The sequence below is a fragment of the Jatrophihabitans sp. genome, assembly GCF_046262535.1.
Lineage (GTDB): Bacteria > Actinomycetota > Actinomycetes > Mycobacteriales > Jatrophihabitantaceae > Jatrophihabitans.
Genome location: NZ_JBHEMO010000021.1, coordinates 1 through 56,217 on the forward strand (window position 1 = coordinate 1; position 56,217 = coordinate 56,217).

59 protein-coding genes and 1 pseudogene (1 of these 60 only partly in view) are annotated in these 56,217 nt (G+C 70.1%); 45 read left to right on the plus strand and 15 right to left on the minus strand.

The genetic code is table 11. The features are described 5' to 3' along the window. Positions 1-178 (plus strand): annotated as a pseudogene (locus tag ABR571_RS02895) (guanylate kinase); the annotation flags it as partial. A 79-nt stretch (positions 179-257) separates the two neighbouring features. Here ABR571_RS02895 and pntB read toward each other — a convergent pair. Together pntB and ABR571_RS02905 are read right to left on the minus strand one after the other, a co-directional pair. Next, positions 258-1,661 (minus strand): Re/Si-specific NAD(P)(+) transhydrogenase subunit beta, encoded by a 1,404-nt coding sequence (gene pntB, locus ABR571_RS02900; protein WP_409451685.1) that lies wholly within the window; start codon positions 1,659-1,661, stop codon positions 258-260. 6 nt (positions 1,662-1,667) lie between these two features. Beyond that, complete coding sequence (locus ABR571_RS02905) at positions 1,668-3,200, minus strand: Re/Si-specific NAD(P)(+) transhydrogenase subunit alpha (protein WP_409451686.1); 1,533 nt, start codon at positions 3,198-3,200, stop codon at positions 1,668-1,670. Positions 3,201-3,530: 330 nt separating this feature from the next. On the opposite strand from ABR571_RS02905, the gene rpoZ reads away from it, so the two are divergent. The 4 genes from rpoZ (at position 3,531) to ABR571_RS02925 (ending at position 8,363) form a co-directional block, all read left to right on the plus strand. Further along, positions 3,531-3,803 carry a DNA-directed RNA polymerase subunit omega gene (gene rpoZ / locus ABR571_RS02910; protein ID WP_409451687.1) on the plus strand — a complete coding sequence of 91 codons (273 nt, stop codon included), beginning with the start codon at positions 3,531-3,533 and terminating at the stop codon, positions 3,801-3,803. Positions 3,804-3,817: 14 nt separating this feature from the next. Continuing rightward, on the plus strand, positions 3,818-5,047 hold the full coding sequence (gene coaBC / locus ABR571_RS02915; RefSeq protein WP_409451688.1) for a bifunctional phosphopantothenoylcysteine decarboxylase/phosphopantothenate--cysteine ligase CoaBC: 1,230 nt from the start codon (positions 3,818-3,820) through the stop codon (positions 5,045-5,047). Positions 5,048-5,092: 45 nt separating this feature from the next. Continuing rightward, positions 5,093-6,286: a methionine adenosyltransferase gene (gene metK, locus ABR571_RS02920; protein WP_409451689.1), complete on the plus strand. Its 1,194-nt coding sequence runs from the start codon at positions 5,093-5,095 to the stop codon at positions 6,284-6,286. A 178-nt stretch (positions 6,287-6,464) separates the two neighbouring features. Beyond that, positions 6,465-8,363, plus strand: coding sequence for a primosomal protein N' (locus ABR571_RS02925; RefSeq protein WP_409451776.1), 1,899 nt, complete (start codon positions 6,465-6,467; stop codon positions 8,361-8,363). 9 nt (positions 8,364-8,372) lie between these two features. Here ABR571_RS02925 and ABR571_RS02930 read toward each other — a convergent pair whose 3' ends face one another. Continuing rightward, entirely contained in the window at positions 8,373-10,163 is a 1,791-nt protein-coding gene (locus ABR571_RS02930) for an MFS transporter (RefSeq protein WP_409451690.1), read from the minus strand. Between the two features lie 78 nt (positions 10,164-10,241). On the opposite strand from ABR571_RS02930, the gene def reads away from it, so the two are divergent. The 19 genes from def to ABR571_RS03025 all read left to right on the plus strand — a co-directional run bounded on the left by def (position 10,242) and on the right by ABR571_RS03025 (position 27,026). Further along, complete coding sequence (def, locus tag ABR571_RS02935) at positions 10,242-10,787, plus strand: peptide deformylase (RefSeq protein WP_409451691.1); 546 nt, start codon at positions 10,242-10,244, stop codon at positions 10,785-10,787. After that, positions 10,784-11,710, plus strand: a complete 927-nt coding sequence (locus ABR571_RS02940; RefSeq protein WP_409451692.1) for a methionyl-tRNA formyltransferase — start codon at positions 10,784-10,786, stop codon at positions 11,708-11,710. Before def ends, ABR571_RS02940 begins: the two co-directional genes overlap by 4 nt. Beyond that, positions 11,703-13,055, plus strand: a complete 1,353-nt coding sequence (locus tag ABR571_RS02945; protein ID WP_409451693.1) for an RsmB/NOP family class I SAM-dependent RNA methyltransferase — start codon at positions 11,703-11,705, stop codon at positions 13,053-13,055. Before ABR571_RS02940 ends, ABR571_RS02945 begins: the two co-directional genes overlap by 8 nt. Positions 13,056-13,154: 99 nt before the next feature. Continuing rightward, a complete protein-coding gene (locus ABR571_RS02950) occupies positions 13,155-14,024 on the plus strand; it encodes a septum formation family protein (RefSeq protein ID WP_409451694.1) in 870 nt (289 codons plus the stop codon). After that, positions 14,024-15,649, plus strand: a complete 1,626-nt coding sequence (locus ABR571_RS02955) for a hypothetical protein (protein WP_409451695.1) — start codon at positions 14,024-14,026, stop codon at positions 15,647-15,649. The genes ABR571_RS02950 and ABR571_RS02955 overlap by 1 nt, the downstream gene beginning before the upstream one ends. Before the next feature lie 77 nt (positions 15,650-15,726). After that, positions 15,727-16,437 carry an HAD family hydrolase gene (locus ABR571_RS02960; protein ID WP_409451696.1) on the plus strand — a complete coding sequence of 237 codons (711 nt, stop codon included), beginning with the start codon at positions 15,727-15,729 and terminating at the stop codon, positions 16,435-16,437. A gap of 47 nt (positions 16,438-16,484) precedes the next feature. After that, positions 16,485-17,165 (plus strand): ribulose-phosphate 3-epimerase, encoded by a 681-nt coding sequence (rpe, locus tag ABR571_RS02965; RefSeq protein ID WP_409451777.1) that lies wholly within the window; start codon positions 16,485-16,487, stop codon positions 17,163-17,165. After that, on the plus strand, positions 17,165-18,208 hold the full coding sequence (gene ribD, locus ABR571_RS02970) for a bifunctional diaminohydroxyphosphoribosylaminopyrimidine deaminase/5-amino-6-(5-phosphoribosylamino)uracil reductase RibD (RefSeq protein ID WP_409451697.1): 1,044 nt from the start codon (positions 17,165-17,167) through the stop codon (positions 18,206-18,208). The genes rpe and ribD overlap by 1 nt, the downstream gene beginning before the upstream one ends. Before the next feature lie 6 nt (positions 18,209-18,214). Then, complete coding sequence (locus tag ABR571_RS02975; protein ID WP_409451698.1) at positions 18,215-18,817, plus strand: riboflavin synthase; 603 nt, start codon at positions 18,215-18,217, stop codon at positions 18,815-18,817. After that, on the plus strand, positions 18,814-20,049 hold the full coding sequence (locus ABR571_RS02980) for a bifunctional 3,4-dihydroxy-2-butanone-4-phosphate synthase/GTP cyclohydrolase II (protein WP_409451699.1): 1,236 nt from the start codon (positions 18,814-18,816) through the stop codon (positions 20,047-20,049). Before ABR571_RS02975 ends, ABR571_RS02980 begins: the two co-directional genes overlap by 4 nt. Before the next feature lie 61 nt (positions 20,050-20,110). Next, entirely contained in the window at positions 20,111-20,590 is a 480-nt protein-coding gene (gene ribH, locus ABR571_RS02985) for a 6,7-dimethyl-8-ribityllumazine synthase (protein ID WP_409451700.1), read from the plus strand. 104 nt (positions 20,591-20,694) lie between these two features. Next, entirely contained in the window at positions 20,695-21,138 is a 444-nt protein-coding gene (locus ABR571_RS02990) for a universal stress protein (protein ID WP_409451701.1), read from the plus strand. Positions 21,139-21,143: 5 nt separating this feature from the next. Beyond that, positions 21,144-22,172: an adenylate/guanylate cyclase domain-containing protein gene (locus ABR571_RS02995; protein WP_409451702.1), complete on the plus strand. Its 1,029-nt coding sequence runs from the start codon at positions 21,144-21,146 to the stop codon at positions 22,170-22,172. Between the two features lie 26 nt (positions 22,173-22,198). After that, positions 22,199-22,462, plus strand: coding sequence for a phosphoribosyl-ATP diphosphatase (locus ABR571_RS03000; RefSeq protein WP_409451703.1), 264 nt, complete (start codon positions 22,199-22,201; stop codon positions 22,460-22,462). Between the two features lie 60 nt (positions 22,463-22,522). Then, positions 22,523-23,368: an ATP phosphoribosyltransferase gene (gene hisG / locus ABR571_RS03005; protein ID WP_409451704.1), complete on the plus strand. Its 846-nt coding sequence runs from the start codon at positions 22,523-22,525 to the stop codon at positions 23,366-23,368. Between the two features lie 24 nt (positions 23,369-23,392). Further along, positions 23,393-23,851: a PH domain-containing protein gene (locus ABR571_RS03010; RefSeq protein WP_409451705.1), complete on the plus strand. Its 459-nt coding sequence runs from the start codon at positions 23,393-23,395 to the stop codon at positions 23,849-23,851. Between the two features lie 116 nt (positions 23,852-23,967). After that, entirely contained in the window at positions 23,968-24,633 is a 666-nt protein-coding gene (locus ABR571_RS03015) for an acetate uptake transporter (RefSeq protein WP_409451706.1), read from the plus strand. A 38-nt stretch (positions 24,634-24,671) separates the two neighbouring features. Further along, positions 24,672-26,642: an acetate--CoA ligase gene (acs, locus tag ABR571_RS03020; RefSeq protein ID WP_409451707.1), complete on the plus strand. Its 1,971-nt coding sequence runs from the start codon at positions 24,672-24,674 to the stop codon at positions 26,640-26,642. 6 nt (positions 26,643-26,648) lie between these two features. Then, positions 26,649-27,026, plus strand: coding sequence for a VOC family protein (locus ABR571_RS03025; protein ID WP_409451708.1), 378 nt, complete (start codon positions 26,649-26,651; stop codon positions 27,024-27,026). A gap of 5 nt (positions 27,027-27,031) precedes the next feature. Here ABR571_RS03025 and ABR571_RS03030 read toward each other — a convergent pair whose 3' ends face one another. Further along, the gene (locus ABR571_RS03030; RefSeq protein ID WP_409451709.1) at positions 27,032-27,844 is read right to left on the minus strand and encodes a DUF72 domain-containing protein; all 813 of its coding nucleotides are present in this window, start codon (positions 27,842-27,844) and stop codon (positions 27,032-27,034) included. A 21-nt stretch (positions 27,845-27,865) separates the two neighbouring features. Beyond that, complete coding sequence (locus ABR571_RS03035) at positions 27,866-28,528, minus strand: GNAT family N-acetyltransferase (RefSeq protein ID WP_409451710.1); 663 nt, start codon at positions 28,526-28,528, stop codon at positions 27,866-27,868. Between the two features lie 23 nt (positions 28,529-28,551). Between ABR571_RS03035 and ABR571_RS03040 the strand changes: the two genes are divergently transcribed. The 5 genes from ABR571_RS03040 to miaB all read left to right on the plus strand — a co-directional run bounded on the left by ABR571_RS03040 (position 28,552) and on the right by miaB (position 34,127). Continuing rightward, positions 28,552-28,743: a DUF3046 domain-containing protein gene (locus ABR571_RS03040; protein ID WP_409451711.1), complete on the plus strand. Its 192-nt coding sequence runs from the start codon at positions 28,552-28,554 to the stop codon at positions 28,741-28,743. Between the two features lie 210 nt (positions 28,744-28,953). Next, positions 28,954-30,006 (plus strand): recombinase RecA, encoded by a 1,053-nt coding sequence (recA, locus tag ABR571_RS03045; protein WP_409451712.1) that lies wholly within the window; start codon positions 28,954-28,956, stop codon positions 30,004-30,006. Beyond that, the gene (locus tag ABR571_RS03050) at positions 30,006-30,626 is read left to right on the plus strand and encodes a regulatory protein RecX (protein ID WP_409451713.1); all 621 of its coding nucleotides are present in this window, start codon (positions 30,006-30,008) and stop codon (positions 30,624-30,626) included. Before recA ends, ABR571_RS03050 begins: the two co-directional genes overlap by 1 nt. A 404-nt stretch (positions 30,627-31,030) precedes the next feature. Then, positions 31,031-32,665 carry a ribonuclease Y gene (gene rny, locus ABR571_RS03055; RefSeq protein ID WP_409451778.1) on the plus strand — a complete coding sequence of 545 codons (1,635 nt, stop codon included), beginning with the start codon at positions 31,031-31,033 and terminating at the stop codon, positions 32,663-32,665. 43 nt (positions 32,666-32,708) lie between these two features. Then, a complete protein-coding gene (miaB, locus tag ABR571_RS03060; RefSeq protein ID WP_409451714.1) occupies positions 32,709-34,127 on the plus strand; it encodes a tRNA (N6-isopentenyl adenosine(37)-C2)-methylthiotransferase MiaB in 1,419 nt (472 codons plus the stop codon). A gap of 24 nt (positions 34,128-34,151) precedes the next feature. On the opposite strand, the gene ABR571_RS03065 is transcribed toward miaB, so the two are convergent. Together ABR571_RS03065 and ABR571_RS03070 are read right to left on the minus strand one after the other, a co-directional pair. After that, a complete protein-coding gene (locus ABR571_RS03065; protein ID WP_409451715.1) occupies positions 34,152-34,667 on the minus strand; it encodes a limonene-1,2-epoxide hydrolase family protein in 516 nt (171 codons plus the stop codon). 52 nt (positions 34,668-34,719) lie between these two features. Continuing rightward, positions 34,720-35,904 carry a DUF349 domain-containing protein gene (locus ABR571_RS03070; protein ID WP_409451716.1) on the minus strand — a complete coding sequence of 395 codons (1,185 nt, stop codon included), beginning with the start codon at positions 35,902-35,904 and terminating at the stop codon, positions 34,720-34,722. A 56-nt stretch (positions 35,905-35,960) separates the two neighbouring features. Here ABR571_RS03070 and ABR571_RS03075 point away from each other — a divergent pair, with 56 nt between their 5' ends. The 5 genes from ABR571_RS03075 to tatA all read left to right on the plus strand — a co-directional run bounded on the left by ABR571_RS03075 (position 35,961) and on the right by tatA (position 40,234). Then, complete coding sequence (locus ABR571_RS03075) at positions 35,961-36,647, plus strand: hypothetical protein (RefSeq protein WP_409451717.1); 687 nt, start codon at positions 35,961-35,963, stop codon at positions 36,645-36,647. Further along, positions 36,644-37,561, plus strand: a complete 918-nt coding sequence (miaA, locus tag ABR571_RS03080) for a tRNA (adenosine(37)-N6)-dimethylallyltransferase MiaA (RefSeq protein ID WP_409451718.1) — start codon at positions 36,644-36,646, stop codon at positions 37,559-37,561. The genes ABR571_RS03075 and miaA overlap by 4 nt, the downstream gene beginning before the upstream one ends. After that, positions 37,558-38,397 carry a diaminopimelate epimerase gene (gene dapF, locus ABR571_RS03085; RefSeq protein WP_409451719.1) on the plus strand — a complete coding sequence of 280 codons (840 nt, stop codon included), beginning with the start codon at positions 37,558-37,560 and terminating at the stop codon, positions 38,395-38,397. Before miaA ends, dapF begins: the two co-directional genes overlap by 4 nt. A gap of 51 nt (positions 38,398-38,448) precedes the next feature. Continuing rightward, positions 38,449-39,861, plus strand: coding sequence for a GTPase HflX (gene hflX, locus ABR571_RS03090; protein WP_409451720.1), 1,413 nt, complete (start codon positions 38,449-38,451; stop codon positions 39,859-39,861). A 70-nt stretch (positions 39,862-39,931) separates the two neighbouring features. Continuing rightward, on the plus strand, positions 39,932-40,234 hold the full coding sequence (gene tatA, locus ABR571_RS03095; RefSeq protein ID WP_409451721.1) for a Sec-independent protein translocase subunit TatA: 303 nt from the start codon (positions 39,932-39,934) through the stop codon (positions 40,232-40,234). Between the two features lie 13 nt (positions 40,235-40,247). Here the strand turns inward: tatA and lexA are convergent, their stop codons facing one another. Then, a complete protein-coding gene (gene lexA / locus ABR571_RS03100) occupies positions 40,248-40,934 on the minus strand; it encodes a transcriptional repressor LexA (protein ID WP_409451779.1) in 687 nt (228 codons plus the stop codon). Between the two features lie 323 nt (positions 40,935-41,257). Here lexA and ABR571_RS03105 point away from each other — a divergent pair, with 323 nt between their 5' ends. The 4 genes from ABR571_RS03105 to ABR571_RS03120 all read left to right on the plus strand — a co-directional run bounded on the left by ABR571_RS03105 (position 41,258) and on the right by ABR571_RS03120 (position 48,576). After that, positions 41,258-41,671 carry a LysM peptidoglycan-binding domain-containing protein gene (locus ABR571_RS03105; RefSeq protein WP_409451722.1) on the plus strand — a complete coding sequence of 138 codons (414 nt, stop codon included), beginning with the start codon at positions 41,258-41,260 and terminating at the stop codon, positions 41,669-41,671. Between the two features lie 292 nt (positions 41,672-41,963). Then, positions 41,964-42,425, plus strand: a complete 462-nt coding sequence (gene nrdR, locus ABR571_RS03110; RefSeq protein WP_409451723.1) for a transcriptional regulator NrdR — start codon at positions 41,964-41,966, stop codon at positions 42,423-42,425. A 115-nt stretch (positions 42,426-42,540) separates the two neighbouring features. Continuing rightward, a complete protein-coding gene (locus ABR571_RS03115) occupies positions 42,541-45,450 on the plus strand; it encodes a vitamin B12-dependent ribonucleotide reductase (RefSeq protein WP_409451724.1) in 2,910 nt (969 codons plus the stop codon). A 186-nt stretch (positions 45,451-45,636) separates the two neighbouring features. Beyond that, a complete protein-coding gene (locus tag ABR571_RS03120) occupies positions 45,637-48,576 on the plus strand; it encodes a hypothetical protein (protein ID WP_409451725.1) in 2,940 nt (979 codons plus the stop codon). Between the two features lie 49 nt (positions 48,577-48,625). On the opposite strand, the gene ABR571_RS03125 is transcribed toward ABR571_RS03120, so the two are convergent. Then, complete coding sequence (locus tag ABR571_RS03125) at positions 48,626-49,162, minus strand: OsmC family protein (RefSeq protein ID WP_409451726.1); 537 nt, start codon at positions 49,160-49,162, stop codon at positions 48,626-48,628. Between the two features lie 51 nt (positions 49,163-49,213). Beyond that, a complete protein-coding gene (locus tag ABR571_RS03130) occupies positions 49,214-49,546 on the minus strand; it encodes a TfoX/Sxy family protein (protein WP_409451727.1) in 333 nt (110 codons plus the stop codon). 9 nt (positions 49,547-49,555) lie between these two features. Here ABR571_RS03130 and ABR571_RS03135 point away from each other — a divergent pair, with 9 nt between their 5' ends. The 4 genes from ABR571_RS03135 (at position 49,556) to ABR571_RS03150 (ending at position 50,675) form a co-directional block, all read left to right on the plus strand. After that, on the plus strand, positions 49,556-50,029 hold the full coding sequence (locus ABR571_RS03135; protein WP_409451780.1) for a GvpL/GvpF family gas vesicle protein: 474 nt from the start codon (positions 49,556-49,558) through the stop codon (positions 50,027-50,029). Continuing rightward, entirely contained in the window at positions 49,990-50,268 is a 279-nt protein-coding gene (locus ABR571_RS03140) for a GvpL/GvpF family gas vesicle protein (protein WP_409451728.1), read from the plus strand. The genes ABR571_RS03135 and ABR571_RS03140 overlap by 40 nt, the downstream gene beginning before the upstream one ends. Beyond that, positions 50,223-50,396, plus strand: a complete 174-nt coding sequence (locus tag ABR571_RS03145; RefSeq protein WP_409451729.1) for a gas vesicle protein — start codon at positions 50,223-50,225, stop codon at positions 50,394-50,396. The genes ABR571_RS03140 and ABR571_RS03145 overlap by 46 nt, the downstream gene beginning before the upstream one ends. Positions 50,397-50,474: 78 nt before the next feature. Then, entirely contained in the window at positions 50,475-50,675 is a 201-nt protein-coding gene (locus ABR571_RS03150) for a gas vesicle protein K (RefSeq protein ID WP_409451781.1), read from the plus strand. Here the strand turns inward: ABR571_RS03150 and ABR571_RS03155 are convergent. Continuing rightward, a complete protein-coding gene (locus ABR571_RS03155; RefSeq protein ID WP_409451730.1) occupies positions 50,632-51,417 on the minus strand; it encodes an endonuclease/exonuclease/phosphatase family protein in 786 nt (261 codons plus the stop codon). The two genes, ABR571_RS03150 and ABR571_RS03155, sit on opposite strands and share 44 nt — an antisense overlap. Before the next feature lie 22 nt (positions 51,418-51,439). Beyond that, the gene (locus ABR571_RS03160; protein ID WP_409451731.1) at positions 51,440-52,330 is read right to left on the minus strand and encodes an FAD/NAD(P)-binding oxidoreductase; all 891 of its coding nucleotides are present in this window, start codon (positions 52,328-52,330) and stop codon (positions 51,440-51,442) included. Positions 52,331-52,489: 159 nt separating this feature from the next. Between ABR571_RS03160 and ABR571_RS03165 the strand changes: the two genes are divergently transcribed. Beyond that, on the plus strand, positions 52,490-52,846 hold the full coding sequence (locus tag ABR571_RS03165; RefSeq protein ID WP_409451732.1) for a YciI family protein: 357 nt from the start codon (positions 52,490-52,492) through the stop codon (positions 52,844-52,846). Here ABR571_RS03165 and ABR571_RS03170 read toward each other — a convergent pair. Continuing rightward, the gene (locus tag ABR571_RS03170; RefSeq protein WP_409451733.1) at positions 52,834-53,412 is read right to left on the minus strand and encodes a GNAT family N-acetyltransferase; all 579 of its coding nucleotides are present in this window, start codon (positions 53,410-53,412) and stop codon (positions 52,834-52,836) included. The two genes, ABR571_RS03165 and ABR571_RS03170, sit on opposite strands and share 13 nt — an antisense overlap. A gap of 71 nt (positions 53,413-53,483) precedes the next feature. On the opposite strand from ABR571_RS03170, the gene ABR571_RS03175 reads away from it, so the two are divergent. Together ABR571_RS03175 and ABR571_RS03180 are read left to right on the plus strand one after the other, a co-directional pair. After that, positions 53,484-54,764 (plus strand): MFS transporter, encoded by a 1,281-nt coding sequence (locus ABR571_RS03175; RefSeq protein ID WP_409451734.1) that lies wholly within the window; start codon positions 53,484-53,486, stop codon positions 54,762-54,764. A gap of 97 nt (positions 54,765-54,861) precedes the next feature. Beyond that, positions 54,862-55,335, plus strand: a complete 474-nt coding sequence (locus ABR571_RS03180; RefSeq protein WP_409451735.1) for a PepSY domain-containing protein — start codon at positions 54,862-54,864, stop codon at positions 55,333-55,335. Between the two features lie 21 nt (positions 55,336-55,356). Here ABR571_RS03180 and ABR571_RS03185 read toward each other — a convergent pair whose 3' ends face one another. Together ABR571_RS03185 and ABR571_RS03190 are read right to left on the minus strand one after the other, a co-directional pair. Beyond that, a complete protein-coding gene (locus ABR571_RS03185) occupies positions 55,357-56,178 on the minus strand; it encodes an Fpg/Nei family DNA glycosylase (RefSeq protein WP_409451736.1) in 822 nt (273 codons plus the stop codon). Further along, positions 56,171-56,217, minus strand: partial view of a DNA polymerase domain-containing protein gene (locus ABR571_RS03190; RefSeq protein WP_409451737.1) — the final stretch only. 922 nt of this gene lie beyond the right edge of the window; the window shows 47 of its 969 coding nt (coding positions 923-969); the start codon falls outside the window, past its right edge — the gene reads right to left on this strand; the stop codon is at positions 56,171-56,173. Before ABR571_RS03190 ends, ABR571_RS03185 begins: the two co-directional genes overlap by 8 nt.

Sequence of the window (56,217 nt, forward strand, 5' to 3'; positions counted from 1 at the left end):
GGACGTCCTTGTGCAGCGGCTGTCCGGCCGCGGCACCGAGTCGGCCGGTGCCGTGGTCGCCCGCCTCGAGCGAGCCCAGGTCGAGCTGGCCGCCGAGCAGGAGTTCGACGAGGTCATCGTGAACAACGACGTGGAGCAGGCCGCCCGCGAGCTGGCCGCGCTGATCGCCGAGGAATGACCTGTCTCCCTCTCGACTTGTCCGCGCTAAGCCACATCATGACGTGGCGACGCGCGGACAAGTCGGAAGAATGTGAGCCTTACAGCGCGCGCAGGATGCCCTCGACGCGGTCCTTCGCGTCGCCGAAGAGCATCTGGCTGTTCTCGCGGAAGAACAGCGGGTTCTGCACGCCCGCGTAGCCGGCCGCCATCGAGCGCTTGAAGACGATGACGTTGTGCGCCTCCCACACCTGCAGCACAGGCATGCCGGCGATGGGGCTGGTCGGGTCCTCCGCGGCCGCGGGGTTGACGGTGTCGTTCGCGCCGATGACCAGCACGACCGACGTGTCGGGGAAGTCGTCGTTGATCTCGTCCATCTCGAGGACGATGTCGTAGGGTACCTTGGCTTCGGCCAGCAGGACGTTCATGTGCCCGGGCAGCCGACCGGCCACCGGGTGGATGCCGAAGCGGACGTTCACGCCGCGCTCGCGCAGCTTGCGGGTCAGGTCGGCCACGGGGTATTGCGCCTGCGCCACCGCCATGCCGTAGCCCGGCGTGATGATCACCGACGATGCGTCCTTGAGCAGGTCGGCGGCATCCTCGGCGTTGATCTCGCGGTAGTCGCCGTAGTCGGTGTCGTCGTCGCCCTTCGCCTCGATGCCGAAGCCGCCGGCGATGACGGAGATGAACGACCGATTCATCGCCTGGCACATGATGTAGGACAGGTATGCACCGGACGAGCCGACCAGCGCGCCGGTGACGATCAACAGGTTGTTGTCGAGCAGGAAGCCCGACGCTGCGGCGGCCCAGCCCGAGTAGCTGTTCAGCATCGACACGACGACCGGCATGTCGCCGCCGCCGATCGACGCCACCAGGTGCCATCCGAGCGCGAGCGCGACGACTGTGACGGCTATCAGCAGCGGCAGGTTGGGGGAGTGGGTGAAGAACGCGGTCAGGACACCGAAGGCCGCGAGGGCTCCGAGGTTGATGTAGTTCTTGCCCGGCAGCATCAGCGGCGCCGACTTGATCCGCGCCGACAACTTCAGGTTGGCCACGATCGACCCGGTGAACGTCACGGCGCCGATGAAGATCCCGATGAAGACCTCGGCGTGGTGGATGCGCAGCAGGGAGCCGGCGAACTCTGTCTGCCCCGACTTGTGTTCGACGCTGTAATACCCGCTCCAGCCGACGAGGACGGCGGCGAGACCGACGAAGCTGTGCAGCAGGGCGATGAGCTCGGGCATCCCGGTCATCGCGACGATCCGCGCACGCCACAGACCGATGAGCGCACCGATCACAATCGCGACGAACAGCAGCGCGATGGCCGTGCCCTGGGCGTTGTCGACGACCTCGCCGACCGTGGCGGCCAGGGCGATCGCCATCCCGGCGATGCCGTAGACGATTCCTTGCTTGGCCGTCTCGTGCTTCGACAGCCCGGCCAGGCTGAGGATGAACAGGAGGGCCGCGACGATGTACGCGGCCCCGGCGACAGAGTGTGCAGTCATCGGCGATCAGCCCTTGGAGAACATGCTGAGCATGCGTCGGGTCACGGCGAAACCACCGAAGACGTTGATGGACGCGAGCAAGATCGCGACGAAGGACAGCACCCGGATCACCGTGTCGTCGAACTCGCCGATCTGCACTAGAGCGCCGACGACGATGATTCCGGAGATGGCGTTGGTGATCGACATGAGTGGGGTGTGCAGCGCGTGGTGGACCTTGCCGATCACGTAGTACCCGATGACCACCGCGAGCATCAGCACGGTGAAATGCTCGGGGAGTGGCGCGGGCGCGAACGCGGTGATCAGCCACAACACGACGATGCCGGTGCCGACGACGGCGAACTTGCCGGCCGCCGACAGCGGCTGCTTCTCCTTCTGGGTCGGCCGGTCGGCGACCGGTTTGGCGGCCGGCGCCGCGGACACCTGCACCGGCGGCGGCGGCCACAGCTTCTCGCCGTTGTGGACGACGGTGACGCCGCGCTGGACGACGTCGTCTAGGTCGAGCACGAGCTGGCCGTCCTTACCGGGCGTCAGCAGCTTCATCAGGTTGACCAGGTTCGTGCCGTAGAGCTGAGAGGCCTGGGCCGGCAGCCGGCCCGGCAGATCCGTGTAGCCGATGATCGTCACCCCGTTGTCGGTGACGACGACCTCGCCCTCGCGCGAGCCGGCGACGTTGCCGCCCTGCCCGGTCGCCATGTCGACGATGACGCTGCCCTGCTTCATCTTCGCGACGTCGTCAGCGGTGATCAGCTTCGGCGCCGGTCGACCGGGGATGAGCGCGGTCGTGATGATGATGTCGACGTCGGCGGCCTGCTCGGAGTAGATCTCCGCGGCCCGGCGGTCGTAGTCCTCTGAAGTCGCCTTGGCATAGCCGTCGCTGCTCACCTCGGTCTCCACTTCGACGGCCAAGAACTCGCCGCCGAGCGAACGGACCTGGTCCGCGACCTCCGGCCGCGGGTCGGTCGCCCGCACGATCGCACCCAGGCTGCTCGCGGCGCCGATGGCGGCCAGCCCGGCAACCCCGGCGCCGGCGACCAGCACCTTGGCCGGTGGCACCTTGCCCGCCGCGGTCACCTGGCCGGTGAAGAACCGGCCGAACACGTGCGCCGCCTCGATGACGGCGCGGTACCCGGCGATGTTGGCCATCGAACTGAGCACGTCGAGCGACTGGGCGCGGGAGATGCGCGGGACGGCGTCCATGGCCATGGCAGTGATCGGCCGGCCGGCGAGCTTGTCGACCAGTTCCGGGTTCAGGCCGGGGGACAGGAGGCTGATGAGGGTCGAGCCGTCGGCGATGCGGGCGATCTCGTCGTCCGACGGCGCGTTGACCTCGAAGATGATGTCGGCGCTCCACACGTCCGCGGCCGAGCCGACGGTGGCGCCGGCGGCGGCGTAGGCGTCGTCGACGAAGCTCGACGCGTTGCCGGCGCCGGTCTCGACCGTCACCTCGTAGCCAAGGGACCGAAGCTGCTCGACCGTCTTGGGGGTGGCGGCGACCCGGGTCTCCCCGGGCTTGGACTCGCGGATCACTCCGATGCGCACCGTGCACTCCCTTCTCGACCGGGCGGCCCCCCGCGGGCACCGGACGGGCTCGCCGGACAGCGCAGGGCGCGCGGCGACCGCCGCGCTGCCTGCGAGGGTTTCCGGGCAATCTAGCCAATGCGCCACATCCGGATCACAGCGGTGTGCGACTGGTCACGGCCGGTAGGCGCGTACCTGCCCGGTTCCGAGGGCGGAATTGCTAGACTGACCGGGTAGGAGTCTGCCGGATCGTTGGGCCAGCACTGTGCCAGCACCGTCCGAAACCAGTTTCGGGGCCGCCCGGCGGACATCCAAGACCGAAGTCGTCTAGAGAACCGAGTGTGCGCCGCCGTGTCCGAGTCCGTCTCCACTGCCGAAGGCATCACCAACCCGCCGATCGACGAGCTGCTGGAGCGGGCTCAGTCCAAGTACGCGCTCGTCATCATCGCCGCCAAGCGTGCGCGGCAGATCAACGCCTACTACAGCCAGCTCGGTGAGGGTCTGCTCGAGTACGTCGGCCCGCTGGTCGAGACGGCGCCGCAGGAGAAGGCGCTGTCGATCGCGCTCCGCGAGATCAACACCGATCTCATCGAGTTCAAGCCGAGCGAAGGCGCCCCGGCGTAACCCACAATGGCGCCGTGAGCAAAGTCGTCCTCGGCGTTGCCGGGGGGATCGCCGCCTACAAGGCGGCGGATCTGCTGCGCAAACTGACCGAGGTCGGCCACGACGTCCAGGTCGTGCCGACCGCGTCCGCACTGAACTTCGTGGGTGCCGCGACCTGGGCCGCGCTCTCCCACCGCCCCGTCGCCGCGGACGTCTGGACGGCGGCCGAGGACGTGCCGCACGTCCAGCTGGGGCGGCAGGCCGAACTCGTCGTGGTGGCGCCGGCCACCGCTGACCTGCTGGCCAAGGCTGCCCACGGGCTGGCCGACGACCTGCTCACCAACACCCTGCTGACCGCCCGGTGCCCGGTGCTGTTCGTCCCGGCAATGCACACCGAAATGTGGGACCACCCGGCCACCGTCGACAACATCGCCACCCTGCGCCGCCGCGGTTCGGTCGTCCTGGAGCCGGCGAGCGGGCGACTGACCGGCACCGATACCGGGAAGGGCCGGCTCCCCGAACCGGCCGAGATCGCCCAACTCGCCGAACTGTTGCTGCGCCGCCCCGCCGCCCTGCCCTTCGACCTCGCCGGTCGGCACGTCGTCGTCAGCGCCGGGGGCACCCGGGAACCGCTCGACCCCGTGCGGTTCCTGGGCAACGCGTCGTCGGGCCGCCAGGGGTACGCCATCGCTGCGGTCGCCGCTGCTCGTGGCGCGCGGGTCACGCTCGTAGCCGCCAACGTCGACCTCCCCGACCCGGCGGGCGCCGACGTCGTGCGCGCCGGCAGCGCCGTCGAGCTGCGCGACGCGGTCGAAAAGGCGGCCGAGGACGCCGACGTCGTGGTGATGAATGCCGCCGTCGCCGATTTCCGGCCTTCCGACACGGTCGACCACAAGATCAAGAAATCCGGTGGCGTGCCCGCACCGATCGCGCTGCAGGAGAACCCCGACGTGCTCGCCGATCTCGTCCGGGCCGCACGGCCGGGGCGCCTGCTTGTCGGCTTCGCCGCCGAGACGGGGGACAGCACCGCCACCGTTCTCGACCACGGCCGGGCCAAGCTGGCGGCCAAGGGCTGCGATCTTCTCGTCGTCAACGCCGTCGGCCCGGGCAAGGCGTTCGGCCAGTCCGACAATGCCGGCGTGATCCTCGGCTCGGACGGCTCGGAGACCTCTGTGGAGCTCGGCCCGAAGGCGGTGCTCGCCGCGGCACTATGGGACGCGGTGTCGGCGAGGCTCGCTGCCAACGGCCGGAACTCGGCCAGCTAGACTTCCCCGAACCCAACTCATGGACTTAATTACCGGGAGTGCTTTGTGAGCCGCCGCCTGTTCACGTCCGAATCCGTCACTGAGGGACACCCGGACAAGATCGCCGACCAGATCAGCGATTCGATTCTGGACGCCCTCCTCGCGGAAGACCCGCAGAGCCGTGTCGCCGTCGAGACCCTGATCATGACAGGACAGGTGCACGTCGCCGGCGAGGTCACCACCTCGGCGTATGCAGACATCCCCGCCCTGGTCCGCGAGCGGATCCTCGCCATCGGCTACGACTCCTCGCGCAAGGGCTTCGACGGCGAGTCGTGCGGCGTCAGCATCTCGATCGGCAGCCAGTCGCCCGACATCGCCCAGGGCGTCGATCACGCCTACGAGGAACGCGTCGAGGGCAGCGAGGACGACATCGCCTCCCAGGGCGCCGGCGACCAGGGCCTGATGTTCGGCTACGCCAGCGACGAGACCGCCGAGCTGATGCCGCTGCCGATCTGGCTGGCCCACCGCCTCGCCGAGAAGCTGACCGAGGTGCGCAAGAACGGCACCGTCCCCTACCTGCGCCCCGACGGCAAGACCCAGGTCACCATCGAGTACGTCGACGGCAAGGCGACCCGCCTCGACACCGTCGTCGTCTCCAGCCAGCACGCGGAGGACATCGACCTCGACACGCTGCTCAAGCCCGACATCGAGGAGCACGTCGTCCGCCCGGTGATCGAGGCGCTCGACATCGACACCGCGGGGTACCGCCTGCTGGTCAACCCCACCGGCCGCTTCGTCATCGGCGGCCCCATGGGCGACGCCGGCCTGACCGGCCGCAAGATCATCGTCGACACCTACGGCGGCATGGCCCGCCACGGCGGCGGCGCCTTCTCCGGCAAGGACCCGTCGAAGGTCGACCGCTCGGCCGCCTACGCCATGCGGTGGGTCGCCAAGAACGTGGTCGCGGCGAAGCTGGCCTCACGCTGCGAGGTGCAGGTCGCGTACGCCATCGGCAAGGCCGAGCCGGTGGGCCTGTTCGTCGAGACGTTCGGCACCGAGACCGTGGGTATCGACAAGATCACCGACGCGATAACCCAGGTCTTCGACCTCCGCCCGGCCGCGATCATCCGCGACCTCGACCTCAAGCGGCCGATCTACGCCCAGACGGCGGCTTACGGTCACTTCGGCCGCGAGCTGCCCGACTTCACCTGGGAGCGCACCGACCGCGCCGAGCAGTTGGCGAAACTCGCCAACGGCTGATCCGCCTCTCCGGGATTCACTGCTGTAAGGCGTCCCAGCCTTTCTCGCCTGCTGTTTTTTCCCCGCTTCCAGCGAAACGGTCTGCGCTGACTGGTAGGAATCGGCCGTGACCAGTCGGCGTCCCGTCCAGCCCAAGGCCGGGCGGGAGCCGGCGGCGGTCGATCCTGTCGCGCGGCTGATGGTCGACGTCCCGCTTCCGCACCTCGACCGGCCGTTCGACTACCAGGTCTCCACCACCCTCGACGGCGACGTGCAGGCCGGGTCGCGGGTGCGCGTGCGCTTCGCCGGCCGGCTGGTCGACGCCTACGTCCTCGAGCGCGGGACCGACACCGATCACGAAGGTCCCCTGGCCTACGTCGAGCGGGCGGTCGGCAGCGAAGCGGTGCTGAGCGCCGAGACCACGGCGCTGTTCCGGGCGGTGGCCGACCGCTGGGCCGGCAACTTCGTCGATGTCGTCCGCCTCGGCGTCCCCGCCCGCCACGCCGCGGCCGAGTCCTCGCCACGCCGGCCGGTCAGCGAGTTGCCGGCTGGGCCGACCGAGATCGGGTTGCACCGCTACCGCGCCGGCGCCGCCTTCCTGGCCGCGGTCGGCGACCGCCGACCGGCCCGCGCGGTGTGGTCCGCGCTGCCGGGGGAGGACTGGCCGGCCCGCCTGGCCGAGGCCGTCCGACTCGCCGTGGACGCCGCCCGGGGTGCGGTCGTCGTCGTGCCCGACGCGCGCGATCTCGACCGTCTCGATGCCGCCTTGAGGGTTGTCCTCGGGGACGGCCGGCACGCCACCTTGACCGCGGACCTCGGCCCGGCCGAGCGGTACCGGCGCTGGCTGTCCGTCCGCCGAGGGGACGTGCGGGTGGTCATCGGGACGCGCGCCGCTGCCTACGCCCCGGTCGCGGACATAGGACTCGTGGTCGTCTGGGACGACGGCGACGACCTCCACGCCGAGCCCCGCGCCCCGTATCCGAACACCCGCGACGTGCTGGCGCTGCGCTCGGCGCAGACCGGAGCGGCGCTGTTGGTCGGCGGCTACGCCCGCACGGCCGAGGCCCAGCTGCTCGTCGAGTCGGGCTGGGCGCACGAGATAGCGGCCGAGCGGACGGTCCTGCGCGCGGCCGCGCCGGTGGTACGGCCGGTCGCCGACGACGTCGAGATCGCTCGCGACCCCGCCGCAGCCGCCGCCCGGTTGCCGAGCCTCGCTTGGCGCACGACTCGCGATGCGCTGCAGCTCGGCCGACCCGTCCTCGTGCAGGTTCCCCGTGGCGGCTACGTCCCGTCGCTGGCCTGCGCGCGTGACCGCACGCCAGCCCGGTGCCGGGTCTGCAACGGCCCGCTCGCGGCCGGCGCGCAACGGGGTGCCCCCGCCTGCCGGTGGTGCGGGCGCCCGGCGAGTGAGTGGACGTGTCCCGTCTGTGGCGAGCGGCGGTTGCGCGCCGTCGTCGTTGGTTCGGGCCGCACGGCCGAGGAGCTGGGCCGCGCCTTCCCGGGCGTGCCGGTGCGGACCTCGGGTGGCGACCGCGTGCTCGCCGAAGTGCCGGCTGAGGCAGCGGTCGTCGTGGCCACGCCCGGCGCCGAGCCGTTGTGCCGCGACGGTTACGGCGCCGCCCTGCTGCTCGACGGCTGGGCCCTGCTGTCGCGGCCCGATCTGCGAGCAGCGGAAGAGACGCTGCGCCGGTGGGCGAACGCCGCCGCGCTCGTCCGGCCGGGCGGGACGGTCGTGGTCGGTGCCGATGCGGCGATCCCCACCGTGCAGGCCCTCGTCCGGTGGGACCCGGCCGGGGCGGCGGCGCGCGAGCTGGCGGAACGGGCCGAGCTCGGCTTCCCGCCGGCGACCCGCATGGCATCGCTCACCGGGTCCCCCGCGGCGGTCGCCGAGTTGCTCGCCGCGGCCCGGCTGCCCGGCGGGGCGCAGGTGGTGGGCCCGGTCCCGGTCGACGCCGACACCGAACGGGTGCTCGTCCGCGTGTCCCGCGGGCACGGCGCCGAGCTCGCGCACCAGCTCAAGACGGCGGCCGCCGGCCGGTCGGCCCGCCGGTCGGCCGAGCCCGTGCGCATCGAGCTCGACCCGCAAGAGCTCGGCTGACCCGTCGCCTCAGCGCGAGGGGGGCCGCCCGGAGATCGCGTCGTCGTAGGCAACGTCCTCGCCGAGCACCGCTGGGACGGCGAGGGCGTCACCCTCGCGGGCGGTCGCCTCGGCCACCGAGACGTGATGGGCGGGCGCGCCCGCGTCGGCGTGGACGAAGCGCTCGCCCCGCATCAGCGACGCGCCGGCGGCCAGCAGCAACATCACGATCGAGGCCGTGAACGCGATCAGCAGGCCGTGCCGGAAGGGATCCGCGATGAGGTGCGGGAAGAACGTCTGCCCGTAGATCTTGGCCGTGTCGGCGCCGGCCCCAGGGTTCGGGACGAGTTCCTTGACCGGGTTGTCGCCGAGAAAGGCGGCGAACAGCGTGCCGACGGGGGAGACGTGCGAAGCCGCGTCGGCGGCGTGCGGGGAGACTCCGGCGTGGGTGAGGCCGGACGTGAGCGCCTGCGGCAGGCGGCTGGAGAGCCCGATCGCCATCAGGGTGAAGAAGCCGCCCATCGACAGCACCATGCCGGCGTTCATGCCGGTCGCCCGGATACCTGAGGCCGCGCCGCGCTGCGCGGCCGGCACGGCGTTCATGATTGCCGCGGAGTTAGGGGCGGCCATCAGCCCCATGCCGATGCCGTTCAGCGCGAGCAGGCCGGCGAACAGCACGTAGTCGAAGTCGGCCGGCAGGGCGATGAGGCCGAGGAAGGTCAGCGCGGTCAACAGCAGCCCGCCCGTCGCGAAGGCTCGGGCGCCGAACCGGTCGGACACCGCACCGGAAGCCGGACCGGCGACGAGGAAGCCGATCGTCAGCGGCAGCATGTAGATGCCGGCCCACAGCGGCGTGTCGGCGAAGTTGTAGCCGTGCAGCGGCAGCCAGATGCCCTGCAGCCAGATGATGAGCATGAACTGCAGACCGCCGCGGGACATGGCCGCGAGCAGGTTCACCGCCTGCCCGGCAGCGAAGGCCCGCACCTTGAACAGCCGCATGTCGATCATCGGGTCCACGACCTTGGTCTCGATGATCCCGAAGACGACCAGCAGAATGACACCGCCGACGAGGCCGGTCAGCACCGTGGGCGACGTCCAGCCCATCGTGTGGCCGCCGTAGGGCTGCAGGCCGTAGGTGATCGCAATCAGCACCGCGATCAGCCCCACGCCGAAGGTGAGGTTGCCCCACCAGTCGATCGTCACCCGGCGGCCCGGCGCGCGCGGCTTGTCGTGGAGCGTCCGGTAGCCCATCCACGTGCCCCAGACACCGACCGGCACGCTCACCCAGAACACGGCTCGCCAGTGCCATTCCGAGAGCACACCGCCGATGATCAGGCCCAGGAACGAGCCGGCGAGGGCCGACACCTGGTTGACACCGAGCGCGAAGCCGCGCCGCTCGGGCGGGAACGCGTCGGTGATGATCGCGGTGGAGTTGGCCATCACCATCGCGCCGCCGACGCCCTGCACGACGCGCAGCACGATGATCTCCACCGCCCCCGCGCCCCCGTTGTTGGGCACAAGAGCACAGCCGATCGACGCAATCGCGAAGATGAGGAACCCGAGGTTGAACAGCTTGGCCCGGCCGTATTGGTCGCCCAACCGGCCGAAGGTGACCACCAGCACCGCGGTGACGAGCAGGAAGCCCATCAACATCCAGAGCAAGTAGGAGATGTTCTCCGGGGCGAGCGGGTTCAATCCGAGACCGCGGAAGATCGCGGGCAGCGAGATCAGCAGAATGGACGAGTTCAGGGTGGCGGCCAGGACGCCGACGGTGGTGACGGACAACGCGACCCGTCGGTCGTGGGCTTCGGAATTGCGCACAGCTCCCTACCTTTCGTTAGCCATCCTAACTATCTGCCGGGACGCGTGCCAATCGGGGAATCGTTAGACTCAATCCCCGTGACCGTTCAGCCGATCCGCCTCTTCGGCGATCCTGTGCTGCGCACTCCCGCCGAGCCCGTGGTCGACTTCGACAAGGAGTTGCGCACGCTCGTGGCGGACCTGGCCCAGACGATGCTCGACGCGCCCGGGCAGGGATTGGCGGCGCCGCAGATCGGCGTGGGGCTGCGGGTGTTCACCTTCCACGTCCACGAGTCCATGTCCGGGCACCTGGTCAACCCGGTACTGCATTTCCCGGACGACGAGGAACAGGACGGTCCGGAAGGCTGCCTCTCGATCCCCGGACTCACCTTCGACTGCCGGCGGCGGGCCAACGTCGTCGCGCACGGGCAGAACCAGTACGGCGACCCCATCACCATCGAGGGCACCGAGATGCTGGCGCGCTGCATCCAGCACGAGACCGACCATCTCGACGGTGTCCTGTTCGTCGACCGGCTCGATCCCGAGATCCGCAAGGCGGCGATGAAAGCCATCCGCGACGAGCCCTGGGCCGACCTGGCCAACCCGACCATCAAGGTCAGCCCGCACCCGTCGCTTCGTCCATGAGGCTCGCCTTCGCGGGGACGCCGGCCGCCGCCGTCCCGACGTTGCGAGCACTGCTCGAATCGCCGCGACACGAAGTGGTCGCCGTCATCACCCGGCCGCCGGCACCGGCCGGCCGTGGGCGACACACCGTCGCGTCACCGGTGGCCGAACTGGCGACCGACGCCGGGATCGCGGTGCTCACTCCGCGGCGGCCGTCCGAACCCGAGTTCCTCGCCGACCTGTCCGCCCTGGCCGTCGACTGCTGCCCCGTCGTCGCCTACGGCGCACTTCTGCCGCCGGCTGCGCTCGCCGTTGCGCGACACGGCTGGGTGAACCTGCACTTCTCGTTGCTTCCCGCGTGGCGTGGCGCGGCGCCCGTCCAGCACGCGCTGCTGCGCGGTGACGAGGTGACCGGCGCATCGACGTTCCTCATCGAGGCGGGCCTCGACACCGGTCCTGTCTACGGCGTCGTGACCGAGACGATCCGGTCCGACGACACCGCGGGGACCCTGCTCGAGCGGCTGTCCCTCAGTGGTGCCGGGCTGATGGCGGCCACCATGGACGGGATCGCCGACGGCAGCCTCGTCGCCGTCCCACAGAGCACCGACGGCGTCTCCATCGCACCCAAGATCGGCGTCGACGACGCCCGCGTCGGCTGGGAGGCGCCCGGCCGGCACATCGACCGGCTGATCCGGGCGTGCACGCCGGCTCCCGGCGCGTGGACGACCTTTCGCGACGAGCGGATCAAGCTCGGGCCCGTCCGGCTGCGTGGGACCAACGAGCTGGCGCCGGGTCAACTGGGGGTCCGCCGCTCAGGCGTGGCGGTCGGCACGGCCAGCATCGACGTCGAGCTGGGCAGCGTCCAGCCGCCGGGCAAGCGACCGATGCCGGGCGCGGACTGGGCCCGCGGTGCCCGCATCCCCGACGGCGAACGCCTTGTCTGACCGGTCGCCCCGCCGCCCACCTGCGCCCCGCCGCGCACCCGCCGACCCGGCTCGCGTCGCCGCCTATGAACTGCTGCGGACGGTCACCGCGCACGACGCCTACGCCAACCTGACGCTGCCTCGGCTCATCGACCGGCACCGTCTCGTCGGGCGCGACGCGGCGCTGACCACAGAGCTGGCCTACGGCACGCTGCGGGCACGGGGCACCCTCGACGAGATCATCGGTCACTGCGTCGACCGCGTCCTGGCCGACGTCGAACCGGCCGTGCTCGATCTGCTTCGACTCGGCACCTACCAGGCGCTGCGTACTCGGGTGCCGATGCACGCCGCCGTCGCGACGACGGTCGACCTCGCACACTCGGCCGGCTCCGCGCGGGCGGCCGGTTTCGTGAACGCCGTCCTGCGCCGGGTCGCCCAGCGGGATTGGGACGAGTGGGTGACCGAACTGACGCGCGGCGCCTCGCCGACCCGGACGCTGTCGGTGCGTACCGCGCATCCGGAGTGGATCGTCGCCGCCTTCGCCGCCGCCCTGGGCGAGGACCTGGGCGAGGCCCAGCAGGCGCTCGAGGCCGACAACGAACGGCCCCGCACGCACCTGGTGGCCTGGCCGGGCCGGATCGAACGGGACGCGCTGGCCGCCGACAGCGGCGGATCGCCCGGGCCCTACTCGCCCTACGCCGTTCGCATGTCGGGCGGCGACCCGGCCGATCTCGGCGCCATCCGCGACCGCCGAGCCGGAGTGCAGGACGAGGGCAGCCAGCTCTGCGCCCTGGCCCTGGCGGCCGCGCCGCTCGACGGACCGGACGAGCGCTGGCTCGATCTGTGCGCCGGACCGGGCGGGAAAGCGGCGCTGCTCGCCGCGCTGGCCGCCGAGCGTGGTGCACGGCTCACCGCGAACGAGATCCGCGAGCACCGCGCCGAGCTGGTCCGCCAGGTCACCGCTCCCTGGTCGGTCGACGTCCGGGTCGGCGACGCCCGGGAGATCCGCGACGGCGGGTACGACCGCCTGCTGCTCGACGCTCCTTGCACCGGGCTCGGTGCGCTGCGTCGACGGCCGGAGGCCCGCTGGCGGCGGCAGGCCGCCGACGTCGCCGAGCTGGCGTCCCTGCAGCGCGACCTGCTGGCCGCGGCTCTGCGCCTCACCCGGCCCGGGGGGATCGTGGCCTACGTGACCTGCTCACCGCATCCCGTGGAGACGCGCGACATCGTGGCGGGGGGCGACCTCGTCGACGCGCGGCCGCTGTTCGCCGCTGTCGAGCACCTGGGCCGCGGGCCCACCGTGCAGCTCTGGCCCCACCGGCACGGCACCGACGCGATGTTCTGCGCGCTCATCCGGGCGCATTGATTGCGCCCGTGTTCGATCAGCAGACCGGCGACCGGCAGCTTACGATGCGTTGCATGCGCACAGTGGCAGGCGTGCCAGCTGACCGGCGGGGGTAAATGCATGTCGTTCAAGCCGCCACCCGGCGTGTTTCGGACGGTTGCCCGCGACGTCGGCGGAATCTGCCTCGTCCTGCTCGCGCTGGCCCTGTCGGTCGGCGCCACCTTCGTCCGCGACTCCAAGCACCTGCGCCCGGGGATCTCGACGGCGAAGGACGTGCCGGGCACCTGCCACAACGACCAGGACATCTTCGAGCAGGAGCTGGCGAGCGCCGAACTGACTCCGCCGGTGCCGTGCACGAGTCCGCACACGGGCGAGATCGTCTGGACGGTGCAGCTCACCGGGATCGTGGCCCAGCAGCACAACCGCCCGACCCCGGAAATGCTCTCGGGGTACTCGCACCTGTGCGACTACGAACGGGTGAAGAAGTACATCGGAAAGACCCTGAACGGCTTCGAGTACAACCTGCGGGTCGACATTCGGTTTCCGTCCGCGCCGGAATGGCGCCAAGGTTTGCGTACCGCCCGCTGTATCGCCGAGCCGTACTACCACCAAGGCCCCGGGCGAGCGACCTTCACGTTCCCCCTTGCCGGTAGCTGGGCGACGAAAGCGAGTGCGGCCATCCGGCTGTGTTCGAGAGACCTGACCGAGTACCTGCCCTGCGACCGTCCGCACACCGAGGAGGTCCTCGAGCCGCTCAGCCCGTTCCCCGCCAGTCAGGTGGCGTTCCCATCGGATGAGACATCGATGCGGCTCGGTCGTAAGCCGTGTACCCGGGAGGCGCTGGCGCTGCTCCACAGGAGGACGTTGCCGGCCGGCTTGCGTGTGATCGTCGACCCGCCGCTGATGCAGGACTGGCCGACGCACCACAACGTCGGTTGCCGGATCGGCTCACCTCTCCGTACCGGTTCGCTCGACCCGGAGCTGACGTGATGAGCACGCTCGTCGATCGACGCAATCGTGCGTGGGCCAAGGCCAAGCGGATCGGCGGATCGCGCCCGTCGTCACGGACGCGAGCCGTCATCGCGGTCGCCCTCGGCCTCTTCTGGACCGCGTTCATGCTCGTCCGGCTGTTCGTGCCCAGCACGGTCGGCCTGGCCGACGAAACGGACGGCCACCGCTACATGTGCCAGCGCGGGCTCGAACTCGTCGGACCGCCCGACTTCGCCAGCACGGGTTTCTGGGTCACCCCGAAGTACCACATGCACACCTGGTACGGCGAGCTCTGCGGCACCTACCGCGGCGACGAGACGAAGTACGCCTCGTCCCACGAGGCCGTGATCTGGCTCGGCCAGCAGCTGACGCACCTCTTCGGCATGTCCGGGGCGCTCGACCTGCGCGCGCTCGGGATCTTCTACGCGTTGTTGATCGGGCTCGCCGTCGGCCTGACGTTCGCATTGATCCCTGGCAACCTCGCGATCGGCCTGCTGACGGCGATCGGCATCGGGCTCGTCTACGCCGAGAGCGTCATCGCCGTCTACTTCATCAGCCCCTATGCCGAACCGACGGCGTGGACCGCCTTCGCGCTGCTCCTGCCGGCGCTCCTCTGGTACTGGCGGGCGCCACGAGTGACGTGGCCGCGGCTCGCCCTCGTGGTCGGCCTCAGCTTCGTCATCGTCACCGCGAAGCCGCAGGGGTTGGGCTACCTGCCGGCCATGGCGTTGGCCCTGCTGTGGACGCGGCGAAGCCCCATCGCCAAGGTGCTGCACCCGCGCAGCCGTTGGAAGGCGGCCGTGGCCAACTGGCGCAGCATCACCGCCTGCGTCCTGCTGGTGAGCGCCTCGGCCGGCTACATCTCAGCCAGCGGCAACCGGAAGGTGTACTCCGAACTCAACGCCTACGAGATGGTCTTCATGACCCTTCTCCCGGCCGGTCACGACCCGGCGGGCGACCTCCGGTCCATGGGTGCCGATCCGGCTCTGGCCTACGCGACCGGCACGACGATGGTCGACCCCCACGGGGCCGCTGTCGACCCGCGACTGCTCAAGTTCAACCGCGACGTCACCGAGGTGACCGTCCTCAAATTCATCGCGACCCATCCCGGGCGGCTCATCGCGCTCACCGAAGACGGCACCCGAGCGCTCGGGCAGTGGCGACCCGGATACATCGGCAACTACCTCAAGAGCAGCGGCGAACCGGCGCTCAAGCGGGAATGCCGCAGCTGCTTCTACTACTACCTGCTCGCGCCGGCCCGCGCGAAGCCCTTCCTCTTCGGAGTGCTGTTGTTGTTGGCCCTGTTGTCCGGTCTGTGGCTGCGCAACGTCGGTTACATCCGGTCAGCGAACCGGGCCATGGGCAAGCTGGTGGTGTTCGCGGTCTTGGCGGCAGTGGGTGAGTTCTGGTTCATCCTGCTCACCCAAGGAATCGGCGACGAGGTGAAGCACCATGTGTTCACCACCCTGCCCATGCTGCTCAGCCTTCCGCTCGGAGTTTCGTGCGTCTTCCTCGGTCGCCGCACCGAGACGCGTGAGTTCGACGACGAGGACCTCGAGCTGACCGAAGCGGCGCCGGCACCGCCGCCGGCGCCGGCCTCGACACCCGCGCCCGCCGTGACCTAACGCGTCGCCCGCCGGCCCAGCCACGATGCCGGGAATGGTCCTGGGCCCGGCAACCGGTGCGACGGCACGATCCAACGGTGCGCGCGCCCGAGCCGTCGTTGGTCCTGTGGGACATGGACCAGACGCTCATCGAGATCGGCTCGTCCACTCGCCACGCCTACTCGGCGGCGTTCTTGCGAGCGACCGGCCGGCCACTCACGCAGCCGTGGCGGTTCGACGGGCGGACCGAACTGGCGGCGGCGACCGAGGTGCTGCGGGCGCATGCCGTCGAGCCGTCGCCGAGCATGCTCCATGCGTTCGTATCCCTGATCGTCGAGGAACTGCATGCCCGCGCCGACGACATGCGCCGGGATGGACGGGTGCTGCCCGGCGCTCGTGAGGCGCTGGTCGCCTGCGCCGCCGTCCCCGGCGTGCACCAGTCGGTGCTCACCGGCAACCTCCGTCCGCTCGCCGTCCTCAAGGCGGATGTCTTCGGCCTGAGCCGCCACCTCGACCTGCGGGTGGGCGCCTTCGGCGGGGACGCACTGGACCGGATCGACCTCCCGCGTCACGCGTGGCGGCGGGCCGCGAAACATCTCTCCCATCGGTTCTCCGGCGTCGACACCGTGCTGATCGGCGACACGGTGCTCGACGTCGCCACCGCGAAGGCGGCAGGTGCACGGGTCGTTGCGGTGGCCACGGGATGGACCGGGGAGCCTGCGCTGCGGGCCGCCGGTGCCGACGTGGTGCTCGCCGACCTCACTGACACCGGCGCCGCCGTGGACGCGATCACGGCAGGGCGCAGGTAGCGGCCTGTCCCGGCGCTCGGTGGCGGCGCCCTTAGGCTGGAGCCGTGATGTCCCCGGGGTCGGCCGAGCCGATGATCGCGCCGAGCATCCTGTCGGCCGATTTCGCCCGGCTGGCCGAGGCGGCCGACGCCGTGTCCGGTGCCGACTGGTTGCACGTCGACGTCATGGATGCCCACTTCGTGCCGAACCTGACCATCGGGCTGCCCGTGGTCAAGAGCCTGCACCGTGCCACCGATCTGCCCCTGGACTGTCACCTCATGATCGACGACCCCGATCGATGGGCGCCCGGCTACGCCGAGGCTGGCGCCGCGAACGTGACGTTCCACGTCGAGGCTGCCGCCGACGCCGTCGCCACCGCGCGGGCGATCCGGGCAGCCGGCGCCCTCGCCGGACTGTCGGTGAAGCCGGGCACGCCCCTGGAGCCCTACCTCGAGGTGTTGCGGGAGTTCGACACGCTGCTCGTGATGACGGTGGAGCCCGGCTTCGGTGGCCAGGAGTTCATGGCCGAGGTCCTGCCCAAGGTCCGGCTCGCCCGCAAGGAGGTCCGCGCCGGCCATCTGCGGCTGTTCATCGAGGTGGACGGAGGCATCGGCGGCGACACGATCGAGGCCGCGGCGGAGGCGGGAGCCGACGTGTTCGTCGCCGGGTCGGCGGTGTTCGGGGCCGACGACCCGGGCCGGGCGGTCGAGGGGCTGCGGCGCCAGGCGCGCGGGTCGATGTCGGTCTGATGGAGGTCACCGAGGCAGAGCAGGCGGCCATGCATCGCGCGTTGGCGCTGGCCGAAACGGTCCGCGGCCGCACCAGCCCGAATCCGGCCGTGGGCGCGGTGATCCTCGACACGTCCGGCCACCTCGCCGGCGAGGGCGCGACGCGACCGGCCGGCGGCCCGCATGCCGAGGTGGTGGCCCTCGAGGAGGCGGGCGCATCGGCACGCGGCGGCACGGCGGTCGTCACCCTCGAACCCTGTGCGCACACCGGCCGCACCGGGCCGTGCGCCGACGCCCTCATCGAGGCGGGTGTCGCGAAGGTGATCTATGCCGTCGAAGACCCCAACCCCGAAGCCGCCGGCGGCGCGGCCCGGCTGCGCGACGCCGGCGTCGAGGTGATCGCCGACGTGGAGGGCCATGCCGCGGCGAGCGGAGCGCTGCGGCCCTGGCTGCACTCGGTCCGTACCGGACGTCCGTACGTCACCTGGAAGTTCGCGGCGACGCTGGACGGCCGGGTGGCCGCAGCTGACCTCACCTCGCAGTGGATCTCGTCGGCCGCGTCCAGAGCCGACGTGCACAACCTGCGGGCGCTGGTCGACGCGATTCTCGTCGGGAGCGGCACGGTCCTCGCCGACGATCCGCAGCTCACCGTGCGGGACGGGGACCGGGCCACGCAGCACCAACCGCTGCGTGTCGTGCTCGACCGGCGGCACCGCGTCCCCGACGAGGCGCGAATCCTCGACGCCGCCGCCGAGACAGTGGTCCTCGACACAGCGGCGCCCCAATTCGCGTTGAAGGCCCTGTATGACCGCGGCGTGCGGCACGTGCTTTTGGAGGGCGGCCCTACGCTGGCAGGGGCGTTCATAGAGGCACGCTGCGTCGACGAGGTGATCGCCTACCTCGCGCCGATGCTGCTCGGCTCCGGCCCGGCGGCGCTCGGCGACGCCGGGATCGGAACACTCACCGACGCCGCGACGTTGGAGATCGAGTCGGTCATCCGTCTCGGCGACGACATCAAGGTGGTCGGCCGGCCGCGTTGGGCCGAGGCAAGGGCAGGGGAGTAGGCGCAGGTGTTCACCGGGATCATCGAAGAGGTCGGCGAGGTCGCCGCCATCGAGCACCGTGGCGACTCCGCCGTGCTGACCGTCAAAGCCCAGCGCATCGTCGACGATCTCGTCCACGGCGCCTCGATCGCGGTCAGCGGCGTTTGCCTGACCATCGTCGGGTGGCAGCCGGGGGAGCTGACGGCGATCGAGTTCGACGTCATGGGCGAGACGCTCAAGCGGTCGGTCATCGGCGCCCTCTCGGTCGGCGACCGGGTCAACCTCGAACGGGCGGTCCGCGCCGACGCGCGCCTCGACGGCCACGTCGTCCAAGGCCACGTCGACGGCACCGGGGTCGTTGTGTCCCGCACGCCCGGGGATGCCTGGGAGTCCGTGCGCTTCGGCCTGCCGGTCGAGCTGGCCCGGTTCGTCGCCGAGAAGGGCTCCATCGCGGTCGACGGCGTATCCCTCACCGTGGCCGCCGTCGGGCCGGACTGGTTCGAGGTCGGACTGATTCCGGAAACACTCCGGGCGACAACGCTCGGCGCCCGGGCGGCCGGCGACCCGGTCAACCTCGAGGTGGACGTCCTCGCGAAATACGTCGGCCGCCTCCTGGAGGCGACGCGATGAGCACGATCCGTCTCGACACGGTCGAGCGGGCCATCACCGACATCAAGTCGGGCAAGGCCGTCGTCGTCATCGACGACGAGGACCGCGAGAACGAAGGCGACCTGATCTTCGCCGCCGAGCTCGCCACTCCTGAGCTGATCGCCTTCATGGTGCGCTACACCTCCGGCTACATCTGCGTGCCGGTGACCGAGGCCGACGCCGACCGTCTCGACCTGCCGCCCATGTTCCACATCAACCAGGACCGGCGCGGCACCGCGTACACCGTCACCGTCGACGCCCGTGAGGGCGTCACGACCGGCATCTCCGCGAGCGACCGTGCGCACACCATCCAGCTGCTCGCCGATCCCTCGTCGACGGCGGCCGACTTCTCCCGTCCCGGTCACGTCGTTCCGCTTCGCGCGAAGGACGGCGGCGTGTTGCGCCGTCCCGGCCACACCGAGGCGGCGGTCGATCTCGCGGTGCTGGCCGGGCTCCATCCGGCGGGCGTGCTCTGCGAGGTGGTCAGCGAGAAGGACCCGGCCGGCATGGCCCGTGTCGACGAGCTGCGGGTGTTCGCCGACGAGCACGACCTCGCGCTGATCTCGATCGCCGATCTGATCGCGTACCGTCGCCGCTTCGAGAAGCTCGTCTCCCGTGTCGCCTCTGCCCGGGTGCCGCTGCGCTACGGCGAGTACACCGCGGTCGGTTACTCGTCCAGCTACGACCAGCGCGAGCACGTGGCGTTCGTGTTCGGCGACATCGGCGACGGCGAGGACGTCCTGGTGCGGGTCCACTCCGAGTGCCTCACCGGCGACGTCTTCGGATCCCTGCGCTGCGACTGCGGGCCCCAGCTGGATGCGGCCCTCGCGGCCGTGGCCCGCGAGGGGCGTGGCGTGGTGCTCTACGTGCGCGGGCACGAAGGCCGGGGCATCGGCCTGTTGCACAAGCTGCAGGCCTATCAGCTGCAGGACGCCGGTTCGGACACGCTCGACGCCAACCTCGAACTGGGGCTGCCGGCCGACGCCCGCGACTACGGCACCGGGGCGCAGATCCTCGTCGACCTCGGCGTCCACTCGATGCGGCTGCTGACCAACAATCCGGCCAAGCGGGCCGGACTCGAGGGATACGGACTGCGGGTCACCGGCCGCCAGGCGCTGCCGGTGCATGCCAACCCCGAGAACATCCGCTACCTCGAGACCAAGCGCGACCGCATGGGGCACGACCTCGACTTCGGCGCGGGCGAGAAGGCATGAGCGCGGCTCGCGGAGCGAACAACGGGCATGGCGTCTCCGCACGCTCGAACAGAGTGAGAGCGTGAGCGGGGAGGGCGCGCCGGCGCTGACAGTGCAGGGCGCCGGCGGTCTGCGCGTTGTGGTGATCGCCAGCCAGTGGCACACGACGGTCATGGACGGGCTGCTCGACGGCGCGCGGCGGGCCTTGGCCGATGCCGGCGTCGACGACGTCACCGAGCTGCGAGTGCCCGGTGTCTTCGAGCTGCCGGTGGCGGCCGCGAGGGTGACGGCGCGCGATGTCGACGCGGTGGTGGCGCTCGGCGTGGTCATCCGCGGCGGCACGCCGCACTTCGATTACGTGTGCAGCGCGGCCACCACCGGACTCACGCTCGTCGCCCAGCGCACCGGCGTGCCCATCGGATTCGGCGTGCTCACCTGCGACGACGAGAAGCAGGCGTTGGACCGGGCCGGGCTGCCCGGTTCAGCCGAGGACAAGGGCCATGAGGCGGCCACGGCGGCGCTCGCCACGGCGATGACGCTGGCGGACTACCCGCGCCGCTGACGGACGGCGGCTCGGCCGGTCGCCAGGGCCACAGGCCGCTATGGTCACTGACGGGTCGGTGCATCGCACCGGTTGCCTCGAGTACGTCGAAGAGATGAGGGCCGATGGGCGGATACCGGACGATCGTCGTGGGCACGGACGGCTCGGAGACCTCGTTCCGCGCGGTTGATCGCGCGGCCGCCCTGGCCGCCGACTCCGGCGCCACCCTGGTGATCGCGTGCGCCTACTTCCCGGAGCGCCCTGACCCGCGGGCTCAGGACGCCCTGGGCGACGACGCGTATCAGGTCACCGGATCGGCCCCGGCCGACGACACGGTCAGCCGAGCGCGTGACCGGGCCGCGGTGGCCGGCGCCACCAAGATCGAGACCGAAGCCGTGCAGGGCAAGCCGGCCGAGACGCTGCAACGCGTGGTCAAGGACCGCGGCGCCGACCTGCTGGTCGTCGGCAACCGTGGCCTCAACACCCTCGCCGGGCGCATCATCGGCTCCGTCCCGCTCGACGTCGTCCGGCACACGCCGATCGACGTGCTCGTCGTGCACACCACCTGAGCGTTGTGAGCCCACCCGACCGGCCGGACGTCGCCGAAGCGGCCCAGGCCGGCGACATCGATCTGCCGTCCCTGCTCGAAAGCGTCGAGAGCGCGATCCTCGGCGGCCCACGCCGGTACACACCGGCGGAGGTCTCCGAACGCGCCGGTCTCGACCGCGACGAGGCCCGCGGGCTGTGGCGCGCGCTCGGGTTCCCCACCGTCGGCGACGACGAGGTGATGTTCAACGACGCCGACGTGGAAGCCCTGCGCGGGATGGCGACACTCGCGCAATACGGGTTCGCCGACGAGTTGCTGCGGCTCGCGGTGGCCCGACTGTTCGGCCAGACGTTCTCGCGCCTGGCGTCCTACCAGGGCCAGCTGCTGCTCGAGGAGATCGGCCGCCACCCGGAGCTGCTCTCCTCGGGCGACCGGTTGATCGAGCTGGTCGAAGAGGTGACGCCCCGGCTCGAGCGGCTACAGGGCTACGCGTGGCGCCGCCAGCTCGCCGCTTACCTCGCCCGCATGGCCGCTCAGGGCCCCGAGGAGTTCGGCGCGGCGACTGCTCCGGTCAGCATCGGCTTCGCGGACATGTCCGGCTTCACGTCCCTGACCCGCAAGGCCACCGAAATGGAACTGCGTGAGCTGCTGGACTGCTTCGAGTCGATGTCCACGGAGGTCGTGGGCGACCACGGCGGCCGGATCGTGAAGACGATCGGGGACGAAGTGCTGTTCCAGCTCGACGACGCGGGCGAGGCCGCGCTGGTCGCCCTCGAACTGCTCGAGCGGGCCGAGGCCGACGACCGGCTTCCCGACTTGCGGGCCGGCCTGGCCTACGGTCCGGTGGTCAGCCGGCTGGGCGACGTGTACGGGTCGACGGTGAACATCGCGAGCCGGTTGACGTCGCTCAGCCGTCCTGGATGGATCCTCGTCGACCGTGAGATGCACGATCAGCTGGTGGGCGATTCCCGGTTCCACCTGAAGTCGCGGCGCCCGGAGTCGGTGCGCGGGTTCAGCCACCTGCATCCGTGGCGCCTGCGCCGTGCCGAGCGCTGAGGCGGCGCCGGTACCCTCGAGACCTGATGAAGACCTTCGATCAGCTCTTCGCCGAGCTCACCGACCGGCAACGGGTGCGCCCCGCCGGATCGGGCACCGTTGTTGCGCTCGACGCCGGGATCCACGAGCAGGGCAAGAAGGTCCTCGAAGAGGCCGCCGAGGTGTGGATGGCGGCCGAGCACGAATCCGGTGAGCGCACCGCCGAGGAGATCAGCCAGCTCCTCTACCGGATCCAGGTGATCATGCTGGGCAAGGGCATCGGCCTCGACGACGTCTACCGACATCTGTGATGCCGCCGGACCGTCCCCTTCCGTTCCCTTCACATTCCAGGTAGAGATCCAGGTAGAGCCATGCTGCGCATTGCCGTTCCCAACAAGGGTTCGCTGTCCGAACCGGCCAGCCAGATGCTCGTCGAGGCGGGCTACCGCCAGCGCTCGGACAGCCGTGAACTCGTACTGCTCGACGACGAGAACGAGACCGAGTTCTTCTTCCTCCGCCCGCGCGACATCGCGATCTATGTGGGCTCCGGGCAACTGGATGTCGGCATCACCGGCGAAGACCTGCTTCTGGATTCGGGCGCGAATGCGGAGGCGATCCTGCCGCTCGGCTTCGCCCGCTCGACGTTCCGCTTCGCCGCCGCCCCGGGCACCGCGGCCACGGCCGCCGACCTCGCCGGCAAGCGGGTCGCCACTGCCTATCCGGGCGTGCTGGCCGACTACTTCGCGCGAGCCGGGATCGCCGCCGAGGTGATCGCCCTGGACGGCGCGGTGGAGACATCGGTCCGGCTCGGGGTCGCCGACGCCATCGCCGACGTCGTCTCGACCGGCACCACGCTGCGCAACGCCGGCCTGGAGATCTTCGGCGAGCCGCTGCTGACCAGTCAGGCCGTGCTGGTCCAGCGGCGCGGCACCGCCCAGCCGGCCCGCGTCGAGCAGCTCGTCCGGCGGCTGCAGGGCGTCATCATCGCCCGGCAGTACGTGCTGATGGACTACGACATCCCTGATGAGTTCGTCGACAAGGCCTTGGCCCTGACGCCCGGCATCGAGTCACCGACGGTGTCCCCGCTCGCCAAGCCGGGATGGTCGGCGGTGCGCTCGATGGTCAAGCGCCGCGAGACCAACGCGGTGATGGACGAACTCTGGGAGGTCGGCGCCCGCGCCATCCTCGTCACCGACATCCACGCCTGCCGACTGTGAGAGAACTCGCTGTGAGAGAACGAGATGAGTGAAACCCCGCCGGAGGTCGTCACGGCCCGGCCGATCAGAACCGCGCGCTACGCCAACGCGGCGGCGCTCGTCGCCTTCGCCGCCTTCGTGGTGGTCGCGCTGCTGATGCGGACGGACAACGCCGGGGCCACCTTCGGGTGGAAGGACCAGGCGTTCACCGTCGTCATCGGCGCCATCGTGGCGGGTGGCCTGCGGCTGCCCGCGCGGCCCCGGCTGCGCGCCGACGCCCGGGCCGTCCACACCCGAAGCTATGTCGGCAACTGGCGCACGATCCCGTGGGACGCCGTCGTGGCGGTCGAGTTCCCGAGCAACGTGCGGTTCGCCCGGCTGGTGCTTCCGGCCGACGAGACGCTTGCCTTGTACGCCGTCCAGCGGATGGACCGCGAGCAGGCGGTGCAGACCATGCGCGGCTTGCGCCGCCTTTTCGCGGCGACCCACCCGGTCGTCGGCTGACGGTCGGCCCGGCCGTCCGGATGCCGGTAATGGTGGCCGTTTAGCGTGACCTGCATCACGGGAAGAACCTCGGCAAGGAGGGCGCGCCCCCGCGCGCCCGGACGAGAGGAGCCGTAATGACGCGGAACGACCCGACGGCCAGCCCCCGACCCGCCGCCGACAACACCGGTTGGGGGGCGGGCATCGCCGATCCCGGGCCCCTCGGCCTCGCCGCGTTCGCTCTGACGACCTTCGTGCTGTCGGTCTTCAACTCTGGGATGATCAAGACCGGCGACGGCGTCGTCCTCGGTCTGGCACTGGCCTACGGCGGCCTCGCTCAGCTGCTCGCCGGCATGTGGGAATTCACCAAGGGCAATACGTTCGGCGCGACCGCCTTTGCCTCCTTCGGCGCCTTCTGGATCTCCTTCTGGTGGCTCATCGAACATGTCGCCACGTATGCCAAGGGTTCCGCGGGCAACGACTTCAATCATGCCCTCGGCGTGTACCTGCTCGCGTGGGCGATCTTCACGGCGTACATGACCGTGGCGTCACTTCGCGTTTCGGGGGCAGTGGCGGCGGTGTTCGTCTTCCTGACGCTGACCTTCCTGTTCCTCGCCATCGGCAAGCTCACCCAGTCGGCCACTGCGACCGACAGCACCGGCCTGTACAAATTCGGTGGATGGCTCGGCCTGATCACCGCGCTGCTCGCCTGGTACGCCTCGTTCGCCGGGGTCGTGAACTCAACGTTCAAACGGGTCGTGCTGCCCGTGATGCCCTTGACGGAAGGCCGCACCAAGCGCTGAACCTTCCGACCTTCCGTCCGGCGAAATAGGGTCTGTCCATGAGCGAAACACTGTCCAACCTGTCCCATGAAGAACGGCGCTTCTCCCCGCCGGAGGACTTCGCGGCCAACGCGAACGTCAAAGCCGACGCGTACGCCGAGGCCGACGACGATCGGCTGGCGTTCTGGGCCAAACAGGCCGAACGGCTGTCGTGGGCCGAGAAGTGGACCGAGGTCCTCGACTGGAGCGACGCGCCGTTCGCGAAATGGTTCGTGGGCGGGAAGCTCAACGTCGCCTACAACTGCGTCGACCGGCACGTCGAGAGTGGCCACGGCGATCAGGTCGCCTACCACTGGGAGGGCGAACCGGGTGAGACCCGCGCGCTCACGTATGCCGAGCTGAAGGATGAGGTGTGCAAGGCGGCCAACGCGCTGATCGAGCTCGGCGTGCAGACCGGCGACCGCATCGCGATCTACATGCCGATGATCCCCGAGACCGTGATCGCGATGCTGGCCTGTGCGCGGCTCGGTGCCCTTCACACGGTGGTGTTCGGCGGCTTCTCGTCCACCGCGCTGTCCGATCGGATCATCGACTGCGACGCCCGCGTGGTGATCACGTCCGACGGCGGCTACCGGCGCGGCGCCCCGTCGGCGCTGAAGCCGGCGGTGGACGAGGCGCTGCAGAAGTGCCCCGACGTCCGCACCGTCCTGGTCGTCAAGCGCACGGGGCAGGACGTCGAGTGGACCGAGGGGCGTGACGTCTGGTGGGAGGACGTCGTCAGCAAGCAGTCCACCGAGCACACCCCCGAGGCCTTCGACTCCGAGCACCCGCTGTTCGTCATGTACACATCGGGCTCCACGGGCAAGCCGAAGGGCATTCTGCACACGGCGGGCGGCTACCTGACCCAGGTCGCGTACACGCACCACGCGGTGTTCGACCTGAAACCGGACGAGGACCTGTACTGGTGCGGCGCCGACATCGGCTGGATCACCGGGCACAGCTACATCGTCTACGGGCCGCTGGCCAACCGGGCGACGTCGTTCATGTACGAGGGCGTGCCCAACAGCCCGGACGAGCACCGCTGGTGGAACATGATCGAGAAGAACAAGATCTCGATCCTCTACACCGCGCCCACCACCATCCGCACGTTCATGAAGTGGGGAGAGGACATCCCCAAGGCCCACGACCTGTCCTCGCTGCGGCTGCTCGGCTCGGTCGGAGAGCCCATCAACCCCGAAGCGTGGATCTGGTACCGAAAGAACATCGGCGGTGACCGCACACCGGTCGTCGACACGTGGTGGCAGACCGAGACCGGGGCGATCATGATCAGCCCGCTGCCCGGCGTCACCGAGACCAAGCCCGGTTCGGCCACCAAGGCCCTGCCGGGGATCGGCGCCGAGGTCGTGGACAACGAGGGCAAGGCCGTGCCCAACGGCGGTGGCGGCTTCCTCGTACTCACCGAGCCCTGGCCGGCGATGACACGTGGCATCTGGGGCGATCCCGAGCGCTTCAAGGAGACCTACTGGCAGCGCTTCGCCGAGCAGGGCTACTACTTCGCCGGCGACGGAGCCAAGAAGGACGACGACGGCGACCTCTGGCTGCTCGGCCGCGTGGACGACGTCATGAACATCTCCGGTCACCGCATTTCGACCACCGAGGTCGAGTCCGCGCTGGTGTCGCACCCGTCTGTGGCCGAGGCGGCCGTGGTCGGAGCGACGGACCCGACCACCGGCCAGGGCATCGTCGCGTTCGTCATCCTGCGCGGGGGCGGCCCGACCGAGGAGGCCGAGGGCGAGGAGCTGGTCAAGACGCTGCGCAACCACGTAGCGACCGAGATCGGCGCGATCGCTAAGCCGCGGCAGATCATGATCGTGGCCGAGCTGCCGAAGACCCGCTCGGGCAAGATCATGCGCCGCCTGCTGCGAGACGTCGCCGACCACCGCGAGCTCGGAGACGTCACGACGCTCACCGACTCCGCCGTCATGGACCTGATCAAGGACAAGGCCGCCACCGCGCCGCCGGAGGACTGAACGCCCGTGCATCGGGTGCTGTTGCGGGAGGTCATCGTCGACGTCCCGTCCGAGAAGTCGGACGCCACCCGGCGGTTCTGGGCCGGAGCCCTGGGCGGCACGGTCCGTCCCCTGACCGAGTTCCCGGAGTTCGCGGCGCTGGAGAACCCGGCCGCGCTGCCGCACCTCGGCTTCCAGGACATCGGCAACGACGCCGCGCGCTTCCATCTCGACATCGAGACCGACGACATCGAGGCGGAGGTCGCGCGGCTGGCGGCGCTCGGTGCGGTCGTCGAGCAGCGGCGCGATCACTGGGTCGTGATGCGCGATCCGGCCGGCCTGCTGTTCTGCCTACTGCCGCCGGAATCAGACGAGTTCGCCGAGCGCTCCCGCGTCGTCGACTGACCGGCTTAGCGCAGCCGTTCGGCCAGGTGGATCGCGTCGTACGGAGCGTGCACCTTCACGTCGTTGTCGAAATGCACCTGGACATCCAGGCCGGCCGCCGTCCACGAGCGGATCTCGGTCGCCCACTTGTCGAGCGCCTCGTCGGTGTAGCCGCTGGTGTAGAGCTCGACGTCGCCGTGCAGCCGGACGTAGACGAGGTCGGCGGTGACGTCGCGCAGCAGCGGCCAACGGCCGGCGGTGTCGGCGACGACGAGCGAGATCGCATGCTTGCGCAGCAGGTCGGGGAACGCGGCGACCTCGAAGGTCTTGTGCCGCACTTCGAGCGCATGCCGGATCGGGCGGTCGGCGTCGGTGACGGTGAGGGATCGGTCCTTCAGCCGCTCGTCGTGCCTGCGGGCCAGCCACGCGGCCTCGTCGGTGGAGCGGGGGAGTTGGGCGAAGAAGGCCGTCAGACGATCAGCGTCGAAGCCGAGGCTCGGCGGCAGCTGCCACAGGACGGGACCCAGTTTCTCGCGCAGCGCCAGTACCCCTGACGCGAAGAAGTTCGCCAACGGCGTCTCGACGCCGGCCAGCTTCTTCATGTGCGTGATGAACCGGGCGCCCTTCACCGCGAAGGTGAAGTCGGCCGGCGTCTTCTCGTACCACCGCTGGAAACTGGTGGGCCGCTGCAGCGAGTAGAACGTTCCGTTGATCTCGACGCTGTTCATCCGCGAGGACAGGTACTCGAGCTCGCGGCGGTGCGGCAGCTTCGGCGGATAGAACACGCCCCGCCACGGCGGATACAGCCAGCCGGAGGTGCCGATCCGAACTTCGGTCATACGGCTGTCCTACCCGACTTGTTACCGCCTCAGTGGGTCAGAGCCCGCCGGACCGGCAACGAGTCGGCCGGACAGGAACCCGCGGGCCGCCGGCCAGTCGTCGTCGGTCATCGAGTACTGGACGGTCGTGCGCCATGTGCCGTCCCGCCGCATCTTGTGCTTGCGCAGCTCGCCCTCGCGGGTGGCGCCGAGCCGGGCGATCGCGGCCTGTGAGCGCTCGTTGTAGATGTCGGTGTGCCACACGACGCGGGCGGCGCCCAGGGTGTCGAACGCGTGCGTGAGCATGAGCAGCTTCGACTCCGTGTTGTGCCCGGTCCGCCACCATCGCCGGCCCAGCCAGGTGTGTCCGATGGAGACGGTCCGCAGGGCCGGGTCGACGTCGTAGTAGGACGAGGTGCCGGCGAACTGGTTGCTGGCGACGTCGAACTGCGAGTAGGCGAATCGCTCGCCCCGCGCTCGCGCGGCGAGCGTCCACGCCACGTCCAGCTGGGCGTCGGCCGGCGTGCGGGGTGCCCCGGTGGCTTTCGAACCCGGGGTACTCACCCAACGGAAGACCTCTTCGGCGTCCGCGCCCTCGCCGGCGGCGGCGAGGTAGCCGGGCGCGTCTTCGATCGCCATCGGCTGCAGACGGATGAGGCGCCCGGCGAGCACGGGCATGGCGTACCACTGGTCGGCGGAGGTCACCGCCCGATCGTATGGTGGTCGTCATGCGGCTTACCGAGTTCTGGCGCCGGATGGAGGAGCGTTTCGGCGTTGCCTATGCCGCGAGCGTGGCCGCCGATTACCGGCTGCCCGGGCTCGGTAGCACGATCAACGAGGCCCTCGCGGCCGGTGTGGACACGAAGGATGTGTGGCGCGCGGTGTGTGCCGAGTTCGAGATGCCCGCGTCCCTGCGTTGACCTCGGCGTGTCGCTCGTAGTCGAACAGGTGTTCGGCTACGCTCTCGGTATTCGGCAGACCATCGGTATCCACAGGACGAGTTGCAAGACGCCCGTCGTCCACAACCGGGCGCGTTGCACCGATTCTGTCGGTACCCGGCCCTAACGTCGTTTCCGTACCTCCGACCGAGACCTCCAGCAGCATTCATTGACAGCAAAGGGGACGCCGCCATGGCAACCAGCTTCGACCGGGACAAGGCGCTCGACGTCGCCCTCGCACAGATCGACAAGCAGCACGGCAAGGGTGCCGTCATGCGCCTGGGCGACCGGGTAGCCGCGCCGATCGAGGTGATCCCCACCGGGTCGATCGCCCTCGACGTCGCGTTGGGCATCGGCGGTCTGCCGCGCGGACGTGTCGTCGAGATCTACGGTCCGGAAAGCTCGGGCAAGACGACAGTGGCACTGCACGCCGTGGCCAACGCCCAGGCCGCCGGCGGGGTCGCCGCCTTCATCGACGCCGAGCACGCGCTCGATCCCGAATATGCCCGGGCGCTGGGTGTCGACACCGATTCGCTGCTGGTCAGCCAGCCCGACACCGGTGAGCAGGCGCTCGAGATCGCCGACATGCTCATCCGTTCCGGCGCCCTCGACGTCATCGTCATCGACTCGGTGGCGGCGCTGGTGCCCCGTGCCGAGATCGAGGGCGAGATGGGTGACAGCCACGTCGGCCTGCAGGCCCGGCTGATGAGCCAGGCGCTGCGCAAGATCACCGGTGCCCTCAGCAACTCGGGCACGACGGCGATCTTCATCAACCAGCTGCGCGAAAAGATCGGCGTGATGTTCGGGTCGCCTGAGACCACCACCGGCGGCAAGGCGCTGAAGTTCTACGCGTCGATCCGGTTGGACGTGCGGCGCATCGAGACGCTCAAGGATGGCACCGACGCGGTCGGCAACCGCACCCGGGTGAAGGTCGTCAAGAACAAGGTGGCGCCGCCGTTCAAGCAGGCCGAATTCGACATCGTCTACGGCGAGGGCATCAGCCGAGAGGGTTCGCTCATCGACGTCGGCGTCGAGCAGGGCATCGTCCGCAAATCCGGCGCTTGGTACACCTACGAGGCCGACCAGCTGGGCCAGGGCAAGGAGAACGTGCGCAACTTCTTACGCGACAACCCCGACCTCGCCGACGAGATCGAGAAGAAGATCAAGGAGAAGATGGGCATCGGGGCCCGCGTCGACGACTCCGGCGCGCCGATCGAGCCGCTGCCGGCGCCCGTCGACTTCTGATGACCCGCCCGGCGGGCGGCCGGCGACGCCGGCCGCGCGACATCGCGGAAGGCGAGCCACCGCCGGGGGATCCGGACCTGCACCCCGGCGACCCGGACTCCGTCGCCCGGACGATCTGCCTGCGCCTGCTCACGATGCGAGCGCGCAGCCGCGCCGAGCTGGCCGACGCCCTGGCCGCCCGTGATGTGCCTGACGACGCCGCGACCCGCGTGCTGGACCGGTTCACGGAGGTCGGGCTGATCGACGACGCCGCGCTGGCCGCCAGCCTGGCCGGCGCCCAACATCGGGAACGCGGCCTCGCCCGCCGTGCGGTCGCGGCCAAGCTGCGCCAACGGGGTCTCGCCGACGAACTCGACGAGGCCTTGAGCGGAATCGATGCCGACAGCGAGCGCTCCCGTGCGCGGGAACTGGTCGAGCGGCGGCGGCGGGCTCTCGCCGGCTTGCCCGCCGAGGTACAGGCGCGTCGGTTGGTCAGCCTGCTCGCCCGCAAGGGCTACCCGTCGGGCATCGCCTACGCGGTGGTCCGCGAAGCCCTGGCCGGCGCGGCGGATTGGGACATCGACGGCGCCGCCGACGATCCGGCCGGCGCACCCGCCGCAGACGGCGCCGTCAGCACCTGAAATCGCTGGGGCTGGGCATCCACAGATCACGCGCACTTGATTTGTCCGCCCGGCATTCATAACCTCGGGGACACCAGGAGTTACCCCTGCACACCGATGCGCCGTAGCGGCGCCGCGACATACTGCACCGAGTCCTCATGCGAAAGGAGCACTAACCGGCGAACCCGGTGCCAGCACCGGGCTCCAGAACCTCCCGTGACACCGGCGCGTCAACCGACTCGCCACCCATTTGGTGTCCCAGCGTTCTGTGCTGTTCGACGGTCTCCTGGTCCGGTTCGACCGAGCGTCAGGAGGCCTACGTGAGCGGGGTTTGGTACGCAGGGATCGGTGCCGCGTTCGTCCTGGGACTCCTGTTCGTCGCGGCCTACGCGCGCCGCGGCTCGGCCTCTCCAAGCCGCCACGGCATCCCCGCGCCCGTCCCGGACGACGCCCTCGACGAAGCGCGCCGGACCGCCCACGCCGAGGCCGTCGCCGTGCGCCAGGCTGCGCTCGCCGAGGCCGAAGGTCTCCGGCGCGCCGCGGAGGCCGAGGCCGACGCCACCCGACGGTCCGCCCGCGCGGACGCGGACGCCACCCACAGCCAGCTCGCCGCCACGCTCGCCGAGGCTAGGGAGCAGGCCGCCGAGCTGATCGCCGAAGCCCGCCGGACCGGCGCCGCGCAGGCGGCGGAACTGACCGAAGAGATCCAGCGCCAACAGGACGCCTCGGCCGCGCGCTCCGCCCGGCTCGACGAGACCGAGGCCCGCCTCGACGCCCGGGACAATCGCCTCGACCAGCGCGCCGCCGAGCTGCAGGCCCAGGCCGCCGAGCTCGCCGCGCTGAAGGACGACCTCGACCGGCGGCTGCGCCAGCTCGACGCCGACCGAGGCCGGCTCACCGCCGAGCTCGAGCAGCACCGGGCCGAGCTCGAGCGCATTGCCGGACTCAGTGCCGAAGAGGCCAAGGCCGAGCTGCTCGCCGGAGTCGAGGCGACCGCCCGCCGGGAAGCCGCCCTGCTCGTGCGGACCATCGAGAACGAGGCCCGCGCCGAGGGCACCGAGCGGGCCCGATCGATCGTCGTCGAGGCCGTTCAGCGGGTCGCCAGCGCCCAGACGACGGAGACGGTGGTCAGCGTCCTGCATCTGCCGGCGGAGGAAATGAAGGGGAGGATCATCGGGCGGGAGGGGCGCAACATCCGCTCCTTCGAGGCGGTCACCGGCGTCAACGTCCTCATCGACGACACCCCCGAGGCCGTCTTGCTGTCCTGCTTCGATCCCGTGCGTCGTGAGGTCGGCCGGCTCACGCTGGAGAAGCTGATCCTCGACGGACGGATCCATCCGCACCGCATCGAAGAGGCTTACGAGGAGAGCGTTGTCGAGGTCGACGAGCTGTGCCTGCGGGCCGCGCGGGACGCCGTGGCCGACGTCGGCATCGGCCCCGTGGACGAGCGCTTGATGCCCACCCTCGGCCGGCTGAAATACCGCACGAGCTATGGGCAGAACGTGCTCGGTCACCTGATCGAGACGGCCCACATCGCCGGCGTCATGGCCGCCGAACTCGGCATCGAACCCACCCTGGTCAAGCGGTGCGCGTTCCTGCACGACATCGGCAAGGCCCTGACCCACGAGGTCGAGGGCAGCCACGCGATCATCGGCGCCGAACTGCTGCGCAAGTACGGCGAGGACGAGGCCGTTGCCCACGCCGTCGAGGCGCACCACAACGAAGTCCAGCCACGCACGATCGAGGCCGTGCTGACCCAGGCGTCGGACACCTGCTCGGCGGCTCGGCCCGGCGCCCGGCGGGAGTCGCTCGAGTCCTACGTCAAGCGACTGGCCCGGATCGAGGAGATTGCCAGCACCCGGGACGGCGTCGAGAAGGTGTTCGCCATGCAGGCCGGCCGCGAGGTTCGCGTCATGGTGCAGCCGACCGAGGTCGACGACCTGGCCTCGGCGGTGATGGCCCGCGAGATCGCCAAGCAGATCGAGGACGAGCTCACCTACCCGGGGCAGATCCGGGTGACCGTCGTGCGGGAGTCGCGCTCGACCGAGATCGCGCACTGAGCGGCCCGGCCGGGATCGGGCGGACCGTATCCTCGACGGCGTCATGACTTCCGCGCGCACGTACGAGATCCGCACCTACGGGTGCCAGATGAACGTCCACGACTCCGAGCGGCTCGCCGGGCTCTTGGAGAAGGCCGGCTACGAGCGAGCGGCAGCCGAAGCGGCTCCCGACCTCGTCGTTTTCAACACCTGCGCGGTGCGCGAGAACGCCGACAACCGCCTGTACGGCAACCTCGGCCACCTGTACCCGGCCAAGGCCGCCAACCCCGACATGCAGATCGCCGTCGGCGGCTGCCTGGCCCAGAAGGACCGCGGCCGCATCGTCGAGAAGGCGCCGTGGGTCGACGTCGTGTTCGGCACCCACAACCTGGCCGCGCTGCCCGTCCTGCTGGAGCGGGCGCGGCACAACCAGGTCGCACAGGTCGAGATCGTGGAGGCGCTGCAGAACTTCCCGTCCGACCTGCCCACCCGGCGTGAGTCGCCGTTCAGCGCGTGGGTGTCGGTCTCGGTCGGCTGCGACAACAGCTGCACCTTCTGCATCGTCCCGTCTCTGCGGGGTGGCGAGACCGACCGGCGCCCGGGTGATGTGCTCGCCGAGGTCCGTGCTCTGGTCGATGCCGGCGTGGTCGAGGTGACGCTGCTCGGCCAGAACGTGAACTCCTACGGCCGTTCGTTCGGTGACCGCTACGCGTTCGGGAAGCTGCTGCGCGCGTGCGGGGAGGTCGACGGCCTCGAGCGGGTGCGTTTCACCAGCCCGCACCCCCGCGACTTCACCGACGACGTGATCGCGGCCATGGCGGAGACGCCCAACGTCATGCCGCAGTTGCACATGCCGATGCAGTCAGGGTCGGACGCGGTGCTGCGCGCCATGCGCCGCTCCTACCGCCGGGAGCGCTACCTCGGCATCATCGACGCGGTGCGGACCGCGATGCCGGACGCCGCGATAAGCACCGACATCATCGTCGGGTTCCCCGGCGAGACCGAGGACGACTTCGAGCAGACCCTGCAGGTCGTGCGGCAAGCGCGGTTCGCGAACGCGTTCACCTTCCAGTACTCGAAGCGCCCCGGCACGCCGGCCGCCGACATGACCGGCCAGATCCCCAAGGCGGTGGTGCAGGAACGCTACGACCGGTTGATCACGCTGCAGGAGCAGATTGCGTGGGACGAGGCCAAGCGGTTGATCGGGCGGCCGGTCGAGGTCCTGGTCAACGCGACGGACGGCCGCAAGGACGGGGCCACGGGGCGGGTCTCCGGCCGGGCGCGCGACGGCCGGCTGACCCACGTCGAGGGCTCGGCCCTGCCCGGGGACATCGTCACCGCCGAGGTCACCTACGCCGCTCCGCACCACCTCGTCGCCGACGGCGGTATCACGGCACACCGGCCGTGGCGGGGAACCGGTGAGCCGGCGCCGGCCGCTGCGGGATCGGCCGGGCTGTTGAGCATCGGTCCCCGCCCGGCCTGACCGATCGGAGCCGTGCGACTGCGATCAGTGACGGCCCGGGACGCTGCCGGCCGAGGGGGGAGCCGACGGCCGCAGCCCCGGCACGACCGCACCCGCGAGACCGCGGATGACTGCGCGCAGCAGGTCGAGGTAGTCGAAGGAGTCACGCCACAGCGTGATCTTCCCGTCGTGCACGTCGAAGCGGCCCGTCACCCAGAACTGCATTCGCAGCCGCCCGATCGACAAGACGTCGGTCCGCTCGGTCAGCACGACCGGCCCGTTGGCGGCAATGGCATGCACGTACACCTCGAACGAGGCTCCGGGTCGGGCGAGCTGCTTCAGCACGCCGATCGTCCGGCGCCGTCCGCGGATCGGTGGCAGGCCGACGTTCACGTACGTGACCTGCTCGTCGAGCAGGGCGGCCGCTCCGGTCAGGTCCAGGCCGGCGAGGGTGGCCAGAAAGGCTTCCACAACGGCCTGCGGGTCGCTCGGCTGGACCGTGACATCGTGCAGCAGACGGGGCTTGAACGAGCCGCTCATGACCTCACTCCGTTCGGCCATCCCTCATCGCTGCGCAGGCGTTGCTCATGGCTCGATGATAGGGCGCCCCCGATCAGCTGGGCAGCAATGCCCGTCGTTGCGCGACATCTTCTTCGGCCTTCTTGATCCGCTCCGGATCGCCCGAGCGGCGGGCCCGGTCGAGCTTCGCCTCGGCCTCGGCCAGGCGCTCGCGCATCGCGCTCAGGAACGGGTTCGCCTCGGCGCTGCCCTGGCGCCACTCGGCGTCGACAGCGTCGCGCACCCGCTGCTCGGCGGCCCGCATCCGGTCGTCGAGACGGCGCATGGCGTCGCGCGGGACGTGCCCGATCGCGTCGTACTGGGCTTGCAGCTCCCGAAGCACGCTCTGCGCGGCCTTGGGATCGCTCACGTCGACCGCCTCGGCCCGGGCGATGATCTGTTCCTTCTGCTGCTGGTTGCCGACCTGCTCGGCGTCGCGCTCGGCGAAGGTCTCCGAGCGGCGGGCGAAGAAGGCGTCCTGGGCGGCCCGGAACCTCGTCCACAGCGCGTCCTCAGCGTCGCGTCCGGCGCGCCCCGCGGCCTTCCACTCGTTCATCAGGTCGCGCATGGCCCCTGTCGTCTCCTTCCAGTCGGTGGAGGTCGACAGCTCCTCGGCCTTCGCGATCAGCCGTTCCTTCTGCTCCTTGACGCTGCTGCGCTCGGCGTCGAGCTGAGCGAAGTGCTGGCCCCGCCGGCGGCCGAAGGTGTCGCGGGCGGCCGCGAACTGCTTCCACAGCGCGTCGTCGGTCTTGCGGTCGATGCCCTTGATCTGGCGCCATTCCTCGACGATCGCCCGCAGCCGATCGCCGTTCGCCTTCCAGGACGTGCCGGACTCGGCGATCGCCTCGGCCTCGGCCACCAGGGCCTTCTTGGCGGCGACGGCGTCGGCCCGCGCCTGCTCGCGGGCGGCCGCGGCGGCGCCGGCCTTCTCCTCCGCCGTCTTGAGCAGCCCATCGAGGCGCGTCTCGAGCGCGCCGAGGTCGCCGATCGCCGCGGCGGTGGGCAATTGCTCCTTCAGCGCCAGCGCATGCGCGCGGGTGCTGGCCGGGTCGCCGGCGCCGGACTCGAGCCGCTTCTCCAGCAGCTGCACCTCAGTGGCAAGGTCGTCGTAGCGCAACTGATAGAACGCGAGCCCGGCCTCGCTGTCGCCGGCCTGCCAGGACCCGATGGCGCGCTCGCCGTCGGCGGTCCGCACGTACACGGTGCCGTCGTCGTCGATGCGTCCCCAATCAGACCCCATGACACAGCATTGAACACGATCAGGTGCCGGGCAGCACGGCCGCTAGCCTGGCTCAGGTGATCCAGGGAGCGGTGTTCTGCCCGCATCCACCCCTCCTCATCCCACAGGTGGCGCAGGGCGCCGCGCCGGAACTTGGCGACCTGCGGGCCGCCTGCCGGACTGCGATCAGACGCGTGGCGACCGGTGCGCGGATCGTCGTTGTCGGCGCCGGACCGAGGTGGACGGCGCACGGCCCGACCGCCCGCGGGACGCTGGCCGGGTTCGGCGTGCCTCTGGAGGTCCCGCTCGGCTCGGACGCGCCGGGAGCCGTGGAACTGCCACCGTCGCTGACCGTCGGTGCGTGGTTGCTCCGTAACGCGCTCGGCCCGGACACCGGTGCCACCGGTTGGTCGGTCGGGCCCGACGACAAATGGCCCAGCCCGCTCGTCCCGGCGGACACCGGGCCGTACGTGTTGCTGGTCATGGGCGACGGCAGTGCCCGTCGCAGCACCTCCGCGCCGGGATACCTGGACGACCGGGCGGCCGGCTTCGACGCCGACGTCGCCGCTGCGCTGGCCAGTGGTGAGGGTGATCGGCTGCACCTTGATCGGAAGCTTGGCGCCGAACTCCTCGCCGACGGGGCCCGGGCCTGGGACGCCGCGGCCGGGCAGCTCGAACCGTTCGAGTTCGACGCCGAAGTGCTCTACGACGCCGCGCCGTACGGCGTCGGCTACTTCGTGGCGGCGTGGACACGGGCCGGGTGAGCGTGGCTGACAACCGGGTGATCGCCGTGGTCGGTCCGACCGCCGCCGGCAAGTCCGACCTCGCCGTCGCGCTGGCCGACCGCCTCGACGGGGAGGTCGTCAACGCCGACTCGATGCAGCTGTACGCCGGCATGGACATCGGCACGGCCAAGCTGCCGTCGGACGAACGGCGCGGGGTCGAGCACCACCTGCTCGACATTTGGCCCATCGGCAAGTCCGCCGCCGTCGCCGAGTACCAGGTGCTGGCGCGGCTCGCCATCGCCGCGATCCAGGACCGTGGCCGCGTGCCGGTGCTCGTCGGTGGCTCCGGGCTGTACCTGCGCGGAGCGCTGGACAACCTCGACTTCCCCGGCGAGTCGCCCGAGATCCGGGCCCGGCTGTACGCCGAGCTCCAGCAACTCGGCCCGGAAACGTTGCATGCCCGCCTGGCCGAGCAGGATCCCCTGGCGGCAGCCGCCATCCTCGCCTCCAACGGCCGCCGGATCGTTCGGGCGCTCGAGGTCATCGAGCTGACGGGGGCTCCCTTCACGGCCCGGATGCCCGCCTTCGAGTCGATCTACGACACCGTCCAGATCGGGCTCGACCGCGACGATCTGGACGAACGGGTCGAGCTCCGGGTACACCGGATGATGGCCCTCGGCTTCCTCGGCGAGATCCGGGCATTGCTGCCGCGCGGGCTGCGGACAAGCCCCACGGCGGGCAAGGCCCTCGGCTACGCCCAGTTGCTCGCGTGCCTGGACGACGCCGGGGACGTCGTCGGAAACGTGGACGAGGCGGTCGAGCAGACCATTCGGGGGACGCGGCGATTCGTGCGCCGGCAACGCTCGTGGTTCCGTCGCGACCCACGCGTCCATTGGCTCGACGCCGCGGATCCCCGATTGCTGGACACCGCCCTCAGTACCCTGAAGGCATGAGGTTGCTGAAAGGGCACGGGACGGAGAACGACTTCCTCCTGCTGCCTGACCTCGACGGGGCCATCGACCTCACACCCGCCATGGTTTCGGCCCTCTGCGACCGGCACGCCGGCCTCGGCGCCGACGGTGTGTTGCGGGTGGTGCGGTCCGAGAACGACCCGGACGCCAAGGAAATGGCCGCAGATGCGCCCTTCTTCATGGACTACCGCAACGCCGACGGCAGTGCGGTCGAAATGTGCGGCAACGGTATTCGGGTATTTCTTCGATACCTAATTGCCTCCGGGCTCGTTGTATCGAATGCGGCGGTGGCGACTCGCGGCGGGATCCGACGTGTGCGGGCTCGCGGGGACGGAGACGTCATCGTGAGAATGGGTCTGCCCCGGTTCCTTGCCGACCGGCCGGTCGCCACCGCCGCGCCTTCGCTCCCGACCCCGGCGACAGCGCTCGAGATGCCCAATCCGCACGTCGTCGTGCCGGTCGGCGGCCTCGACGAACTGGAGGCCCTCGACCTGAGCCGCCCGCCGCTCGTCGAGCCCCCGCTACCGCACGGCCAGAACGTGGAGTTCGTTGTCCGCACCGGACCGCGGAGCCTCCGGATGCGGGTGCACGAGCGCGGGGTGGGCGAGACCCGGTCGTGCGGGACCGGCATCTGCGCCGCTGCTGTTGCCGTCGCCGCCGCCGATGGCGTCGGAGCCGATGGGCAACCCTGGCGCGTGGACGTCCCTGGCGGCAGCTGCGAGGTCGTCTGGCACGCCGACGGCGAGGTCGAGCTGATCGGGCCGGCGGTCCTCGTCGCCGAGGTGGAGGTCGACGACGCCTGGCTACGGGCCCGCTAGCACTGATGCTCGACCGGTAAAACTTGCCCGGCATGTCACGATGGATGTGACATGACAGATTCTGAAACCCCCTTCTCCGCCGACGAGGTCGGCACCGGCGACTACGAGCTCGAGGAACGCCAGGCGCTGCGGCGCGTGGCCGGCCTCTCGACCGAACTGCAGGACGTCACCGAGGTCGAGTACCGGCAGCTGCGCCTCGAGCGAGTGGTCCTGGTCGGCGTGTGGACGACCGGCACTCTGGCCGAGGCCGAGAACTCGCTGGTCGAGCTCGCCCGGCTGGCCGAAACAGCGGGGTCCCTCGTCCTCGATGCCCTGATCCAGCGCCGCGACCGCCCCGACCCGGCCACCTACATCGGCTCGGGCAAGGCCAAGGAGCTGCGCGACATCGTCGAGGCGCACGGCGCTGACACCGTCATCTGCGACGGTGAGCTGACGCCCGGCCAGCTCCGCCAGCTCGAGGGCGTGACGAAGGTCAAGGTGGTCGACCGCACCGCGTTGATCCTCGACATTTTCGCCCAGCACGCCAGCTCCAAAGAGGGCAAGGCGCAGGTCGAACTGGCCCAGATGCAGTACCTGCTGCCCCGCCTGCGCGGTTGGGGCGAGTCGCTGTCGCGCCAGGTCGGTGGCCGGGCCGCCGGCGGTCTCGGCATCGGCGGCCGCGGGCCGGGTGAGACGAAGATCGAGATCGATCGCCGCCGGATCAACACGCGGATGGCCAAGTTGCGTCGCGAGCTGGCCGCGATGAAGACCGCGCGCGACGTCAAGCGGGCCCAGCGCTTTGCGAACGAGGTGCCGAGCGTGGTGCTGGCCGGCTACACGAATGCCGGGAAGTCCTCGCTGCTGAACCGGCTGACCGATGCCGGCGTGCTGGTCGAGAACGCCTTGTTCGCCACCCTCGATCCGACGGTGCGCCGCTGCCGGGCCCAGGACGGCCGCGAGTACACGATCGCCGACACCGTGGGCTTCGTCCGGCACCTGCCGACCCAACTCATCGAGGCCTTCCGCTCGACCTTGGAAGAGGTCGCCGAGGCCGCGCTGATCCTGCACGTGGTCGACGCGTCCGATGCCGATCCCGAGGCGCAGATCCGCGCGGTTCGCGAGGTGCTCAGCGACATCGACGCGCTGGGGGTGCCGGAACTCCTGGTGTTCAACAAGGTCGATGCCGCCGAGTCGGAGATGCTGCTTCGCCTGCGCGCCCTGGCTCCGGGCGCCATGTTCGTCTCCGCCCGGACCGGGCGGGGGATCGACGAGTTGCGCTCGCAGGTCGAGTCCCGGCTGCCGCGGCCGAACATCGAGATCACCGCCCTGCTGCCGTACACGCGCGGCGACCTGGTGGCGCGACTGCATGACGAGGCCGATCAGTTGCAGGTCGAACACACCGAAGGCGGGACGCTCGTCCACGCCCTCGTCGGGCCTACGCTGGCGGATCTGCTGCGGCCGTTCGCGTCGGCGCCGGTGCCGTAAGAGCCGCGTCGGGGAGGCTCCTGGCGTAGGCTGAAATCGGTCACACTGCGCGGCGACGGGAGATTCGACGATGGGTTGGGACGCCCCCTGGCACTGGGTCGTTGTCGCGATCCTGGTGATCCTGCTGTTCGGCTACAAGAAGTTGCCCGACGCCTCGCGGTCCCTCGGCCGGTCACTGCGCATCTTCAAGACCGAGATCAAGGGCATGGGCGAGGACGACAAGGCGCGTAGCAAAGCGCAGGACGCCGACGAACCCGCTCAGCCGAAGGCGTTGCCGCCCGCCGAGATCGTCAAGAACGACGTTCCCACGGCGCGGCCACGCCCCACTCCGAGTCCCAATGGTCGCGCGGAGACTCCCGCCAAGGCGGAGTGAGCGCGCTCGCCGCTCAGATCTTGCGCAGGACCGACACGACTCGACCGAGGATGGTCGCGTCGTTGCCGTCGATCGGTGCGAACGCCGGGTTGTGTGGCAGCAGCCAGGCCTGCCCGTCCTTGCGCTGGAGCGTCTTCACGGTCGCCTCGCCGTCGATCATCGCCGCCACGATGTCGCCGTTCTCGGCGTCCTGCTGCTGACGCACGACGACCCAGTCGCCATCGGCGATGGCAGCATCGATCATCGACTCGCCGACCACCTTGACCATGAACAGCGTGCCCTCGCCGACGAGCGCCTTCGGCAGCGGGAAAACGTCCTCGATCATCTGCTCGGCCAGGATCGGGCCACCGGCCGCGATCCGGCCCACGACCGGGACGAAGACCGGGGCGTCACTGCGGGGGGCGTCGTCGCTGACGGCCAGCGCCCGCCGAGCCGCCTTGGGCACCGGCTGGTTGGGGTCGTGCGGCTTGCTCGAGCCGGTGCGTACGTCGACCGCCCGCGGGCGGTTCGGATCGCGGCGTAGATAGCCCTTGCGCTCGAGCATGGACAGCTGGTGCGCCACGCTCGACGTGCTCGCCAGCCCGGCCGACTCGCAGATCTCGCGGATGCTCGGTGGGTATCCGCGTCGCTCGACCGAGTTCCGGATGACGTCGAGGATGGCCTGCTGGCGGCGGGTGAGCCCGGTGACCGGGTCGGGCAGCTCGGTGACCTTCGGCCGGCCAGGGCCCCGCCGTTCGGCGGTGCTCTCAGCTGTCGTGCGGGTCGAACCAGCTCTGCGGCCGGCGCTGTCCTTCGGCACGAGGGCCTCCGATCGTGTGTGAAAACGGATGTTCCGCCGGTGTCCGGCCCCGAGGGGACGGCCGCCGATCTCTGGAAACGTAGCCCGATCCGCGCGCCAACTCAAACATTTGTTCGAACGACACGCCGCCACGGATGGTTTTTGTCAGACCCCGCTGGTAGACATTCGAATAGACGTTCTACCGAACGGACGTTCGAACAGTCTAGCGGAAAGAAGGGGTTCTCATGTCGGTCGCCACCGAGCTCGTCCCGACCGTCTCGATCCCGGATCGGGCGCGGCCCTACGTCCTCGCCCCGCCGCCGGAGCGGTTGGCAACGGTCACCGCTCTCCGGCCGCCACGCGATGCGGCCGGCCTGGCGCCGGTCCGCCTCACGCGCCGCGGCGTCGTCGTGCTGGCGCTGGTGGTACTCGCCGTCGCCTCCGGACTGGTCTGGCTGGCCGCCGCCTCCGCGCCCCGGGCCGCGACGCCTTCGGCCCCGCCCCGAGCCGTCACGGTGCAGGCAGGCGACACCCTCTGGTCGATCGCCACTCGCGTCGCGCCGCAGCGCGATCCCCGGGCGGAGGTCGCTGCCCTCCAGAAGCGCAACGGCCTCACCGACGTCGAGCTGGTCCCGGGGCAGGTCCTGCGGGTTCCGTAGGTCGGCGATCGCCCGACGCCGGCCGGGTTGGCGACCTTGCCCATTGACGAGTGACCAATTTCTCGTTCCTCGGCGTTTCGCTCTTGCGGAACATCGATCCCCGCTCTAGCGTTCAACCCAACATGTAGTAGTTACACCGATGTACTTCGTCCACAAGTTGGGGTTTCTCGTCCACAGGTTGTCAACAGTGGCACGAGGTTTACGCACACCGACGTCCCCAGGTTGTCGACAGTTTCATCCACAGCTGGACGGTTCGCCGGCCGGCAGACGCGCAGAGAGGGGAGCGGCACCGATGCGATGCCCGTACTGCCGCCACCCGGATTCCCGCGTCGTCGACTCCCGTGAGCACGACGAAGGTCAGGTCATCCGCCGGCGCCGGTCCTGCCCGGAGTGCGGACGGCGCTTCACCACCGTCGAAGAGGCGACGCTCGCGGTCATCAAGCGCAGCGGGGTCACCGAGCCGTTCAGCCGCCAGAAGGTGGTCAGCGGCGTGCGCCGTGCCTGCCAGGGTCGTCCGGTCGACGAGGACGCGCTCGCCCAGCTCGCCCAGGCCGTCGAAGAGGCGATCCGGGCCACCGGCGCCGCCGAGGTCCCGAGCGATGACGTCGGCCTGGCCATTCTCGGGCCGCTGCGGGCGCTCGACGAGGTCGCCTACCTACGGTTCGCCTCCGTCTACAAGGCCTTCACATCGGTCGAGGACTTCGAAAAGGCGATTCTCGAACTCCGCGCCGAGCATCGCGCGCACGCGCCCTGACGTCCCCACCGGCGCCGACGCACGGCGCCCCTCTGCATCCAGCACTCCCTGTCCTCAGCACCACCCGTTCCCGTCGGTCCTTGACCGGCAGCACCTCAGGAAGGACGTCCCGCCCATGACCGAGGCCGACGTGTCCCGCTCCACCGACTCCGACGCGGACGGCGGTTCTTCGACCGGCGCCGCAGTGCGCCGGAAGGCCCACGGCAAGCCCGCTTCGGCCGGACTCCGGGTCGACCGGGTCTACACGACCGCCGGCGTCCACCCCTACGACGAGGTGAGCTGGGAGCGGCGCGACGTCGTGATGACGAACTGGCGCGACGGCTCGGTCAACTTCGAGCAGCGTGGTGTCGAGTTCCCCGACTTCTGGTCGGTGAATGCGGCCAACATCGTCACGACGAAGTACTTCCGCGGCGCCGTCGGCACCGACGTCCGCGAGTGGTCACTGCGTCAGCTCATCGACCGCGTCGTGCACAAGTACCGGGTCGCCGGCGAGGAGAACGGTTACTTCGCAACGGTCGAGGACGCCGAGATCTTCGAGCACGAGCTGACCTGGATGCTGCTGCACCAGGTGTTCAGCTTCAACTCCCCGGTGTGGTTCAACGTCGGCACGACGTCGCCCCAGCAGGTCAGTGCCTGCTTCATCCTTGCCGTCGACGACACAATGGACTCGATTCTGAACTGGTACCGCGAAGAGGGCCTGATCTTCAAGGGCGGGTCGGGGGCCGGCCTGAACCTCTCGCGCATCCGTTCGTCCAAGGAACTCCTCTCCTCGGGCGGCACGGCGTCCGGCCCGGTGTCGTTCATGCGCGGGGCCGACGCGTCGGCCGGCACGATCAAGTCCGGCGGGGCCACCCGGCGGGCGGCCAAGATGGTCGTGCTCGACATCGACCACCCCGACATCGAGGAGTTCGTCCAGACCAAGGCTCGCGAAGAGGACAAGATCCGTGTCCTGCGCGACGCCGGCTTCGACATGGACCTCGGTGGCGCCGACATCACCTCGGTCCAGTACCAGAACGCCAACAACTCCGTCCGGGTCAGCGACGAGTTCATGCGGGCGGTCGACGAGGGGACCGACTTCGGACTGCGGGCCCGCAGCACCGGCGAGGTCATCGAGACCGTCGACGCGAAGGACCTGTTCCGCAAGGTCGCGCAAGCGGCGTGGGAATGCGCCGACCCCGGCATCCAATACGACGACACCATCAATGATTGGCACACCAATCCGGAGACCGGCCGGATCACCGCGTCCAACCCGTGCTCGGAGTACATGAGCCTGGACAACACGTCGTGCAATCTGGCCTCGCTGAACCTGATGAAGTTCCTCGACGACGACAACACCTTCGCCTCGGACAAGTTCGTCAAGGCCGTCGAACTGATCATCACCGCGATGGACATCTCGATCTGCTTCGCCGACTTCCCGACCGAGGCGATCGGCGTCAACACCCGCGCCTACCGCCAGCTCGGCATCGGGTTCGCCAACCTCGGCGCGTTGCTGATGGCCTCCGGGCTCGCCTATGACTCCGACGGCGGGCGGGCGCTGGCGGCCGCGATCACCTCGCTGATGACCGGCACGGGCTACCGTCGCTCGGCCGAGATGGCCGGCGTGGTGGGTCCGTACGAGGGCTTCGCGCGCAACGCCAAGGCGCACGCGCGGGTCATGCGCAAGCACGCCGCGGCCAATGACACGGTGCGGTCGATGCACGAGCTCGACCGTTCGGTGCTCGCCGTCGCGACCGAGGAGTGGGCGAAGGGCAACAAGATCGGCGAGGTCAACGGCTGGCGCAACGCGCAGGCCTCGGTTCTCGCGCCCACCGGCACCATCGGCCTGATGATGGACTGCGACACGACGGGCGTGGAGCCCGACCTCGCCCTGGTCAAGTTCAAGAAGCTGGTCGGCGGCGGGTCGATGCAGATCGTCAACCAGACGGTGCCGCGGGCGCTGCGCATCCTCGGCTATCAAGAGGAGCAGGTCGAGGCGATCGTCGAGTACATCGCCGAGCACGGTCACGTCATCGACGCGCCCGGCTTGCGCCTCGAGCACTACGAGGTGTTCGACTGTGCGATGGGCGCACGGCCCATCAAGGCCATGGGGCACGTCCGGATGATGGCGGCGGTCCAGCCGTTCCTGTCCGGCGCGATCTCCAAGACCGTCAACCTGCCCGAGACGGCCACCGTCGAGGACATCGAGGACGTCTACTTCCAGGGCTGGAAGCTCGGCCTGAAGGCATTGGCCGTCTACCGCGACAACTGCAAGGTGGGCCAGCCGCTGTCGGCCGGCAAGGGCGAGAACAAGGGGGCCGAGGCAACTGCGGCCCCGGCCGTCGAAAAGGTCGTCGAATACCGGCCGACCCGCAAGCGGCTGCCCAAGTCGCGCCCATCGCGCACGACCTCGTTCACCGTCGGCGGCGCCGAGGGGTACATGACCGCCGGCTCCTACCCGGACGACGGTCTGGGGGAGGTGTTCCTCAAGCTGGGCAAGCAGGGGTCGACCCTGGCCGGCGTGATGGACGCGTTCTCCATCGCCATCTCGGTGGCGTTGCAGCACGGCGTGCCGCTCGACACCTACGTCCAGAAGTTCACCAACATGCGATTCGAGCCGGCCGGTCTGACCGACGATCCGGACATCCGCATGGCCCAGTCGGTGGTCGACTACATCTTCCGCCGGCTGGCGTTGGATTACCTGGACTTCGACGCCCGGTCGGCCCTCGGGATCTACACCGCCGAGGAGCGCACCCGCCAGCTCGACACCGGTTCCTACGCACCGGCCGAGGACTCGGTCAGCGAAGAGGATCTAGAATCCCTCGCCCAGTCGGCACCGGTCACCAAGCCGGCCACCGAGGTGGTCGACGAGTCCGATGCCGCCGAACTGCCGGCTCCGGCCGGTGTCCGCAGCTCGACCGAACTGCTCGAGACGTTGCTGGGCAGCTCGGCCGACGCACCGCTGTGCATGAACTGCGGCACCAAGATGCGGCCCGCCGGCAGCTGCTTCGTCTGCGAGGGCTGCGGCAGCACGAGCGGCTGCAGCTAACCGCAAGCGCAGTTACCCGCACGGCCCGGTCCTCAGCAGAGGGTCGGGCCGTGCGGTCTGCCGAGCGGCGATCAACTCCTCCCGTGACGAGGTCGGGATTCGGTATCACCGCGGACTGCGCCGCCCTCATCCCCGTCACCATTCCCTGCGATCCGCGCGAGGAATGAGGGGCGAGGGGGAAATGCGATGCGACAGGACTTCGATGCGGCGCGAAACGTCTATCTCGATCGGGACCCGGGCGGAGTCGTGGCGCAGTTGCGTCATCTCGGCGCGCCCTTCGTCACAACTGCGCGCACACCTCAGCTTGCCGCGGCCGACTACCTGACCGGTTACGCCGACCTCCTCGAGATCGAACCGGCGCAGCTCGCCAATCTCGCCAGTTCACCGGCATCGATGCCGGAGAAGGCTCCCGTCGAGTTCCGCTACCTCACCGAGAAGTCGCAGTTCGACATGACCACCGTCGCCTACCAACAGACGGTTCTCGGCCTGCCGGTGTTCGAGGCGGGCGTGGCGGTCCAGATGAAAACCGACCCGTTCCAGGTCGTGAGCTCGCAGTCGACCCAGCACCTGGAGTTGGAGGTGAAGCGGCCCTCGGCCGACGCGGTCAAACGGGCACAGTCGATCTCGGTGGGACAACTGGCAACGACGCTCGGCCTGGCCGCTCGGGACGGCGGTAAAGGGCAGCCGGTGCGCAAGTCGTTACAGATCGAGCGTCGTCAGCTCGTGGTCTACCGGTACGACCCCGACCGTATCCAGCGCGATGCCCCGACGCGCGCCGGCGAGCTGCCCGCGACGAACGGGGACCACGCCGACGCCGAGCCGCATGGTGCGCTGCCCCGCCTGCCGCTGCCGCCGGTGCCGGACAACGTCCGTCCTGGACGGCACTACGTCTGTGTGAAGGTCGACTTCGCCCTCGCCCTGCCGCAGGCGGGCACCCTGCACTGGACGGCCATCCTCGACGTCGAGACGCTCGCCGCCCTGCACGTCCGCGCCTACGTGGACGACGTGAACGGCCTGGTGTTCGACGTGGACCCGGTCACCGACGCCAACGGTCCGGGGCCGACCGGAACCTCCGCAGCGCTCAACCCGATCCGGGTGTCGCAGCCACTGCTCGGCCTCGACGCACCGTCCAACGGCGTGCAGGCACTGACCGGCGACACGGTGGCGCTCATCGATTCAGAGACGCCGACGATCGCCGCGCCCACCGAGCCCACCGGCACGAACTTCGATTTCGATGCGCGCACGGACAACTTCTCCGCGGTGAACGCCTATGTGCACTGTGATCGGTTCTTCCGGATCGTCGACAGCATGGGCTTCACCCGCTCGAGTTACTTCGGGGGTACAACGTTCCCGACCTCGGTCGACTTCCGCGGCTTCGACTCCGTGAGCCCCCCGAATGCCCACTGTGTCGGCACGGCCGGCGGCACCGGAATCGCGCGCACCACGTTCCACCTTGCCGACGGCTCCGACACCGCTCACCCCATCGGTCTGGCTGACGACTTCCGGGTGGTGCTGCACGAACTCGGCGGGCACGGCGTTCTGTACAACCATGTGAGTTCGGCCAACTTCGGGTTCTCGCACAGCGCCGGCGACAGCGTCGCGGCCATCCTGGGCGACCCGGGCTCGCAGGCCCCTGACCGCTTCCTCACCTTCCCGTGGGTCGCGAGTGTCATCTCCCGCCGGCACGACCGGCTGCCGAGCGGCGGTTGGGGTTGGGCCGGCACGATCGCGCTCAACCCGTTCGGCCCCGCGGACGGGGGCGGCTACAACAACGAGCAGATCCTGTCGAGCACGATGTTCCGGATCTATCGCGCGATCGGCGGTGACTCGACCGATCTGAACACCAAGCGGTTCGCGGCGCGGATGACGGTGTATCTGATCCTGCGGGCCATCGCCACGCTGACGCCGGCAACCAACCCGAGCACCGCAGCCGGGTTCGAGACGGCTCTGGAGACGGCCGATGCCGGCGACTGGACGAGTGAGAACCTCACCGGCGGCGCGTACCGCAAGGTCATCCGCTGGGCGTTCGAGAAGCAGGGACTCTTCCAGCCGGCGGGCACGGCGACGCCGAACAACAATGCCGGGGCGCCGCCGGCCGTGGACGTCTACATCGAGGACGGGCGGGCCGGCGAGTACCAGTACCAGCCGGTCTTCTGGGAGAACCAGAGCATCTGGAACCGGCTGGCGGCCGACGGCGGCACGGCGCACCAGGACCCGATCACCAATCGGACCAACTACGCCTACGTCAAGATCAAGAACCGGGGCAGCCAGACGGCGACCAATGTCGTCGTCAAGGCGTTCCACGCCAACCCGGCAGCCGGGCTGTCCTATCCGAACGACTGGATCCCGATGAGCACGGCGCAGCGCACCGCGGCCGATGTCGCGGCGAACAACGCGGCGGAGATCGTGGTCGGTCCCTTCGAGTGGACGCCGACCCACGTCGGACACGAGTGCATGTTCATGATCGTCTCCGCGACGGGCGACGAGTCAAACGTCGACCACATCGCGAGCGGCGATGCGATCCCGGAGTGGCGCCTCGTCCCGAACGACAACAACATCGGCCAGCGCAACGTCGCCCCGGTGCCCGGCGGAACGAGCGGGCTCACGGCGGAGTTCTCCGATCTCACCTTCGAGATGAAGAATCCACTGCCGGCTGCGGCGCTCATGCAGCTCGAGCACCGGTTGCCCCCGGTGTTGGCCGAACGTGGCTGGTCATTGGAGTTCCGCAATCGCGGTGGCGCGACGATGAAGCTCGCATCCGGGGAGAGCCGCGACATCGTGATGCACCTGGTGCGTGGCAAGGACTTCAACCCGGCGGACGTGGACGCGGCAGCGGATCGCACGATCTATGTCGCGGCCCGGGCCAACGGGATCCTGGTCGGCGGCATGTCCTACGTACTCGATGCGTCGATCAGCCGACCCAACCGCCCGCACGGTGGCGAGAATCCGCCAGCTGGTGAGCACGGGCACCGCCACGACGACACCTGTGCGTGCCACCACGACGAACGGGTCGACGGCCTGGGCGCCTTGCTGCTGCAATCGCTGCAACGGCGCCGCCCCCGCGTGCACGACGTCGAGATCAAGAAGGTGATCGTCGAGATCGACCTGGAGGACGACGACTGCTGAGGTCCGGCCGGCGGGGGTGCCAGCGGCATCCCCGCCGCCCGCGGCCGGGTCAGCCCTCGTGGTCCATCCGTTGGGCCGGGCCGCCACTTCGGTGCACCACGAACCGGGCCGGCTCGCGCAGGCTTTGACCGACGACACAGTACTTTTCCGTGGTCCGCGCGAGCCGATCCAGGGCCCCGTCGTCCGCATCGCAGTCCAGGTCGACGGTGACGACGATGTGCTGCACGCCGATCGGCGCGTCCCGGTCGACACCCAGCGTGCCGCGGGCATCGAAGAACCCGTCAGCGGCCAGGGAGGCCGACCGCAAGGGTATGCCGAGCGCGGCGGCCACGCTGCGCAGAGTGACACCAGCGCACGCCAGCAGCGCCTGCAGCAACATGTCCCCGGAACAGGCGTCGCTCCCGTCACCGCCGGTCGCCGCATGCAACCCGGCGCGTACCGGCCCGGCCCAACCGTCCACGGTGCAGGTGATGCCCGCATCGCGGTAGTCGGCCCGCGCGGCCAAGGCCGTGCGAGCGGCGCTGGGATCCGCGCGGTACGTCGCCTTCAACGGTGCCTGTAGTTCTCGCAGCGTGGTCGAATCCATGACTCAGTGTGCGGCACAACTGCGCAGTCCGTCAGATGGGCCGCGGACCCGCTACTTGGCCGGCAACGACCGGGCGTAGGCCACGCCGCGGCTCACCCAGGCCGCCAGCTCCTCATCGGACGCGACGGCGTCCGGCCCGACGCGCAGCCAACCGTTCATCTCGCGGCCGCGCATCACGAACCGTTCGACATGCGGCGGGTCGACCAACGACTCGGTCTCGGCCGGGTCGACACGAAGCAGCAACCCGCCCTGGCCGCTCGCACTGACCGCCATGTTCCCGCCGATCAGGAACGCCAGACCACCGAACATCCGCTTCTCGCTCGTTCCCGGCTCGGTGGCCAGCACCTCGCGAAGCCGGTCGGCGAGGTCTTCGTCGTAAGCCATGACCGAAGTATCGCGTCGCCCACCGACACCGCCCGAAATATCCACTTCGCGGGGTATCTCGAGAATCTGCCCTGGTTGGAACGGACCGCGCGGCACCACGACGGCGTCGTCCGGGCGGCCTCGCGCCGGACGAGCACGATTCCATTGCGACTGGCGACGATCTGCGCGGACGACCCGGCCGCCGCCCGGCGGCTGGTCGAGCTCGGTGAGAGGGCCGCCGCGGCCCCCGACGAGCTGGAGGGCCGCGACGAGTGGGGCGTGAAGCTGTTCGCGTCGAAGAGTGTGAAGCCGTCGACCTGCGCCCCGCGGCCGTGCGGCACCCAGCGGTGTCGCCTACCTGCAACGGCGCCGGGAGCAACTCGAGCGCCGCACGGCCCGGACCGAAGCGGCGGCGCAGGACGCCGACGCCGTGTGCCGGGAGTTGGAGCGGTGGGCGGTGGGCGGTGCGGGCACACCGGCACCGTCCACAGGATCACCGCCTGACCGGCGTGGCCGCGCCGATGCTGCTCAACGCCGCTTTCCTGGTCGATCGGCACCGGGCCGACCAGTTCCGTCGTGCGGTCGATGAGTTGGCCGGCGTCCGGGCGCCGGACGCGATCGCGCTCACCGGCCCGTGGCCGCCGCCCTACTCCTTCGCCGCGCTGGAGCAGCAGCGACCGCGGTCGCGGAACAGAGGGTGGCTCCGCAGGCGGCGTCGCTGGTCGACCTGCTCGACCAACTGATCGGCACCGGCGTGGTGCTCTCCGGCGAAGTCACGATCTGCCTGGCCGGGGTCGACCTTGTGACGGTCAAGCTGCGCGCACTGATCGCGACGGTTGAGGGCGAGTCGGGGGAGATGGGCCGTGAGTGAACTGCGCGCGCGCTGCCGGATCGCATCGAGAGCGACGCCGACTCGATCGAGCGCGACCTGTTCCGACTCGTCCTGACCATCGTCGAGTTGGTGCGCCAACTGATGGAGCGGCAGGCGTTGCGACGCATGGATGACCTCGACGACGCGCGGGTCGAGGCACTCGGCACCGCGCTCATGCGGCTCGACGACGCAATGGCCGAGTTGCGGGGACGCTACGGGCTCAGCGTCGCCGACCTCAATCTGGATCTCGGCCCACTCGGGCGGCTCCTGGACCAATGAGCAGGTCGGCCAGCACCGGCCAGTGGTCGCTCGGTAGCCGTCCGTCCGGGCGCTCGTGGCTTATCCACGCGTGCGCGACGTCGACACCGCGACCAGCGAGGACATAGTCGATCCGGGTCCGGTTTGTTGCCCCGCTGAACGCGTGCTCGGTGCCCCCCGCGTCGAGCATGAGGGGGTCGCGGAAGCCGGCCGCGAGGAACGTTTTCACCGGCGCGGACGTCGGCACGGCGTTGAGGTCGCCGAGGACGATCCACGGAAGGTCGGGCTCGTGCGCCAGCCAATCCACGAGGATGCGTGCGCTTTCCCTGCGCGCGATCGGACCCTTGTCATCAAAATGGGTGTTGGCGACGCCGAGTACGGCCGGCCCATGCCGCAGCCGGGCCAGCGTCACGACGCGCGTCAGGTTGGCGTCCCAACCGACGGACCCGGCGATCGACGGTGTCGGTGAGAGCCACCGGGTCTCACTCGACTCGACCACCCACTCCGGGTTGGTCACCAGGATGCTTGCGTGCTCGCCGCGACCCTTGCCGTCGCGTCCCGCGCCGACGATCGTGGCGCCCGGGAAAGCGCGTTGCAGGTCGGCGAGCTGATTGCGACGCACCTCCTGCAACCCCACGACGTTGGCGGAGAAGTTCCGGATCGCCGAGATGCAAACCCCGCGTCGTCGTCTCCACCGGTTGACTCCGTCACGACCCCGCGACGTGCGGATGTTGAAGGACGCCACTCGCAGCGATTGCGTCAACGAAACCTCCGTCCGCGCCGGTTCAGGAGGCCGGGCTGGGGTCGGCGGGCTCCCACTGCCGGTCGAACCAGCGCGCGACCCGGCTGCGTCCGAACTCGATCTTGCCGGCGGCCAACTCGACCGACGGCGCGTCGAAGTCTCCTGAGGGCGCCGTGCCGGTGCGGAAGGTGACGTCCACACGTCCGACGCGGTGATCGCCCATCTCGATCCAGCACGTTCCGCGTCCGTCGTACTCGGCGTCGGCCGCCGTGCCCGTCAACAAGGCCGTGACCCGGTCGGCTGCGACTGCGGCCTGACCCTCGGCAAACACACCCGCCTTCGGTGTTCCCACGCTCGTCACGTCGCCGACGGCGAACACGCCGGGGAAGGAGGTTTCCAGCGTGAGGGGATCAACCGGGATCCAGCCGTCGACAGTGAGTCCGGCGTCGACGACGACCGCCGGAGCCGTGTGCTTCGGCACGCCGAGGAAGAGGTCGTAGGGCATCTCGTCGCCGTCGCCCAGCAGGGCCACCCGCCGGGTCGCGTCGAGACCTCGAACCAGCTGGTTGGGGTGCCAGTTGATGCCGCGCTCGGCGAACGCGACCAACAGCGCCTCGGATGCCTGTGGCGACGGGGGGATCGGCACCGGTAGGGGACTGATCAGCGCGATCGAGGACCGGTCGCGCAGCCCTCGGTCGCGCAGGAAGTCGTGCATGAGCAACGCGGTCTCACTCGGCGCGGGTGGGCACTTGAACGGCGTCGACGTGACGGCGATGACCACGCGCCCACCGGAGAATTGGGCGAGCACATCGCGGAGCGCGAATGCGCCATTCACGGTGTAGAACTCATGACCGCCCTCCACGAGACCGGGCGTGGCCCCGGGATCGAGGTCGGCGCCCAGAGCGCCCAGGACGATCACCCGCGGAATGTGCATGGCGCGCCTTTCGCCGACCGGCCGGTCCCGGAGCGCCCGACCATACGCGAGGCAGGAATCCATTGTGCATCTCGGCGGCGTGCGTTTTGTCGATCCCGCCGGGGCCTGCACGTCGGCTTCCCGGAAGGCTGGTAACGAACGCGACGATTGGAGCAACGAATGAAGTACATGATGCTGGTCTGCTGGGACGTCGACGCGATGAACGGCCAGCCGGACCCCACCCCGGAAGACATGGCGTTCCACGAGGACCAGGTGTCCCCGTGGCTCAAGGACGTGGAGGCGCGCGGCGTCCGGCTCGACGGCGACATGCTGGCTCCGCCGCGCCGCGCCGCGACGGTGCGGGTTCGCGACGGCAAGGTCTCCGTCACCGAAGGGCCGTTCGCCGAGACCAAGGAAGCGATCGGGGGTTACGACATCCTCGAATGCGCTTCGCTCGAGGAAGCGATCGAGATCGCCGCCGCGCACCCGGTAGCGCAGGGCGGCACGATCGAGGTCCGGCCCTTCTACGGCGGCTGATCCGCCAGCCACTCCTCGCGGGTGAGCGCGTATTCGACGTCGCCGTGCTCGTCGCCGGGGATCGAATAGGGCCAGTCCATGAAGAACGTGCGGACGAAACGCAGGCCGGCCCGTTCCATCACCCGGCGCGACGCGGTGTGCTCCGCCATCGTCTCGGCGGAGACCCGACGCGCACCGAATTCGGTGAAGGCCCTCGCGATCAGTGCCCGTGACCCCTCGACGGCGTAGCCCTGCCCCCAGGCTTCGCGAAGCAGTCGATAACCGAGTTCGACGTCGAGCGGCTCGTCCGGATCGGGCGGGCGCAGGTGGAACCAGCCGACGAACCGGCCCGTTGCCCGTTCCTCGGCCGCCCAGAAACCGAACCCCTCGTAGCGGCGGTAGTAGCCGAGAAAGGCGGGCAGGTAGTCGTCGACGATCTCCTGCCGCGATGTCGGCCGGCCGCCGGTGACGTAGTGCATGACGGCGGGGTCGCTGTCGAGCTCGGTCAGCAGATCGACATCGCCGTCGGTGAAGCGGCGCAACCGCAGCCGCTCGGTCTCCAGGAAGACATCGCCGGCACCGGGCACCCGGACATGCTAGTGCGGTGGCGGCGCCGGCGTCCGGTTCGGCTTGTGCGGCCAGTTAGCCTGGGGCCGTTGTGAAGTCGCTCATCGATGCCGTCGCGCCGAAGCGCCTCGGCGTGGGATTCCGGTGGTTGCTCGCCTCGTCCTGGCTCAGCAACACCGGCGACGGGATCGCCATCGCCGCCGGCCCGCTGCTCGTCGCCTCGCTGACGCACAACGCGGTGCTCATCGCGGCCGGTGCGCTGTTGCAGTGGCTGCCCGACCTCTTGTTCAGCCTCTGGGCCGGTGCGCTCGCCGACCGGCTCGACCGCCGCCGGATCGTGGTGGCCGTAGATCTGGCCCGCGCGGCTGTCCTGGTCGTTCTGGCCCTGACGATCGTCACCCACACAGTGTCCGTGGGGCTGGTGCTGACAACGCTGTTCGTGGTCGGGACCGCCGAGGTGTTCGCCGACACGACCACCAGCACGCTGATGCCGATGCTCGTGCACCGCGACGACCTCGCGGTGGGTAACGCGCGCATCCAGATCGGCCTCATCACGGTCAACCAGCTGGCGGGGCCGCCGATCGGTGCCGCGCTGTTCACGGCAGGTGCTGCGTGGCCGTTCGCGTCGCAGGCGGCGCTGGTCGCTTTCGGAGCAATCCTCGTGTCGCGAATCGCGCTGCCCGCCCACGGCCGCGAGAAAGCGCGGAACACCGCGATCGCAACCGACATCGCCGAAGGTGTCCGCTGGGTGCGCCATCACCCGGCGGTGCGAACTCTGGTGATGACGATCTTCACCTTCAACATCACGTTCGGTGCCGCGTGGTCGGTGCTGGTCATCTACGCGACGCGACACCTCGGTCTGGGGCCGGCCGGCTTCGGACTGATCACCACCGTCAGCGCCGCCGGCGGCCTGCTCGGGACGCTGTCGTACGGAAGCATCATTAAGCGGGTCAGCCTCGGCAACATCATGCGGGTCGGCCTGATCATCGAGACCCTCACCCACCTCGGACTCGCACTCGCCACGTCCGCCTGGATCGCGATGCCCATCTTCTTCGTCTTCGGCGCCCATGCGTTCATCTGGGGGACCACGTCGATCACGGTCCGCCAGCGAGCGGTGCCGACCGAACTGCAGGGCCGAGTGGGCAGCGTCAACTCCGTCGGCGTCTTCGGCGGCCTGGTGATCGGCGCGGGCATCGGCGGCCTGTTGGCGCAGGACATCGGCATTACCGCGCCGTTCTGGTTCGCGTTTGCCGGATCGGCGCTGTTCGTCGTGCTGATCTGGCGGCAACTCACCCACATCGCGCACACCGACGCCGCTCCCGCGCCCGGAGTCCGCTCAGTCCCGGCCCATCCGGATTTAGGACCGAGTTGACGCTCTGATGGGGTTGCCCTGAGCGACTTCGACCGACTGTGGATGCACGTCCCGAACGGGACGTCGCGGGCTACCGCGGACGGACGAAGGAGTTCAGATGACCGACGAGATGCTGCAGCCAAAACCGAGGCGCCGCACCGGACTCAAGGTCGCGCTGCTTGGCGCCGGCTTGGCCGCCGGTGCCATCGGGGCGACCGCCCTCGGCGCGAGCGCGCAGACCAGCGGAACCGCGACGACGACGCAGACGACGCAGACCACGGCGCCGACTGCGCCGACCGCGCCGACAGGGGCCTCCGGCCCTCCGGCTGGTGCGCACGGAACCGGAGCCGGGCGCAGCGACGAGAAGGTGGTGACCGGCGCGCTGGCCACCCAGCTCAAGGCAGCGGCGCTGAAGGCCGTGCCCGGCGGCACGGTCGACCGGGTTGAAACGGACGCCGGCGATGGTGCCTACGAGGCGCACATGACCAAATCCGACGGCACCGAGGTGACCGTGAAGTTCGACAAGAACGACAAGCTCATCGGCGTCGAGGCCGGGATGGGCAAGGGCGATCCGGGCGGCCCTCGCAGGTGATGTCGGGCTGACGCCCGGTCATCAGGTGGCCTGCTCGCGGGCGCACCACCAGCTCGTCCGCCCGCCGACGGTGCTCCGTGCCATCGGGGCACCGTCGCGCGGGCACAGCGCTCCGGTCTTGCGGAACGGGATCAGCCCGAGGGTGTGGACGCCACCGTTGCGCAACGCGGCATCGAGGGCCCGCCTGGTCCCGCGGAGCAAGCGGTCCAGGTCGGGCCGGTCGAGCTCATCGGCCCGCCGGCCGGGGTTGATCCGGGCCAGCCACAGGATCTCGTCGGCCAGCAGGTTGCCGATGCCGGCGATCACCTGCTGGTCGAGCAGCTTGGCCTTGACCGGTGCAGTGCCCGAGGCCAGGCGCGCGCGGAACTCACCCGGGCGTATCGCGGCGGCGTCCGGCCCGAGCCCCTCGACCGGCGGGTCGAGCCGCACACGGCCGAGCCGCCGCGGATCGACCAGCAGCAGCCGGCCGCCGTCGGCGAAGGTCAGCGCGAAGCGGGACCAGCGGAAGTCGCCGGGCAGCCGCCGTCCCTCCCAGTAGTCGCCTCCGTCGATCTCGGCGCCGTCCGGATCAGCGATGACGATCTTGCCGGACATGCCGAGGTGCAACCCCAGCGCCGGGCCCGGAGCGCGTCCCCGGCCCGCCAGCGACGTGTCGCACCACATGCTCTTGCCGCGCCGGTGCGCCGCCGTCAAGCGGCGGCCGAGCAGGGCCGCGCGGATCTGGCCGGGTGCGTGTGGCCGACAGACGTAGGTGTCGGAGTCGTCGACGGCCACGATTCTCCGCTCGAGGCCGGCGCGTTCGATCACGCCGCGGGCCGACTCCACCTCGGGAAGCTCAGGCATCGCCACCGTCGGTGTTCTGCCGGCGGGCGCGGGCGCGCC

What these genes read in the sequence shown, in the direction of transcription:
- pntB (WP_409451685.1), bottom strand. Translation starts at nt 1,661, where the DNA reads ATGACTGCACACTCTGTCGCCGGGGCCGCGTACATCGTCGCGGCCCTC.
- ABR571_RS02925 (WP_409451776.1), top strand. Translation starts at nt 6,465, where the DNA reads ATGGTCGACGTCCCGCTTCCGCACCTCGACCGGCCGTTCGACTACCAG.
- ABR571_RS02940 (WP_409451692.1), top strand. Translation starts at nt 10,784, where the DNA reads ATGAGGCTCGCCTTCGCGGGGACGCCGGCCGCCGCCGTCCCGACGTTG.
- ABR571_RS02950 (WP_409451694.1), top strand. Translation starts at nt 13,155, where the DNA reads ATGTCGTTCAAGCCGCCACCCGGCGTGTTTCGGACGGTTGCCCGCGAC.
- ABR571_RS02955 (WP_409451695.1), top strand. Translation starts at nt 14,024, where the DNA reads ATGAGCACGCTCGTCGATCGACGCAATCGTGCGTGGGCCAAGGCCAAG.
- rpe (WP_409451777.1), top strand. Translation starts at nt 16,485, where the DNA reads ATGTCCCCGGGGTCGGCCGAGCCGATGATCGCGCCGAGCATCCTGTCG.
- ribD (WP_409451697.1), top strand. Translation starts at nt 17,165, where the DNA reads ATGGAGGTCACCGAGGCAGAGCAGGCGGCCATGCATCGCGCGTTGGCG.
- ABR571_RS02980 (WP_409451699.1), top strand. Translation starts at nt 18,814, where the DNA reads ATGAGCACGATCCGTCTCGACACGGTCGAGCGGGCCATCACCGACATC.
- ABR571_RS02990 (WP_409451701.1), top strand. Translation starts at nt 20,695, where the DNA reads ATGGGCGGATACCGGACGATCGTCGTGGGCACGGACGGCTCGGAGACC.
- ABR571_RS03000 (WP_409451703.1), top strand. Translation starts at nt 22,199, where the DNA reads ATGAAGACCTTCGATCAGCTCTTCGCCGAGCTCACCGACCGGCAACGG.
- hisG (WP_409451704.1), top strand. Translation starts at nt 22,523, where the DNA reads ATGCTGCGCATTGCCGTTCCCAACAAGGGTTCGCTGTCCGAACCGGCC.
- ABR571_RS03010 (WP_409451705.1), top strand. Translation starts at nt 23,393, where the DNA reads ATGAGTGAAACCCCGCCGGAGGTCGTCACGGCCCGGCCGATCAGAACC.
- ABR571_RS03015 (WP_409451706.1), top strand. Translation starts at nt 23,968, where the DNA reads ATGACGCGGAACGACCCGACGGCCAGCCCCCGACCCGCCGCCGACAAC.
- acs (WP_409451707.1), top strand. Translation starts at nt 24,672, where the DNA reads ATGAGCGAAACACTGTCCAACCTGTCCCATGAAGAACGGCGCTTCTCC.
- ABR571_RS03030 (WP_409451709.1), bottom strand. Translation starts at nt 27,844, where the DNA reads ATGACCGAAGTTCGGATCGGCACCTCCGGCTGGCTGTATCCGCCGTGG.
- ABR571_RS03040 (WP_409451711.1), top strand. Translation starts at nt 28,552, where the DNA reads ATGCGGCTTACCGAGTTCTGGCGCCGGATGGAGGAGCGTTTCGGCGTT.
- recA (WP_409451712.1), top strand. Translation starts at nt 28,954, where the DNA reads ATGGCAACCAGCTTCGACCGGGACAAGGCGCTCGACGTCGCCCTCGCA.
- ABR571_RS03050 (WP_409451713.1), top strand. Translation starts at nt 30,006, where the DNA reads ATGACCCGCCCGGCGGGCGGCCGGCGACGCCGGCCGCGCGACATCGCG.
- miaB (WP_409451714.1), top strand. Translation starts at nt 32,709, where the DNA reads ATGACTTCCGCGCGCACGTACGAGATCCGCACCTACGGGTGCCAGATG.
- ABR571_RS03065 (WP_409451715.1), bottom strand. Translation starts at nt 34,667, where the DNA reads ATGGCCGAACGGAGTGAGGTCATGAGCGGCTCGTTCAAGCCCCGTCTG.
- ABR571_RS03070 (WP_409451716.1), bottom strand. Translation starts at nt 35,904, where the DNA reads ATGGGGTCTGATTGGGGACGCATCGACGACGACGGCACCGTGTACGTG.
- dapF (WP_409451719.1), top strand. Translation starts at nt 37,558, where the DNA reads ATGAGGTTGCTGAAAGGGCACGGGACGGAGAACGACTTCCTCCTGCTG.
- hflX (WP_409451720.1), top strand. Translation starts at nt 38,449, where the DNA reads ATGACAGATTCTGAAACCCCCTTCTCCGCCGACGAGGTCGGCACCGGC.
- tatA (WP_409451721.1), top strand. Translation starts at nt 39,932, where the DNA reads ATGGGTTGGGACGCCCCCTGGCACTGGGTCGTTGTCGCGATCCTGGTG.
- ABR571_RS03105 (WP_409451722.1), top strand. Translation starts at nt 41,258, where the DNA reads ATGTCGGTCGCCACCGAGCTCGTCCCGACCGTCTCGATCCCGGATCGG.
- nrdR (WP_409451723.1), top strand. Translation starts at nt 41,964, where the DNA reads ATGCGATGCCCGTACTGCCGCCACCCGGATTCCCGCGTCGTCGACTCC.
- ABR571_RS03115 (WP_409451724.1), top strand. Translation starts at nt 42,541, where the DNA reads ATGACCGAGGCCGACGTGTCCCGCTCCACCGACTCCGACGCGGACGGC.
- ABR571_RS03120 (WP_409451725.1), top strand. Translation starts at nt 45,637, where the DNA reads ATGCGACAGGACTTCGATGCGGCGCGAAACGTCTATCTCGATCGGGAC.
- ABR571_RS03125 (WP_409451726.1), bottom strand. Translation starts at nt 49,162, where the DNA reads ATGGATTCGACCACGCTGCGAGAACTACAGGCACCGTTGAAGGCGACG.
- ABR571_RS03130 (WP_409451727.1), bottom strand. Translation starts at nt 49,546, where the DNA reads ATGGCTTACGACGAAGACCTCGCCGACCGGCTTCGCGAGGTGCTGGCC.
- ABR571_RS03160 (WP_409451731.1), bottom strand. Translation starts at nt 52,330, where the DNA reads ATGCACATTCCGCGGGTGATCGTCCTGGGCGCTCTGGGCGCCGACCTC.
- ABR571_RS03165 (WP_409451732.1), top strand. Translation starts at nt 52,490, where the DNA reads ATGAAGTACATGATGCTGGTCTGCTGGGACGTCGACGCGATGAACGGC.
- ABR571_RS03180 (WP_409451735.1), top strand. Translation starts at nt 54,862, where the DNA reads ATGACCGACGAGATGCTGCAGCCAAAACCGAGGCGCCGCACCGGACTC.
- ABR571_RS03185 (WP_409451736.1), bottom strand. Translation starts at nt 56,178, where the DNA reads ATGCCTGAGCTTCCCGAGGTGGAGTCGGCCCGCGGCGTGATCGAACGC.